Genomic DNA, 55,544 nt, shown 5'->3' on the forward strand with positions numbered 1-55,544 from the left:
GAGCCACGAGGTTCTGATCACGCTGGAGGAGGGCTCGCGCGGCGGCTTCGGGGCGCAGGTGCTGCACCTGCTGACCGAGCGCGGCGTGCTCGACGCGATGCGGCTGCGGGTGCGCACGATGACCCTGCCCGACAGCTATCAAGACCACGACAGCCCGGACAAGATGTACGCCGAGGCCGGCCTCGACGCCGCCAGCATCGTCCGGAAGGTCGAGGACATCCTCCCCGAGCGGAAGGCCCGCCCGAGCAACGTCGTCAGCGTCGGGCGCCGCCCGCGCTGAGCGCCGGTCGGCCGTCGATCAGTCCGTCTCGCCCTGCATCGCGCGGCGCTGGCGGTCGAGCTCGTCGCTGTAGCGCTTCAAGGTGTGGCTCTCCGTGAGCATGCCGATGACCTGCCGGTCGCGGATCGAGTCGACCACGGCGAGCGCCTCGCTCTCGGTGCGGTCGAAGGCCGCCGAGGCTTCCTTGGCGTTCAGCTCGGGCGTCAGGATGTCGTCGGGGTGGCGCAGCACGTCGGCGAGCGTCGCCGGCGTCTCGCTCGCGTCGCGCGCGGCGGCATGGGCCTCGGGCACCAGGACGATGCCGGCGTAGCGGCCTGCCTCGTCCACCACGATCACCCGCGAGGGCGATCCGAGCGGGTGCGCCCGCAGGAAGGTCGCCATCGGCGTATCGAGGGGGATGGTGCGCACGTCCTTGCGCATCAGCCGACCGACCGTCAGGCTGCGGATCCAGCCGACGTCGTGGGCGCTGCGGATGCTCTCGCCGCGCAGGTGGAAGCGCCAGGTGGCGAAGGAATAGCCGAAGGTCTTCCGCACGGTGAGCGACGAGGCGATCACCGCGACGAGGACGAGGCCGGTGATCGGCAGGCTGCCGGTCACTTCCAGCGCCAGGAACGTCATGGTGAGCGGGCCGCCGATGACGGCGACCGCGAGCGCGCTCATGCCGATCACCGCATAGGCGAGCGGCGTCAGCCCGAAGGCGGCGAGCCCCGGGATCACCGCCGGCGCGACCATCGCGAACAGCTTGCCGGCGAGCGCACCGAGGAACAGCGAGGCGAAGAACAGGCCTCCGCGGAACCCCGACCCGATCGAGATCGCCGAGGCCGTCGCCTTGCCGACGAACAGCAGAACGAGCGCCGCCGTGCCGTAGCCCTCGGCCCCGTCCGCGAAGTGGACGTGGAGAGCGCCGTGCCCGCCGGACAGCACCTGCGGGCCGATCGCGAGCGCCAGCGCGCCGACGCAGAGGCCCCCGAGCGCGGGTCCGGCCACCCGCGGGATCCGCGTCGCCGCCACGCCCTGCTCGACCAGCGTGACGCCGCGCATGATCAGGATGCCGAGGCCGGCGCAGAACAGGCCGAGGACGAGGCTCGGCAGGGTGTCGGCGCCGGTCACCGCGGCCGTCGTCACCGCCTGGACGTTGTCGAGGGCGACCAGAGGCTGGGCCGCGACCAGGCTCCGCGAGACCAGGCTGCCGCACAAGGCGGCCACCACCACCGGCGTCAGCGTCGCGATCGAGTAGGTGCCGATGATCAGCTCGAAGGCGTAGAACGCGCCGGTCAGCGGCGCCCCGAAGGCGGCGGCGATCGCCGCGGCCGATCCGCAGCCGACCAGCGTGCGCAGGTCGTTGCGCCGCATCTCGAAGGCGATGCCGAGGCGCGAGGCGAGGCCGCCGCAGATCTGCGTATAGCCCGCCTCGAGCCCGACCGAGGCGCCGCTTCCGTTCGAGATGACGTTCTGCATGGCCACGTAGACGCTGTCGCGCAGCGACATCCGGCCGCCATGGAGCGCGTTGGCCTCGATCGGATCGATCACCGGCCGCCTCCGCCGCCCGCGGATCGCGTTGGCTGCGAGGATCACGAGGCCGAGCAGGATGCCGCCGAGGCAGGGGCCGACGAGAAGGGCGAGCGGCGTCACGGCGTCGGCCGCGCTGAGGCGGGTCCCGTGCGGCAGGCGGTACAGCGCCTCGCGAAGGCACTGCGTCGCGACGTTCATCCCCGCCACCGCCGCGCCGGCGACGCATCCGGTCAGGCCGGAGAGCACCACGAGCCCGACCTCGCTGCGGCGGACGAGGACGCGGAGCCGGCCGGGCGCCTGGACCAGGGTCGCGCGGTCCCAGCAGCGGCGCGGGGTCTCGGCGGTCTGGCTCATCGCGGCGCGGGCATGGGACGACAGGTCACGCCCGATCCTTACGGGTTCGCGCACGCCTCCGTCCACAGGCGCAGGCGTGGTGTCGAACCCGCTTGAAATGCCGCCGCCGCCACGATACACCCCGCCGCAGTGCCGCCGTAGCTCAGTTGGTTAGAGCGCTTGATTGTGGATCAAGAGGTCCCCCGTTCGAGCCGGGGCGGTGGTACCATCGATTTCGACGGGCGATGCGAGGGGTTGGCGAAGCGCCGGCCCCTTTTTCGTTTGTGGAGGATCGGGTCCGCACTCCCCCCGCCCCTTGCTCAAGCCCGACTGCGCTTTCGCAGACGAAGCTTCGAGCCGCATCCGCGAGGGTGCGGCCGCGGGGGTCACACCACGCCGGCGCGGAGCAGGTCGTGGATGTGCAGGATGCCGGCGGGGCGGCCGGCTTCGACCACGAAGATCGCCGTGATGCGCTTGCGGTTCATCACCTCCAGGGCGGCGCTCGCCAGGAGGTCGGCCTCGACCACCACCGGGGCGGCCGTCATCACCTGCTGAACGGTGGTGTCGAGGATCGCCGGGCCCATGTGGCGGCGCAGGTCGCCGTCGGTGACGATGCCGATCAGGTGCCCGTCCGCGTCGACGACGCCGACGCAACCGTAGCGGCGCCGGGTGATCTCGATCAGGACGTCGGACATCACCATCGCGTCGGGCACGAGCGGCACCTCGTCGCCGGTGTGCATGAGCTGGCGCACGGTCTTCAGGCGTGCGGCGAGGGTCCCGCCGGGATGGAGCGTCTTGAAGCGCGCCGAGGTGAAGCCGCGCTGCTCGACGAGCGCCACCGCGATGGCGTCGCCGAGCGCCAGCTGGATCAGGCTCGAGGTGGTGGGCGCGAGGTCGTGGGGGCAGGATTCGCGCACCTTCGGCAGGGCGAGCAGCACGTCCGCCGCGCGGCCGAGCGTGCTGTCGGCGTTGCAGGTGATCGCGATCAAGGGGATCGAGAAGCGGCGCGAGAAGCTGACGAGGTCGCCGAGCTCCACCGTCTCGCCCGACCACGATAGTGCGACGATCACGTCGTCGGCGGCGATCATGCCGAGGTCGCCGTGGCTCGCCTCGGTGGGGTGGACGAAGAAGGCGTGCGTGCCGGTGGAGGCCAGCGTCGCGGCGAGCTTGCGCCCGACATGGCCGCTCTTGCCGATGCCGCAGACGATGACGCGGCCCTTCACCGACAGGATGGTCTCGACCGCCCGCTCGAACGCGACGCCGAGGTCGTCGTCCAGAAGCGCGATGACCTCATCGAGCGCCGACATGCCGAGGCGGAGGCTGCGCACCGCGATGGCGCGCGGATCGCCCTCGCCTGCGGCGACCGCATGAAGGCGCGGCGACGCCGCTTTGGGGGGGTTCTGCGCGATCGGGAACGCGGTGACGTGCGACATGGGGCATCCACATAGGATCCCGGCATCGAGAACGCGCACCGGGCAGGCTGGAACGGCATCGTGCCCGGTCGTCGGGCGACGCTACGCCTAGGTTCGGGCCGTGGTTTAAATGTGACGGCGCGATGTCGCAGCGGGCCGGCACGGGGGGCCGTCAGCGCGGCACCAGGTGGAAGTCCGGTGCGTGCTCGGGCTGGGTCGTCACGACGGCCGCCGGCAGCACCGGGCGGCCATCGGCGAGCGAGATCCTGAACCGGCCGACGATGCGGGCGAGCGCCAGCACCGCCTCGGTCAGGGCGAAATGCGCGCCGATGCAGACCCGCGGGCCGACGCCGAAGGGGAGATAGGCGTAGCGCGGGATCGCCGGGGCGCCGGGCAGGAAGCGGCCCGGATCGAAGGCGTGCGGGTCGTCCCATACGCGGCGGTGCCGGTGCAGCACCCAGGGCGAGATCATCACGATGTCGCCGGCCGCGATCTCCACGCCGGCGACGCGGTCGGCTTCGAGCGCGCGTCGCACGATGACGAAGGCCGGTGGATAGAGCCGCATCGTCTCGTCGATCACCGCGCGGGTCAGCGGCAGGCGCCCGTCCTGGGCGCAGCCGGCCGGGGCGGCGAGGTCCGCGCCCTGCACCTCGCGCGCCACCTGCTCCTGCAGCTCGGGCGCCAGCGCCAGCATGTAGGCGGCCCAGAACAGCAGCACCGCGGTGGTCTCGTGCCCGGCCAGGATCATGGTCGCGACCTGGTCGCGGACCTCGGCGTAGCTGAAGGCCGCCCCGGTCTCGGGATTGCGGGCGGCCATCAGCAGGTCGAGCAGGTCGCGATGGGTGCGCGGGGTCCCGTCGGCGGCCCGCGCTTCGATGATCTGGCCGAGGAAGGGCGTCCAGCGCTTCCGGAACCGGGCGCGCGGAAAGTCGAGGGGCGCCCGCCAGGTCGGCGGCATCAGGATGTCGAGGAGGTGGGGCCGGCCGAGGCGCTCGGAATACTCGGCGATGAAGCCGCGCAGCGCGTCCCCATGCCGATCCATCGCCACCGAGAACATGCTGCGCCCGGCGATCTCCAGGGCCAGCCGGTGAAGGGCAGCGAACAGGGCGACGGGGCCGCGCGCGGCGGCGACGTCGAACTCGCCGAGCGCGTCGCCGATCGCGCGGTCGATCAGCGGGACGAGGCCGTCGATCGCCTTCGGGGTGAAGGCCGGTGCCAGCGAGCGTCGCTGGTGGCGCCAGGATGCGCCTTCGCTGATCAGGACGCCGTCGCCGAGGATCGGGCGCAGGATCCGCACGGAACCGGCGGTGCGGGCATAGTTCGCCTGGTTGTCGACGAGCACCCGGCGGATCGCATCCGGATCGCTCAGGGTGAAGCTCGACCGCCCGAGCAGGCTGCGGCGGGTGATCAGATCGTCGTAGGTTCGGCGCGGCCAGCCGACGAGGGCGTTGGTGCGCAACGCGCCGAGATAGGAGAGGATCGGCGGCTCGCGCTCCGGCGGAACCCGGAACGGCGGCACGATCCGCGACGTCGCGGCGCGCGCGCCATCGGAGGCCTGCGCCGCCGTAGGGTCGAGAACCGTCGTCATGTCCGTCCTCCGCCGATGGCGACGCGCCCCGGTCCACCGTCCGCGACCCGTTCGCCGGGGCCGATCCCTCGCGAGGGATCTGTCGCCGACATCGGGTCTTCGGGCGCCGTTCTACACGTTCGCAGCCGCCGGCGTGAGGCCGGCAAACCGCCTCACGCGGCGATGAACAGGCCGGCGATGGCCGCGCTCGTCAGGTTCGACAGGGTGCCCGCGAGGATGGCGCGCAGGCCGTAGCGGGCGATCTCGGACCGGCGCTCGGGCACGAGGCTGGAGAAGCTCGCGAGCTGGATCGCGATCGACGACAGGTTGGCGAAGCCGCAGAGCGCGAAGCAGACGATCGCCTGGCTGCGTGGATCGAGGGTGCCGCCCTTCAGCACCGGCGAGAGGTTGGCGTAGGCGAAGAACTCGTTGAAGGCGAGCTTCTGCCCGATCGCGCCGCCGACCAGCGTCGCGTGCTCCCACGGCACGCCGAGGAGCCAGGCGAGCGGTGCGAGCGCGAACCCGAGGATGCCCTGAATCGAGGCCGCCGGATATCCGGCGAGGCCGCCCAGGTAGCCGACGATGCCGTCGGCGAGCGCGATCAGGCCGACGAAGGCGATCAGCATCGCGCCGACCGCGACGGCGACGGCGAGCCCCTTCTGCGTGCCGTCGGCCGCGGCCTCGATCAGGTTGGCCGCGCGCGTCTCGACGAACTCGACCCGGGTGGTGGCGATCCGCGTCGGTTCGGTCGAGGGCACCAGCAGCTTGGCGAAGAGCAGCCCGCCGGGGATCCCCATCAGCGAGGCGGCGAGCAGGTAGGTCATCGGCACGCCGAGCGCCGCGTAGCCGGCCAGGATCGAGCCCGCGGTGGAGGCGGCGCCGCTCGTCATCACCGCGAACAGCTCGGCCCCGGTCAGCAGCGCGAGGAACGGGCGCAGCGCCACCGCGATCTCGCTCTGCCCGATGGCGATGGTGATCACCGCCGAGAACGACTCGATCGGGCTGGTACCGACCAGCCTGCGCAGGCCGGCGCCGACGATGCGGGCGGCGGCCTGCATGATCCCGAGGTGATACAGCACGCCGATCAGCGCCGAGACGTAGAGGATCTGCGGCAGCACTCGAAGCGCCAGGATGAAGCCGCTGCCGCCGAACAGCTCGAACATCCGCGGCTCGACGAGGCCGCCGAACAGGAATGCGGTGCCGCGGTCGCCGTAACCGAGCACGGTCTGGACGAAGCCGGCCGCGGCAGAGAGGCCGGACTGGCCGGACGGGACGAACAGGATCAGCGCGCCGAGGCCGACCTGTAGACCGAGCGCGGCGAGCACCACGCGGGGCCGGATCGCACGCCGGTTCGTCGAGAGCAGGACGGCGACGGCGAGCAGCAGAAGGATGCTGAGGCCGGCATGCAGGAGGCGGTCGAACATCGGATCTCGGAACTCGGCTGGCTGATCGGGACGGCTATGGAAGCTTCGGGCCAAGCTTTTCCCGGCGCGATCGACACGCGGTCGTTTCCCCGCGGGTGCTGGATCGATCCCGGATCGGAACGTGACCCCGGCTGTTCATCGCCGGGGCCCGGACCATATCGTGCCGGGCGCCGTCCCGTGGCCCAATCGAAGATCCGGAGCAGACGACATCATGGCGAGCCTGCGTGCGCATCTCGCGTCCTACATGGTCAGGCGCAACGTCCGGAACCGCCTCGGCGCGATGGACGACGTGGGCAAGATCCGGGCGGTCTTCGGCGGCCGGACGTTCCCGGATCCGTCCGGCGCGACCTACGAGGCCGGCGCCGTCGGCGGGATACCCGGCGAATGGGTCAGGCCGGTCCGCCCCGAGGGACCGGAGCGGCGGCTGCTCTACCTGCACGGCGGCGGCTTCGTCGCCTGCTCGCCGAAATCGCATCGCCCGGTGACGGGCGCGCTGGCCGAGCGCGGCTTCACGATCTTCGCCGCCGATTACCGGCTCGCACCGGAGCACCCGTTTCCGGCCGGCGTCGAGGATGCGTGCGCGGCCTGGAACGCCCTCGCCGCGCTCGGCCCGGCGGCGATCGCCGGCGATTCCGCCGGCGGCAACCTGGCGCTCGTCGCGATGCTGGCGGCCCGCGACCGCGGGCTGCCTCTTCCGACGGCCGCCGCCCTGTTCTCGCCGGTCACCGACTTCCTCGCCGAGGACGGCTCGCGCGTCAGCAATGCCCGGCGCGACGCGATGTTCGACCCGCGGGCGCTGATCAACCTCGGGCCGATGTATCTCGGCGGGGCCGATCCCGCCGACCCGCGGATCTCGCCGCTCTTCGCGGATCTCGCCGGCCTGCCGCCGCTGCTGTTCCACGTCGGCGAGCGGGAGGTGCTGCGCGACGATTCGGTGCGGATGGCCGAGAAGGCGCGGGCGGCCGGCGTCACCGTGTCCCTGACGGTGTTCCCGGTGGTCGCCCATGTCTGGCAGTTCGCGCACATCATGTTGCCGGAGGCGCGCCGCTCCCTCGATGCGGCGGCGGAGTTCCTGCGGAGCCACCAGTAGCTCCAGCAAGACGCCGGCCCGCGCCGCGACCGCCTCCGTTGCGACGGAACGGGCTGCGGCGATCGGCCGTTGAGAGGTCAAGCTGCGCCGCCCGGCGGCGCCCATCGCGCGGAGAGAACCATGAGCTTGATCGGACGCATCGTCACGAAGCTTCTCGGGAACGAGGATCGCCAGGTCGTTCGCGACGACCGCAACGCGAGCTCCGCCTCGCCGATCGGGCGCCTCGTGACCAAGATCCTCGGCAAGTAGCCGGCACCCCGCTCGGGCGGGCACGGATCGACGGGCGGCGTGGGTCACGCCGCCATCAAACGCGCAGAACTGACGGGTAGGAGATGACCATGGTCGATACGGATCGCATCGTCGGCGGTGCCAAGGAGCTTGGCGGGAAGATGCAGGGTGCGGCTGGCGACTTCGTCGGGTCCAACCGCGACTCGGCGGAAGGCCGCCTTCGCGAGGCCGGCGGCAAGACGCAGGAGGCCTACGGTCAGGCCAAGGACACCGTGCGCAACGTCGCCGACGAGGCCGGCGACCGCGCCCAGGAGGCCTATGGGCAGGCCAAGGACGCCTACGGGCAGGCACGCAGCAAGCTGCGCGACGTCGCCGACAACGTCACGGACTACGCCTCGGACGCCTACGACCGCCGCGGCGACTACCTGCGCGACGGCCGCCAGGCGGTCAGCTCGCGGGTCGAGGAGAATCCGCTGATCGCGCTGGTGCTCGCCGGCGCCGTCGGTTACGGCCTCGCCCTGCTGCTGCACGGGCGCCGCTAAACGCAGCCCGCGTTTTAAAATCCTGCGCCATCGAAGCACCCCGCCGGTTGACCGGCGGGGTGCTTTCGCCTGCGGGCTACTGCGCCGTCCAGCCGCCATCCATGGCGATGTTGGTGCCGGTGATCTGGCTGGCAGCGTCCGAGCACAGGAACAGGGCGAGCGCGGCGACCTGGTCGACGGTGACGAACTCCTTCGTCGGTTGCGCCTTCAGCAGCACCTCGTCGATCACCTGCTCCTTGGTCAGCCCACGCGCCTTCATCGTATCGGGGATCTGCGCCTCGACGAGCGGCGTCCAGACGTAGCCGGGCGAGATGCAGTTCACCGTGATCTTGTGCGTGGCAAGCTCCAGCCCCGCGGTCTTGGTCAGGCCGGCGATGCCGTGCTTGGCCGCGACGTAGGCCGACTTGTACGGCGAGGCGACCAGCGAGTGGGCCGAGGCGGTGTTGATGATCCGCCCCCAGCCGCGCGCCTTCATCCCCGGGATCGCCGCCTGCATCGCGTAGAAGGCCGAGGACAGGTTGATCGCGATGATCTGCTCCCACTTCGCGCCCGGGAACTCCTCGATCGCCGACACGAACTGGATGCCGGCGTTGTTGACGAGCACGTCGACGGAGCCGAAGCGAGCTTCCGCCTCGCGCACCATCTCGCCAATCTCGGTCGGCTTCGTCATGTCGGCGGCCGAATGATGCGCCCGCACGCCGAACTCGGATTCGATCCCGGCGCGCGCCGTCTCGATCGCGTCGGCCTCCCCGAAGCCGTTCAGCACCACGTTCGCCCCGTCCCGCGCCAGGGCTCGTGCGATGCACAGCCCGATCCCGCTGGTCGAGCCGGTGACGATCGCGGTCTTGGATTTCAGGGTCATGCGGAACTCCGGGATGGCGACGAAACGGCTAAGAAAGCCTGCCCGATGCACCGCCGGTTGTCGACGCATCCGGGTCACGGACGGATCAGGGCGTCACCTCGGCGACGCCGGTCTCGGCCTCGAAGGCGCTGGCGAGGTAGGCGCGCACGAAGCCGGGCATCGCCGCCTCGATGTCGGCGGCCTCGCGCACCGCCACGATCCCGGCGAGCTCGGGCTCGTCCTCGCCCAGCGCGTGGATCTCCATGCGTTCGATCAGGGCGGCGGCGTCCTCGGCGAAGCGGACGGGCCGCAGGAAGGCGAGCTGGCCCTCGCCGCGCAGGCAGACCCAGTCCTCGGTCGCCCCGTCGGGCACCCGGAGGCCGGTCTCCTCCAGAAGCTCGCGCGCGGCGCTCCCCGAGAAGTCGACCGCCTCGCCGCGCACGTCGTCGAGGTCCGGCGTGCCGCAGGGAAAGTAGATCTGCCCGGCATTGGCCGTATGCACGCCCATCCGCCCGAGCAGGACCGCGCAGTCGGCGCTCCACGGCACGATCGCCGCGAAGGCGTTGGCGACGTGCCCGTCCGGCGATCCGCCGTCGCGATAGGCCAGGAAGCGGGAATACGGCGTCTCGAACAGGTCCAGGCGACAGCTGTCGCCGTCGATCGCGCAGCCGCAGGCCACCAGCACCGGCCCGTCGAACAGAGCGGGCTGCGCCGCCCGCCGCCGCATCCAGTTCTGCTCGATGCGCTCGGCGTTGTCGCGCGCCCAGGCCCAATCGTAGGTCACCAGCCGGGCTTCGAGGCGCGCGAGGCGGACGACCTCGAAACCGTACGGCCGTGAGTCCGGCGTCGCCGCATCAGACATGGAGCACGCCTTCCGACACGATCACCGCCGCCCCGCCGATCTCGACCGAGCGCAGGCCGCCGGCCTGGACCACGACCTGCAGCGCGATCGCGCTCGGGCGGCCCATCGCGACGCCTTGCGTGATCGCGACGTCGTGCGTGCCGTCGCCGAGCGGCTCGAACTGCATCAGCACGCCGGCGAAGGCGGCGGCCGCGGAGCCCGTCGCCGGGTCCTCGGCCACGCCGAGGGCGGGGGCGAACATCCGGGCCTGGAAGGCGAGACCGATCTCCGCCGTGTCCGGCGCGTAGAGCAGGAAGCCGTCCGAGGTGTCGGCCAGCGTGCCCGGTCGCGCCGCGTCGAGACGGTCCGGCGAGGCGACCGGAACGAAGGTGAAGCTCGGGCCGACGCCGTGCCGGCTCGGCCGGTGCCGCCCGAAGCCGATATCATCGGGCGCCAGCCCGAACGCGGCCGCGAGAGCGGCGGCGTCGGCAGCCTCGCCGAGGTAGTCCGGCAGGATCGGGAGCCTGAAGCGGGCCCGGCCCCCTCCGTCGCCTGTTTCGACCACGCAGGGGATCGTGCCGACCGCCTCCTCGAGGCCGAACGCGACGGCGTCGGCCCACTCGGGCCGCGCCTCGCGCAGTACCAGCAGGATTGCGGTGCCGATGGTCGGATGCCCGGCGAAGGGCAGCTCGCGGGTCGGCGTGAAGATGCGGAGCCTCGCCCGGTGCCGTGGCTCGTCCGGCGGCATCACGAACACCGTCTCCGACAGGTTGAACTCCCGGGCGATCGCTTGCATCGCCCCGTCGTCGAGCCCGTCGGCCTCGAGCACCACGGCGAGCGGGTTGCCGGAAAGGGCCTGCGTCGTGAACACGTCCAGGGTGACGAAGCGGCGCGGCATCCAGAGGTTCCTTCTCTCGCTCTCAGACCGTCTCCACCGGAAACGTCTCGGTCGGCGCCACGAACTCGTCCTGCGCCGCCACGGTGAGGATCTCGCGCGAGCCCTCCGCCAGCGTGCGCCGCAGGACGCCGTAGACCGAGGCCGCCGCCATGCCGAGCGCCAGCGCCGCCGAGCCGGTGCGGGCGTAGTGGACGAGGAACAGCGCGGCGATGCAATCGCCTGCTCCGTTCACCGACAGGTCGAGGCGGGGCGTGCGCACCCGCCAGAACGTGCCGCCCTCCCCGGCCAGCAGGTCGATGGCGTCGGGCGGGGTCGCGTCGGTGACGAGCGAGGTGACGAGCACCACCCGCGGTCCGCGTTCCTGCAGGGCGGCGACCGCGCGCTTGGCCTGCGCCAACGTGCCGGTCGGCAGGCCGGTGAGCAGGTCGAGCTCGAACTGGTTCGGCGTCACGATGTCGGCGGCGGGCACCGCGCGCTCAGCCATGAACTCGGCGATGCCGGGGCGGACGTAGACGCCGCGGCCGGTGTCGCCGATCACCGGGTCGCAGGCGTAGAGCGCCCGGGCGTTCTCGGTCCGCACCGCATCGACCGCGCCGAGGATCGCGGTGCCGATGTCGGCCGAGCCCATGTACCCGGACAGGACGCCGTCGCAGGTGCCGAGCACCCCGCGCTCGCGGATGCCGGCCACCAGATCCTCGACCGCCGGCCCGTCGAAGACGCGTCCGCGCCAGGCCCCGTAGCCGGTGTGGTTGGAGAACTGCACCGTGTGGATCGGCCAGACCTCGACCCCGAGCCGCTGCATCGGAAACACCGCGGAGGCGTTGCCGACATGGCCGTAGGCGACGTGGGACTGGATCGACAGGATGTTCATCGCGATCTCCCCGGCACGCGTGGCCTCCGCGGCGTGTTACCGGCTTTCGGCATCCCGCGCACCCGGCACCCCCCATCCTCGACAAGGCGGACCATGGATTTCGAATCGCTGCGCGTCTCCGCCCTCGCCTTCGTCGAGGCGCACCGAGCGTGGACGCCGCTGATCGTCGGCGCGTTGGCCTTCTGCGAATCCATCGCCTTCCTGTCGCTGCTGGTGCCGGCCATCGTGATCCTGATCGGCATCGGCGCGATGATCGGGGCGACCGACATCGCGTTCTGGCCGGTGGTGACCGCGGCGGCCGTCGGCGCGGCCCTCGGCGATTGGCTCTCCTACGAGTTCGGCCGGTCCTACGGCGAGGGCGCCAAGCGCCTGTGGCCGATGCGGCGCTACCCCGAGATGGTCGCCAAGGGCGAGGTCTTCCTGAAGCGCTGGGGCGCGGCGGCGGTGGCGCTCGGGCGGTTCTTCGGGCCCGCCCGCGCGGTGGTGCCGCTGATCGCCGGCATGTTCGGGGTCGCCCGGCTGCCGTTCCAGGTGGCCAACGTCCTCTCGGCCCTCGTCTGGGCCTTCGTGCTTCTGGCACCGGGTGCCGGGCTGCTGGCGTGGTTCCAGGGCTGATGCGACGGTTTCCGCCCGAGCGCATCGTCTGCCTCACCGAGGAGACCGTCGAGACGCTGTACCTGCTCGGCCAGGAGCGCCGCATCGTCGGGGTGTCGGGCTATGCCGTGCGTCCGCCGCGGGTCCGGCGCGAGAAGCCGCGCGTGTCGGCCTTCACCAGCGCGGACCTGCCGAAGATCCTCGCGCTCGAGCCGGATCTCGTCCTCGCCTTCTCCGATCTCCAGGCGAACATCGCTGCCGACCTCGCCCGGGCCGGGATCGCCGTGCACCTGTTCAACCAGCGCGACGTCGCCGGCTGCCTCGCGATGATCCGCACGCTCGGCGCCCTCGTCGGCGTGCCGGACCGGGCCGACGCCCTGGCGCAGGGTTATGCCGACGCGTTGGCACGGGCGGCCGCCGAGGTCGCGGGCCGTCGGCGGCCCCGCGTCTATTTCGAGGAATGGGACGAGCCGATGATCTCCGGCATCGGCTGGGTCTCGGAGCTGATCGGCCACGCCGGCGGCGACGACGTGTTTCCCGACCGCGCCCGGATGGCCGCCGCCGTCGACCGGATCGTCGCGCCCGCGGCCGTGATCGCGGCGGCGCCCGACGTCATCCTGGCCTCGTGGTGCGGGAAGAAGGTCAACGTCGCGCGCATCGCATCCCGCTCGGGATGGGCGGCGATCCCGGCGGTGCGGGACGGCCGCATCCACGAGATCAAGTCGCCGTTGATCCTGCAGCCCGGCCCGGCCGCGCTCACGGACGGGTTCGCCGCGATCCGCGCGGCGCTGGCAGGATCGCTCGCGTGATCTCCGGCCGCAGGTGACAAGCGCTGTCCGGGCTTGGCAAGATGCGCCGTCCCGATTCGGCACAGGCCGCCACACGAGAGACGATGTCGTCAGCCCTCGCCCATGCTCTTCCGGCCGAAGCCCGCACGGTCGACGCCGCGCCGGACCTGATCCTGCCGCCCGACCGGCGCCAGTCGCCGACGGCGCTGAGGATCCAGCGCGGGGTGCGCCGCCTGTTCTCCGAGATGGGCTGCGCCACCCTGCCCGAGTTCTCGCTGGTCAACGGGCGGCGCGCCGACGTGATCGCCCTGTGCGGCGCCGGGCGCCTGACCATCGTGGAGATCAAGTCGAGCGTGGCGGACTTCCGCGCCGACCGGAAATGGCCCGACTACCGCGACTTCTGCGACCGCTTCTTCTTCGCGATCCCGGACACGGTGCCGGAATCGCTGATCCCGGACGAATGCGGCCTGATCGTCGCCGACGCCTTCGGCGGGCTGGTGATCCGCGAGGCGCCCGAGCACCCGCTCTCCGGCCCGCGCCGCAAGGCCGTGACGCTGCGCTTCGCCCACAGCGCCGCGCGGGTCTTGCACAGCCTCGCCGATCCGGGCGCGATCCGCGACGGCGCGCTCTGAAAGCCTGGTCGTCATGCCCGGAAACACGGCGTGCTGATCGACCGTCGGACCGGCGCCGCTTCGCTTTCGCCGGCGCGGCGCGGCGGCTAAGCTGTCCCGAGGTCATCGCGGCCGCCGCTCCGGCCGCTGCGGTATGGGTTTCGATGCGCGCACTGATCGGGATCGTCACGGCACTTCTGCTCGCTGCGCCGGCCGCGGCTCAGACGGTCACCAAGATCGGGCTGTCAGCGCCGCTCACCGGGCCGGACGCCGCCTTCGGCCAGGGCATGCGGCTCGGCGCCGAGCAGGCCGTCGCCGACCTCAACCGCGCGGCCGGCGCGTCCGGCCGCAAGCTCGCGCTGGTGGTCGCGGACGATGCCGGCGACGCGAAGCAGGGCGTCGCGGTCGCCAGGCGCTTCGCCGCGGACGGCATCCGCCTCGTGGTCGGGCCGCTTGAATCCTCGGTCGCGGCCGCCACCGCCGCGATCTACGACGATGCCGGCATCGTCGTGGTCACGCCGGGGGCGTCCTGGGCCGCGCTGACGCGCCGGGGCCACGCGACCCTGTTCCGCATCGTCGCCGGCGACGCGCAGCAGGGCGAGGCCGCCGGCCGCTACCTGCTCGCGCACGAAGCGGGGCGCCGCGTCGCCATCGTCCACGACCGAACCACCTTCGGCCGCGGCCTTGCGGACGCGGTCTCCGCGACGCTCAAGGCCGCCGGCAGGCCCGAGGTCGCGTTCGAGAGCCTGCCGCGCGGCAGCCGGGACGCTGCGGACCTCGCCGCGACGCTGAAGGCCGCCCGCGTCGATGCGGTCTACTTCGGCGGGCTGGCGCCGGAGGCGTCGACGCTCGCGCACGCGATGCGCGACGCCGGATCGACCGCCCGGCTGGTGGCGAGCGACGGCATCCTCGACCGGGACTTCGCGACGCTCGCGTCGTCCGCCGGCGAGGGGACGGTGATGACCGTCCCGGCCGAGCCGGCGCGGCTTCCCGAGGTCAAGGGCCGCCCGCCCCGCACCGCGGAAGCCGATGCGCTCGCCGGGCTGACCTATGCGGCGGTCGAGGTGCTGGCGCAGGCGGTCGACCGGGCGAAGTCTCGGGACGGGCGCACGGTCGCCGCAGCACTCCGGGGGGCGCCCTTCCGCACGATCCAGGGCGAAATCGCCTTCGATGCGCAGGGCGACCCCAGCTCGGGTGCCGTAGCCCTCAAGGTCTGGAAGCGTGCGCCGGACGGCCGGCTCGATTACGCGGGCAACGAGACGGCGCCGTAGGATCAACCGTTTCGCACAGGAATCGTCCGGGAACGGCGCTTTTTGTGTCGACGCCGCCGTGGTCGCGAGGCGGCGAAGCTTGCTTGCGTGGCAGGAGGCCCCTACATCGTGCCCGACGCTCGATGGCTTGGCGCCTCCGGATACGGACCCGCCGCCGCCGCGTTCATCGAATTGCCGTGACGAAAGATCGTGCGCCGGAACGCCTGCTTCCAGACGGTCCGACTGGAGAGGGTGAATGGCGAAAGAAGAATTGATGCAGTTCGACGGTCTCGTTCTCGAGATCCTGCCGGATGCGCGCTACCGGGTGCAGCTCGACCAGGGCCACGAGATCGTCGCCTACACCGCCGGCAAGATGAAGAAGAACCGCATCAAGACGCTGGCCGGCGACCGCGTCACCGTCGAGATGTCGCCCTACGACCTCGAGAAGGGCCGCCTCGTGTTCCGTCACAAGGACGAGCGCTCGGCCGGCCCGCGTCCGCCGGTGCGCGGCGGCCAGTTCCGCCGCCGCTGAGCGGCCGGCGATTCCCACGCCTCCCCGGACCGTCGCGGCCTATCCCCTCCTGACGTTGACCGCCCTGCTCTGGGCGGGCAACGCGGTGGCGGGGAAGTGGGCGCCGGGCCACGTCTCGCCGCAAGCGATCACGTCGCTGCGCTGGGCCGTGGTCTGCGTTGTGCTGTGGCTGTTCGCCCGGCGCCGCATCGCGGCCGATTGGCCGGGCATGCGTGGCCATTGGCGGCTCGTCCTGCTGATGGGCGGCCTTGGCTACACGGCGTTCAACAGCCTGTTCTACGCCGCCGGGGCCTACACCAGCGCGATCAACCTCGCCCTGTTCCAGGGCTCGATCCCCGTTCTGGTGATTCTGATGAACTACGGTCTCTATCGGACCCGGGTCACGTCCGGCCAAGCGATCGGCGTGCTCGTGACCCTCCTCGGCGCGGCGGTGGCCGCGACGCACGGCGACTGGCACGTGCTCGCCACCCTCGGCTTCAATCGCGGCGACGTGCTGATCTTCATCGCCTGCCTGTTCTATGCCGGCTACACCATCGCCCTGCCGCACCGCCCGGCCATTTCCGGGCTGAGCTTCTTCGCGGCGATGGCGCTGATGGCCTTCGTCACCTCCCTGCCGCTTCTGGCGATCGAGGCGGCGTCCGGCCGGGTGATCTGGCCGGGGATCGAGGGCTGGGCGATCGTGGTGTTCGTCGCGCTCGGGCCGTCGCTGGCCGCGCAGCTGTTCTTCATGCGCGGTGTCGAGCTGATCGGGCCGAACCGGGCCGGCCTGTTCGTCAATCTCGTGCCGATCTTCGGCGCCGGGCTCGCCGTGCTCGTGGTCGGCGAGCCCTTCGGCACCAATGAGGCCGTCGCGCTGGCCCTGGTGCTCGGCGGAATCTTCTGCGCGGAACGGCTCGGGCGCGGCCCAGGCCCGGCCATCGTCGAGCCCGCCGCGCCGCGGGACCGGCCGAGACCTTGAGCGCGGCCGGTGCTGCCACCGGCCGCGGATCGATCGCTTATTCGCAGACGCGGACGCGGCGGATGAACACGTCGCCGTAGGCGTCGATCGTCCGGCGGCGCTCGAAGTGGCAGACCGGGCCGTAATCTTCCTCGACGTAGACCGGGCGCGGGGCGCGGTAGACCGGCTGGCCAGGATAGTAGCCGTTCTGCGAGGAGGCGATCGCGCCGCCGACGGCGAGGCCGCCGAGCACGCCGAGCGCGGCTGCGCCGCCGGCGCCGATGCCGTCACGGGCTTCAGCCGCGGGTGCTGCGGCGACGAGGCTCCCGGCGAGGAGAGCAACGGAAAGAATTCGGATCATGGTTCGTCCCCTCGGGATCTGTCGTGGTCGCAATGTCCGGCCAGTTCGTAAACGAAATGCGAACGCCGAAGGCTTCGAAGCCCATCGCACGATCACGTTCGTGTTGGGCCGCGGATCGCAACACAGATCAGCGTGCTTTGAGGCAAATCTTCGACGTCCGATCGACGCTGTCGCTCACAGCCGCGCGAGACGCAACGCCAGCGGCCAGCGTACGGTGCGCCGGTGCTCGGCCGGCCCCCACGACGCGGCGAGCGCATCCTGGAACGCGTCGACCGGCGCCCGGCCGACCGCCGTCTCGAGCCCCCGCAGCGCCGACCATGTCTCGACGTAGCCCACAAGGTCGGGGAGACGCCACGCGACGGTGATCGCGAGGTCCGGCGCGACGAACTCCGCGAAGGGGAACGGCAGCGAGCGGTATCCCTCTTCGACGTGCCTGCGCTCCGGCGGCCAGTACGGTCCGGCGACGTTGCGGTAGAAATTCTGCACCACCGCGTCGGGTGCGCCCTCGACGTGGAGGATGCCGTAGCTGACGAGCGCCAGCACGGCGCCCGGGCGGGCGACGCGGCGGACCTCCGCGTAGAAGGCGTCGAGGTCGAGCCAATGGGCGGCCTGCGCCACGGTGATCAGATCGACGCTCGCCGACGGCAGGCCGCTCCGCTCGGCCGCCCCGATCCGGTACGCGACGCGGGGATGCGGCGTCGCGTTCGCAATCTGCGCGGCGCTGGCATCGGTGGCGACGACGGCCTCGAAATGCTCAGCGAGCCGCGTCGAGAGCTGGCCGGTGCCGCAGGCGCAATCGAGCGCGCGGTCTCGACCGGGCGCGCATTCGGCGAGGAACGCGGCGAGCGCCGGCGGATAGGTCGGCCTGTGCGCGGCGTAGCCGGCCGCATGGGACGAGAAATGATCCTTGAAGGCCGGGTCCATCGTCGTCGCCCTGTCGATTGCGTGCCGCGGGGCGAGCGTAGCGCCGCCGTCGCGTTCGCTGAAGCCGGTGCTTGACGGCGCCGGCCATTCCGGCTGCAACCGGCGCAAGCAGCATCGGAGCGAAACGAATGGCGACACGAGGCTTCGTCGGCCGGCGCAGTCCGGAAGAGACGCAGAAGCGGCTGCCTCCCGGGCAGCATCGCGTCGAGGATTTCCCGATCCTCCAGATCGGGCCGAACCCGGTGATCGATCTCGCCACCTGGCGCTTCACGCTGCGGGACGGCGCAAAGCCGTTGAAATCCTGGGACTGGGACGCGTTCCAGGCGTTGCCCCGCACCACGTGGCAGGGCGACATCCACTGCGTTACCAAGTGGTCGAAGTTCGACACCGGCTGGGAGGGCGTGAGCTTCGACGACCTCCTCGCCGATGCCGGGATCGCGGCCCCGACCGATTTCCTGCTCGCCGAGGGCTACGACGACTATTCGACCAACGTCCCCGTCGCCGACCTCGTCGGCGGGCGCGCGATGATCGCGACGCATTACGACGGGGCGCCGATCGAGCCGGACCATGGCGGCCCGGCCCGCCTGCTCGTGCCGCACCTCTACCTGTGGAAGAGCGCGAAGTGGGTGAAGGGCCTGCGCTTCACCAAGAAGGACGAGGCCGGTTTCTGGGAGATGCGCGGCTACCACATGTACGGCGACCCGTGGCGCGAGCAGCGCTACACCGGTGACTGAGGCCCCCGATCTCCGCTGGCGCGAGGGCGTGATCACGGCGATCGCGCCGGTCACCGCGCGGGTGAAGAGCTTTCGCCTGCGCACCAAGATCGCCGACGCCTACCGGCCGGGCCAGCACGTCGACGTGCGCCTCACCGCCGAGGATGGCTACCGGGCGCAGCGCAGCTACTCGATCGCCTCGGCGCCGGACGGCTCGGGGACGATCGAGCTGATGATCGAGGGGCTGGAGGGCGGCGAGGTCTCGAGCTTCTTCCACGAGATCGCCGAGGTCGGCGACGCAATCGAGCTGCGCGGGCCGATCGGCGGCTCGTTTTCCTGGGGGCCGGCCGATGGCGGGCCGCTGCTGCTCGTCGGCGGCGGCTCCGGCGTGGTGCCGCTGCTCGCCATGCTGCGCCACCGCGCGGTCGCCGCGCCCGAGATCCCGGCGCTGCTGCTCTATTCGGCCCGGACGCGGAGCGACGCCGTCGCGCTCGCCGAGATCGAGGCGCGTGCCGGCGCCGAGCCGGGCCTGTCGCTGACATTCACCGCGACGCGTGAAGGCGGACGCCGGATCGACGCGGCGATGGTCGCCGAAGCCCTCGACAGGCTTGGCCAGCCGGCCCGGGTCTTCGTCTGCGGCGCCACGCCGTTCGTCCGCACGGCCGCGACGCTGCTTGTCGAGGCGGGCGTTGCGCCGGGCCTGATCCGCACGGAGCGGTTCGGCGGCTAGGGTCTTTTGCGCAGTGGCGGCCGGTGCGCGCGAGACGGATGCGACCTCGCGATGCTCCGGGATTCAGGAGCGGACGATCTGGCTGCGCCGTTTGATGTCGGGGCTCAATGCGCCGCAGGTCGGCAGGCTTTCCACCGGGCCGTGCACCGCCGAGGTCGTCGCCGAGAGGTCGTGGTAGCACACGCAGCCCTCGGCGAAGTAGTGGTGCACCAGCGCCTTGCGCGACCGGCTCACGTCGTTGCGCGGCGAGCCGCCGTGCAGGAGGTTGGCGTGCCAGAACAGCACGTCGCCCTTCTTCGCGAGGAAGCGCTGCGGCGCGATGCCGTGCTCGGCGATCGTGTGCTTGATCGCCGGCTCGTAGCGCTCGGCGTAGGCCGCGTAGCCCTTCTCGCGGAAATCCTCCGTCGAGATGCCGACATCGTGGCTGAACACGTAAGGCAGCCGGTGGCTGCCGGGATAATAGACCAGCGGACCCGAATCCGCGTGGATGTCCTCCATCGCGACCCAGCAGGCGGCGAGGTAGCCGAGCGGGTAGGTCGTCATGTGGATCGAATCCGAGTGCTCGGATTGCTGGCTGCCCTTGTGCGAGGCGATGGTCTGGAACGGGATCGCCCGCCGTCCGAGCACCATGCTGCTGAAGTTGAACAGCACCGGATGCTCGAGCAGGTGATCGAGTTCCTCGACCTTCAGGTGCGGGTTGAGGTAGCGGCCGGGATGGGGGTCGTCGTCGGTCGCCTTCTCCGGCGCGAGCGTGATGTCGCCTCGCGCGATCGCGGCCTCGTAGGCGGCCCAGGCCGCGTCGATCGTGTCGGGATCGACCGCGCCGCGGGCGACGTAATACCCGTTCTCGACCCAGAAGCGGCACATCTCGGCCTGCTTCGGGGTCAGCTCCCCGCGCGCCAGCCGCCGCTCGATCGTCTCGGCGGCATCGGGCTGGTCGAGCCACGGGGTCGGCCCGGATTCGGGAAAATTCTCCGAACGGAACACCTTGATGCAGCCGATGTCGACCGGGATGTCGGCATCGACGACGTTGGGCGCTCCCGGCCGCGAGACGGGAAGGATCGCGGGTTTCTCGTTCCGTCCGAGCGCGAGGCCTCGGGCCGCGTTCGCCCAGGTCTTCACCGTGTCCGCTACGCCCGCACGCGCCATCACTCCGCTCCGCCGTTGAAAACCACTCGCCCCGACGTGCAATCCGACATCCGATTCGGGTCATACTGAGGCCGTCGGCCGACGGATATCGTCCGTTGCCGCCCCGGGAAAGCGGCTTGGAGGAACGGCAATCCTGCCTTCATCGGTCGATCGACGAAGCCGGGACGCCGGACGCCCCGGCTGCGATCCGTCGGCACGATCCCATCGCCCCGCGCGACGACATGGTCGGGGCGGGAGGTTCAGGGACTGAAGATCAGGACCAGATAAACGAAGAACACGATCAGGTGCACCGCGCCCTCGAGCACCGTGGTGCGCAAGCCAGAGAAGGTCAGCGTGCTCAGGATCAGGGTCACGGCGAGCAGGGTCATCTCGGTCGGCTTGAGCCCGAGGACCACGGTCTGCCCGGTGATCAGGCCGACCGCGAGCACGGCCGGCACGGTCAGGCCGATGGTCGAGGTCGCGGCGCCGAGGCAGAGATTGATCGCGCGCTGCAACTCGTTGCGGGCGATCGCCTTCAATGCCGAGATCGCCTCGGGCGTGAACACGATCGCCGCGATCAGCACGCCCGATAGGGCGGACGGGGCGCCGAGGGCGGCGATGCCGTGGTCGAGGATGGTCGCGAGGCTCTTCGACAGGAGCACGATTGGCAGGATGTTGGCGATCAGCAGGATCGTGTGCCGGACGATGCTCCCGGCGGATGCCGTTTCGCCCTCGGGCCCCTCGCGTTCCGCTCCGGCGGCTCGGCCCCGCGCCGCGTGGCCCTCCTCCTGGAAGAAATCGCTGTGCCGCCCGGTCTGGATCAGCAGGAACACCGCGTAGAGCGCGAGGGTGAAACCCGAGAAGGTCACCGCCTGGAGCGTGGTCAGGGTCCCATCGCGCGTGGAGGTGGTGAAGTTCGGGATGATCAGCGCGAGGGTCGAGAGCGGGATGATCACCGACAGGAAGGCCGACGCCCCTTGCAGGTTGTAGCTTTGCTGGTGATGCCTGAGCCCGCCGACCAGCAGGCCGAGCCCGACGACGCCGTTCAGCACGATCATCAGCACCGCGAACATCGTGTCGCGCCCGAGCGTCGGCGCATCCTTGGCACCGAGCATCACCGCGGAGACCAGGGCCACCTCGATCACGACGATGGAGAGCGTGAGCACCAGAGTGCCGAGCGGCTCGCCGAGCAGGTCGGCGAGCTCTTCCGCCTCGTGCACCACGCCGAAGGCGCACCAGAAGATCGCGACGAGCAGCCAGGCGAACAGGGCCAGGGCCCAGAGCGGGCGGTCGAGGTCGCCGAGCCAGTCCTTGCCGAACCATGCGAAGGCGCCGACCGTCGCCCACGCCACCGCCAACCGCGCCATGCCCATCTACCGTCCGATCCGCCCGGATGCCCCACGCACCCGAAAGACCTTTAGGCGATCGGGAAGGCTTGCGCACACGCAACCGCCCCATGCGGGCCGGGACGTGGCGGAACCGCCGCGAAGGCGCTAGAGGATAGGGCTTCGCAACCCGAGTCGAGACCGGTGAGCCTGACAGAGAACTGCGCCCTGCGCCGGTTCCGACGGGACGGACGGTCGTGAAAGCCCCGCACCGTGCCGTTTCCGACCCTTCCCGCCCCGTTCGCGCGGGCGCTCGCCGACCATGACTACGCCGAACCCACACCGGTGCAGAGCGCCGTCCTCGAAGCGGCCGCCGACGGCAGAGACCTTTTGGTCTCGGCGCAGACCGGTTCTGGCAAGACCGTGGCCTACGGCCTCGCCATGGCCGGCCTGCTGCTCGACGGTGCCGAGATGCTGGCGCCGGCCGGTGCCCCGCTGGCGCTGGTCATCGCGCCGACGCGCGAGCTGGCGCTGCAGGTTCAGCGCGAGCTGATGTGGCTCTACGGCCCGGCCGGCGGCCGCGTCACGGCCTGCGTCGGCGGCATGGACCCGCGCCGCGAGGCGCGCGCGCTCAACGAGGGCACGCACATCGTCGTCGGCACGCCTGGGCGCCTGCGCGACCACCTCGAGCGCCGCACCCTCGTTACCGACCAGATGAGGGCCGTCGTGCTCGACGAGGCCGACGAGATGCTCGACCTCGGCTTCCGCGAGGACATCGAGTTCATCCTCTCGGCGACGCCGAACGAGCGCAGCACCTTCCTGTTCTCGGCGACGCTGCCGAAGGCGATCGACAGCCTCGCCGCCCGCTACCAGCGCGACGCGCTGCGCCTCGCGGTGAAGAGCGAGACCCGCGGTCACGCCGACATCGCCTACCGGGCGATTCGCGTGGTGCCGCGCGAGATCGAGCACGTCGTGCTCAACCTGCTGCGCGCCGCCGACGCGCCGACGGCGATCGTGTTCTGCAACACCCGCAACGCGGTGCGTCACCTCCAGGCGAGCCTGACCGAGCGCGGCTTCTCCACCGTGGCCCTGTCGGGGGAACTCGGCCAGGGCGAGCGCAACGCCGCGCTCCAGGCGCTGCGCGACGGCCGCGCGAAGGTCTGCGTCGCGACCGACGTCGCCGCCCGCGGCATCGACCTGCCGGGTCTGTCGCTCGTCATCCACGCCGACCTGCCGCACGACGCCGAGGTGCTGCAGCACCGCAGCGGCCGCACGGGACGCGCCGGCAAGAAGGGCACCAGCATCCTGCTGGTGCCGAACGCCCGCCGTCGCCGGGCCGAGCAGATGTTCCAGCTCGCCAAGATCAGCCCCGAATGGGGCGGTCCCCCGTCGGCCGACGAGATCCGGCGCCTCGACGGCGAGCGCATGCTGGAAGACCCGCTGTTCACCGAGGCGCCCGGCGAGGAGGATCTCGCCCTCGCCGAGACGCTGATCACCGGCCGCACCCCGCTCGAGCTCGCCGCCGCCCTCGCCCGCGTCTACCGCACCCGCTTGCCGGCGCCGGAGGAGGTCACCGATCCGGGCGACCAGTCCGGCCGCGGCTCCGCGAGCCGGCCGCCCTACGATCCGATGGACCCCGAGCGCATCGCGGCGATGGGCCCGGCGGTGTGGTTCCGGCTCAACCTCGGCCGGCGCGACAACGCCGACCCGCGCCGCCTGCTGCCGATGCTGACCCGCCGCGGCGGGATCGACCGCCAGGAGATCGGCGCGATCCGCATCTTCGACCGCGAGACCAAGTTCGAGGTGCGCGGCAACGCCGCCTCGCGCTTCGCGCAGGCCTTCGCCCGCAACGGCTCGCCGGAGATCCAGGTCGAGGCCCTGGTCGGCGATGCCCCGGTCGCCGAGCGCAAGGGGCCGGCCGGCTTCAAGAGCCCGCGCGCGGCCAAGCACGAGCGCCACATCGGCAAGCCAGAGGCGGCGAAGCCTTACGCCCGCAAGCCGCGCGCCTGAGCGCGGCGTCGGCGCGCGGCCGACGTTGCCTCGCAGCGACCCGACCGGTCAGAACCGGTCGGGAATGCCCTTCACCGCATCGCCGAGCGCCTCGACGCTCTCGCGCAGCTTGCGCCCGGCCGGCGCCAGGGACGGCACCTTGATGCCGAACACCTCGGTGTCCTCGTCCCGCGCTTCCGCGGGCACTGCCTTGGCTTCGACCGCCGCGGGCTTGCGGGCGGCCGGCTTTTCCGCGACCGCCTTGCTCGCCGCTGGTGCCGCCGTGGCGGCGGGAGGCTTCGCGTGCGCCTCGATCCGCGGCTTCGCCTTCGAAGGCTCGGGCTTCGCGGCCTCGCGCTTCGCCAGCTCAGGTTTGGCCGCTTCGATCTTGGCCGCTTCGATCTTGGCCGTTTCGTCGACCGAAGATGCCGGACGGGTCGCGACCGCCTTCGGGGGCTCCGGCGGCAGGGCCGCGTAGGTCGCGGTCTCGGTCTTGGCGCGCACGGTCTCGGCCGCCAGCGGCGCGATGCCGGGCACGGTGCGGGCCGGCGCGACCAGGGTCGCCTGACGGGCCGGGCCGATCACCGGCACCTCGACAAGCGCCGGGACCGGTTTCGGCGCGGGTGCCGGCGTCGCGAGCTTGCTCGCGGCGACGGGCGGGTTCGGGGTGATGGCGGGCGTCGCAGATGTCGGTACGGCGTCGGTGGCGACGGAGCCCGCGCGCAGCATCGGATCGATCCGCGCTTCGACGACCGGGGGCTCAGCCGGCTCGGGCGGCAGGATCTCGCGGATCTTCGGGATCGACGAGGGGCTGCCCGTCGCCAGCGCCGGCAGCCCGTCCTTCAGGTCGGGCCAGTCGGCGGCCTGCCGGCTCGTCACGATCGGCTTGGCGCGCTGCGGTCCGGCGAGGCCTGAGAGGTAGGTGCTGGCCGCGGCGGCGAAGGCCCCGGTCCCGGCCACCCCGATCACGCCGAACAGCGCGATGCGGGCCCAGGGGCGTCGTGCGGCCGGACGCGGCACCGTCTTCTGCGATTGCCGGGTCTCGGACGGGTCGAGGGCGAGATCATTCATCGGGGGGCGATCATGGCAGGAGGTTGCATCGGGCACGCGAGGCGGATGCGACCGATCTCCCCATCACGGCCGCATCGCCTCCGAAGATGTTCCGCACGCGGAACTCGAGTGTGGATCAAGAACCGGCAATACGGCGCAACGATGTCGCCCCGCTTCGCGGCGCCGAGCCCCGGGCTTCGACCTGTCGCATCTTCTGTGGAGAAGTCGTCGTCGCGCCGAGGTCTTGCGTAGACGGTGTGTGCTTAAGAACTCGTATCGGCGGGCGTCCTGCCCCGGTCGAGCCTCAGGGCCAACCTGCGAGGTGCACGGCCTGCGCCCGTGCCACGCGCTCGACCGCGCGGGTCCATCGGCTCGCCGGCCGAACGGGCGACGATGCGCCGGCCGCGACGGCCGCCTTCAGCGTCAAGCCGTCCCGATCGCCCCAGCGCGCGAGCAGAACCTGGAACGCGTCGTGCCGCGCACGCTCGAAGGGGATCGGCCGCAAAGCGGAATCGCGACAGGGATGGGGCGGGTAGAGATGGGCCACCGGCACCAGGCCGGCCGGGATCGGCGCCGTGGCCACGTGGGTGCGGCGGCGGCGCAGGATCTTCGGCACGACGTAGGCCCGCGGCCCGAACGGATCGCCGGCGCCGGACGACACCTCGATCCGCCCGAGCGGTCCCACGACGACCAAGTCTGCCTCGCCGCCCAACGCCTCCGGCCGGATCGCGCCATCGAAATCCGGCGGTGCGGCGCCGAGATGCGCGCGGAGCCGCGCGAGCGGTCCCGGCCGATCGGTCCTGACCCGGACGGAGACCTGCGCCGAGCCGAGACCGAGATCGAAGCTCACGGCCGCCCGCCGAGCCGGATCGAGCGCTTCGCGATCGGGGCCGAGCTCGGTGAACCGCGAGCAGGCGACGGCGCCGAAATCCGCAGCCGGCAGGCACAGCGCGACCGCGTGGCTCCATCCGTCGCCCACCGGCATTTCGTAGGCGATCGGTCGCACCGCATCCGTCAGCGTCAGCGCGATGCCGCCCGTGGCGGTCCGCAGGCCAATCCGGCCCTCCCCAAGGATCCGGAACGGTTCGTCCGGCCGCCGGCGGAACTCGGCGGCCGCCCCGAACGCGCCGAGGTTCCACGCGCTCGCGGGATCGGCGAGCGCGGCGCAGAGGATGTCGCGATCGGTCGCGTCGAGGGCCATGGTGGGCACGGCTACGCCGGTCGTCGCGGAGGCTCAAGCGCCGTCTGCAACCGAAGGCTGCGATGTGGACCGCATGCCGAACGCGCCTGCGCGGCATGGACTTCGCCGCGCGACGCCGCCACCCTGCGCGGCGTGAGCGCCAGACCGATCTCCCTCTCGACACCGCCGGACGACGCGCCCGGCACCGCCTCCCCTGTTCCACCGCAGGCGATCCCGGCGGCCGGGTTCTGGAGCGGCTGGTCGACCCGCGCGCGGCTGATCGCCGTCGTCCTCGCCATCGATGTCGTCGCGGCCCTGGTCTCCTGCGGCGTCATTGTGATCAACGCGCGCACGGCGGTGAAGGTCGAGACGCGGGCATCGCTCTCCACCGTGGAATCGCTCGTCGCCGACACGATCCGCCTCCTCGACGCGGCTCCGCCCGAACGCCTGCTCCAGACCCTCGACCTGCGCTTCCAGATCCTGCGCCACGTCCGCGTCACGGTGCGCGACGCCGCCGGCGCGACGGTGGGCGCGCCGATCGGCCAGCCGCGTCAGGAGAAGACGGCGCCGGCTTGGTTCGCAGACCTGATCATGCCGAAGATCGAGCAGCATGAGCTGCCGATCGTCACCGCCGGCCGCACGATCGGCACCGCGCGGATCACCACGCAGCCGATGGACGAGATCGACGAGATCTGGGTCTATGCGCGCGCCCTGTCGCTGACGACGTTCTGCATCAACGCGGCGATGCTGGCAGCCCTCTACCTTGCGCTCGGGCGCGTGCTGGCGCCGCTGGGCCGCCTCGCCGACGGCCTGACCCAGCTCGAGCGACACGATTACACCGCGCGGCTCGAGAACCCGGCGACCCACGAGTTCGCGGTGATCGCCATTCGCTTCAACCAGGTCGCGGAAGCGCTGAGTGCCGTCCGAGCCGCCAACGGCCGCCTGAAGCGGCAACTGCTGACCGCGCAGGACGACGAGCGCCGCAGCACGGCACTGGAACTGCACGACGAGTTCGGCCCCTGCCTGTTCGCCCTGGAAGCCAACGCGGCTTCCGTGAAGCGGCTCGCGACCGGCACGGCCGAGCCCGACCGGGACAAGCTCCTGGCGCGCGCCTCCGAGATCGCGGCGATCGTCGGTCAGGTGCAGAGCCGCAACCGCGACCTGCTCAACCGTCTGCGTCCGCACGCGCTCGGCCAGGTTCCGCTCGCCGACTGCCTCGGCCTGCTGTTGCGCGACTTTGCCCGCCGACACCCCGAGACCCGATTCACCGGGCGGTTCCAAGGGCTCGCCCGCGGCTACGGCGATCTCGCCGACCTCACCGTGTTCCGTTGCATCCAGGAGAGCATGACCAACGCCGTGCGTCACGGCCACGCCGCGACGGTCACCGCCGAGGCGCGCGAGGGGAGCGGCTCGCTGGTCGTGTCGATCGCCGACGACGGCACCGGGTTCGCGCCCGATCACGGCACCGGCCTCGGGCTCTCGGGCATGCGCGAGCGCGTCGAAGCGCTGGACGGAACGTTTGTTCTTGACAAGCACCCCCCGGGCGCCGTTGTCCGCATTATCATTCCCGTGGATGCGCAAAGGGACGACGATGCCGACCCGGTGCGATCCGCCTGAGCGGCCTCGCCATCCCGAGCGATCCCCCGATGAAGTTCCCGGCTCGATGAACGCCTTTGCCATGAAGCCCGTCGCCGTCGAGACCCGGATGCCGGTCCTCGTGATCGACGATCATCCGATCGTGCTCCAGGGCTGCCGCCGGGTGCTGGAGGATGCCGGCATCGAGACGGTGGCCGAGGCGACCACCGTGGTCGACGGCTACCGGGCGTTCCACCGCCTGCGCCCGCCGATCGTGATCTGCGACCTGACGTTCCAGGGCAGCGGCCTGGCCGGCCTCGGCCTGATCCGCCGCATGTGCGCGGTCGAGCCCAAGACCCGCATCCTCGTGTTCAGCATGCACAACGATCCGGTGATCGTGGCACGCGCGCTCGAGGCCGGCGCGCTCGGCTACGTGCTCAAGGACCACGCCTCGGCCGAGCTGTTCGAGGCCTTCGAGAAGGTCCGGGCGGGGCAGGTCTACCTCGACCGGCGCCTCGCCACCGAGGTCGCGATGCTGCGCACCGACGCCCGCCGCACCCCCGAATCCCAGCTGACGCCGCGCGAGCAGCAGATCCTCGCGCGCCTCGCGCAGGGCAAATCCTACGGCGCGATCGCGACCGACCTGTCGGTGAGCTACAAGACCGTGACCAACGCCTGCTCGCAGATGCGGCAGAAGCTCGGCGTGCGGACGCTGGCCGAGCTGATCCACGTCGCCGTCACCGAAGCCCAGCGTCAGGGCTGACCGATCCGGCGGCGGCCGCGCCGCGCGACACGACGAGAGGCCGAACCATGGGCGATGCGGAAACCGGCACGTTCTCGCAAGCCGCGTGGGCGCGCAACGCCGCGCTCAACGAGACCATCCGTACGATGCCGTTCAACGCCGAGCTTGCGGCCGGCACGCTCGGCCGGTCGCGCTTCACGCATTACATCGTCCAGGACGCTCATTACCTCATCGGCTTCGGCCGCGCCCTGAGTCTCGCCGCCGCCAAGGCGCCGGAGCCCGACGGCATCGTCCTGTTCGCCAAGGCGGCGGAAGAGGCGATCGTCGTCGAGCGCGCGCTCCACGGCGGCTTCTTCCGCGACTACGGCATCAGCACGGAGGCCTTCGCGGCGACGCCGCTGACGCCGGCCTGCGATCACTACGTCGCGTATCTCATGGCGACGGCCTACGCCGAGCCGTTCGAGGTGCTGCTCGGGGCGCTGCTGCCGTGCTTCTGGATCTACGCCGAGGTCGGGCGGGACATCCTGGCGCGCGAGAGCGCCGGCAATCCCTATCGCGCCTGGATCGACACCTATTCCGGAACGGACTTCCAGGACGCCGTCGCCCGGATGATCGCGGCGACGGACGAAGCCGCCCGCGGGGCATCGTCCACCGTTCGCGAGCGCATGCACAAGGCCTTCACCCACGCGACTAGGCTCGAATGGATGTTCTGGGACAGCGCCTACCGCGAAGCCGCCTGGCCGGTGTGACGGCAGGTCTCGTGCGGCCGATCCAGCGCTCTAAGCACCGGCATCGGTAAGGACCGTTTCGACCCGACCTGCGTGCGTCGCGCCTCCTCGAAGGGAGAGGGGGACACACCACCGATTCGAAAGGGGCAGAACGATCGGATTGGAGCGGGCGACGGGAATCGAACCCGTATATTCAGCTTGGGAAGCTGACGTTCTACCACTGAACTACGCCCGCGCCGGGCCGCGTTTCGGCAGCGCGGCTGGACCATAGCAGAGCCGCCGACGTTGTCCACGGGGTCGATGGTCCTGCGGTCATGGACGGGCACCGCGAAACATCTTCTTCGGGCGGCAGCCCGGCACGCGATGCTCCGGCAGCGGCCACACGATCGCCGCGCGCAGGCCATCGCCGCCGTATCCGTTCCCATGGCGACGCCGTTCCACTATCACCCGTCGGACCTGCACCCACGATGCGTGCGGCGTCCGCCTCCGGTGGGCGGCGCCGGCCGAGGACCGATCCGAGATCCATGGACGCCCCTTCCCCCCTGGCCGCGCCCGCGGACAATCCCGCGCGGCTGATCCTCGCTTCGGCCTCGCCGCGCCGGCTCGCGCTCCTGCAGCAGATCGGCATCGAGCCGGACGCCCTGCTTCCCGCCGACGTCGACGAGACGCCGCTGAAGTCCGAATCGCCACGCGAGCTCGCCCGGCGGCTCGCGCGGCTGAAGCTCTCCGCGGCGCAAGGGGCGCTCCACCTCCACGAGCACGGCGGGAAGAGCTGGGTGCTGGCGGCCGACACCGTGGTCGCGGTCGGCCGCCGCGTGCTGCCCAAGGCCGAGGTGCCCGACGAGGCCGCCGACTGCCTGCGCCTGCTTTCCGGGCGGCAGCACCGCGTGTTCACGGCGATCTGCCTGCTCTCGCCGAAGGGCGCGCGGCGCGAGCGCATCGTCGAGAGCCGGGTGCGGTTCAAGCGCCTGTCCCAGCGCGAGATGAGCAGCTACCTCGCCTCGGGCGAATGGCGCGGCAAGGCCGGCGGCTACGCGATCCAGGGGCTGGCCGGCGCCTTCGTCGTCAAGCTCGTCGGCTCGCACTCGGCCGTCGTCGGCCTGCCGCTCTACGAGACGATGGCGCTCCTCGACGGCGAGGGGTTCCCGGTGCGGGCCGGCTGGGGCGCGATGGCATGACGACGGTCGCGAAGCTGCCCCCCTGCCCGATCTGCGGCAAGCCGGCCGATCCGAAGCTGAAGCCGTTCTGCTCGGAGCGCTGCTCGGACATCGACCTCGGCCGCTGGCTCAGCGACCGCTACGTGATCCCGGCCGCCGATGACGAGGACGAGGACGCGTTGCCGGCCGCCCGGAAACCCGAGCACGAATAGCGGGAAAATCATCCAGCCGATGCGCCCGATCAGGCTGGACAGGCCCGGAGGCACTGACTATACCCCCGCCCTGTCGAGCCGCCACGCGGATCGGCGAAGGCCCAGGTAGCTCAGTTGGTAGAGCATGCGACTGAAAATCGCAGTGTCGGCGGTTCGACTCCGTCCCTGGGCACCATCCCTCCCCAGCGTCTGAACTAGATTCGCAGCCGCGGCTGCTGAACGCGTTCGTGCCTGCGCGGACGCCCTCTCAGGTGGTGCCCGATCCCTCGACGATCGCGGCCAGCCTCTCCGCCGTTTCAAGATCCTCCGGCGTGTTGACGTTGAGGAACAGGTCGATCGGCTCGATCGGCCAGCGCACCACCGCGGCGCCGTGACGGCCGATGAAGCCGCCGACGCGGCGCTCGTTGCGCTCGACGAGCGCGGCACGCAACTCTGCCCGCAGATGGATCGGCCAGAGCGCCACGGTGTAGTGCTCGCGATCGCCCGAGGCGGCGACCGGGATCGCAGCCGCCTCCCGGGCTGCGGCGAGGCGGGCGACGAGGTCGAGCGGCAGGAACGGCGCGTCGCAGGAGACGCTGACGACGGCGTCCACGTCGGCGTGGAACGCGGCCGCATGGTCCAGCCCGGCCAGGATGCCGGCGAGCGGGCCGGGATGGCCGGCGACGCCGTCGGGCAGGACCGGCCCCGGAAAGCCGGAGAACCGCGTCGGGTCGCCGTTGGCGCTGAGCATCAGCCCAGCCGGGCATTGCGGCGCCAGGCGCCCGGTCACCCGCTCCAGCAGCGTCCGGCCGCCGAGGGTGCGCAGCACCTTGTCGCCGCCGCCCATGCGGCGGGCGAGACCGCCGGCCAGGATCAGGCCCAGGACCGGCGGCATCGTCGCGCCTATTCGAAGACGATCTTGGGCGCCGCCCGGCCGGCCGGTGCCGCGGTCAGGTTGTCCCAGAGCTTGCGCGCGATCTCGCGGTAGACCTGGGCCTGCGGTCCGTCGGGGGCGACGGCGACGACCGGCTGGCCGGCATCGGACGATTCCCGGATCGTCATGTTCAGCGGCACCTCGCCGAGGAACGGCACGCCGAGGCGCTGCGCCTCGATCCGCGCGCCGCCATGGCCGAAGATGTGCGATTCGTGGTTGCAGTTCGGGCAGATGAAGGTCGCCATGTTCTCGATCACGCCGAGGATCGGCACCGCGACCTTCTTGAACATCGTCACGCCGCGCCGCGCGTCGATCAGCGCGAGGTCCTGCGGGGTCGAGACGATCACGGCGCCCGAGAGCGGCGTCGCCTGGGCCATGGTGAGCTGCGCGTCGCCGGTGCCCGGCGGCATGTCGACGATCAGCACGTCGAGCTCGCCCCAGAGCACGTCGCGCAGCATCTGCGTCAGCGCCGACTGCACCATCGGGCCGCGCCAGATCATCGCCGTCTCGGGCTCGATCAGGAAGCCGATCGACATCACCTTGAGGCCGTAGCCTTCCATCGGCTCCATGCTGCGGTTGTCGACCACCTTCGGCTTGCCGGAGAGGCCGAACAGCTTCGGCACCGAGGGACCGTAGATGTCGGCATCGAGCAGGCCGACCTTCAGGCCCTGCGCCTTCAGGGCGAGGGCGAGGTTGCAGGCGGTGGTCGACTTGCCGACGCCGCCCTTGCCCGAGGCCACCGCCACGATGTGGCGGACTCCCGGCAGGGCCGGCCCCTGGCCGGGAGGCGCGCCGGGACGCGGCGGCGCGGCATTCACCGGAACCGGGGCGGCCTTGCTCTGCTCCGGCATGCCGGGGCCGCGCTCGGAGGTGAGGCTCGCGAACACGCCCGAGACGCCGGGCATCGACAGCACCTTGCCCTCTGCCGACCGGCGGATCGGCTCGAAGCGCGCCGCCTCGCTGGCGTCGATCAGGATCGAGAACATCACGCGGTTGGTCGGGTCGACGACCACCTGCGACAGGCGGCCGGACGCCGGCAGGGTGGTGCCGGCGGTATCGATGGTCACGCTTTGCAGCGCGCGCAGCACGTCGTCTCGGGTGATCGCCACGGTCGGCCTCCTTCGCCGCGTCCGGCGTCTCTGGATCTCGAAAGGGATGGTTCCGGCCCATGTAAACAGCCGTGCCGGAAACGCCAGCCGAAGCGGGCCTACCACCATGCGGCGCCTGTGCGCAGGCGATCGAACCAACCGATGCGTCATCCGTTGTGAAACGACCGCCGGCGCGGGCGGCAGGGAGAGCCGGTGCGCCGTCAACATCTGGAGAGACCTACGCGATGCATCAGGGCAATCACCGCGACCACGAGGGCGCGAAGAAGCTGTTCGAGCTGGTCAAGGACGTCAAAGTGGCGATGATGACCACCGCCGACGCCGACGGCACGCTCAACAGCCGTCCGATGTGGAACAACGACATCGACGAGAACGGCGACCTGTGGTTCTTCACCAAGCTGCACTCGCCCAAGACCGCCGAGATCGGCCGGGACAACCAGATCAACCTGTCGTACTCCGACCCGTCGAGCCAGACCTACGTCTCCATCGCCGGCAAGGCGGAGATTGTCAGCGACCAGGCGATCATCGACGCCAAGTGGACCGAGAGCCTGAAGACCTGGTTCCCGAACGGCAAGGACGACCCCGAGGTGGCGCTGCTCCGCATCCACCCCGAGCAGGGCGAGTACTGGGACAGCCCGAACAGCAAGATGCTGCACCTGTTCGGCTACGTGAAGGCCTCGCTCACCGGCGAGAGCCCGAAGACGGAGACCAAGAAGGTCGACCTCGCCTGATCGCGGCGGCCTGAGCCGCCTTCGCGACGACAGGCGGCGTGCCCGGTGCGGCGCGCCGCCTTTTTCGTGCCCGCGCCGCCGCCTCCGTTGACACAGGGCTGCCGGTCATGCGCCCTCGGGGCTCCGTGACGCCCGCCCCGAGGTTCCAAAGACATGCTCGATCTCGCGCGGCGGGTGCACGACCACAGTTTCGGCATCGACCCGATCGTGCGGTCGCTGCTCGACACCGACTTCTACAAGCTGCTGATGGCGCAGACGATCCTGCGCCGACACCGCGACGTGGCGGTGACCTTCGGCATCAACAACCGCACGACCCGCATCCGCATCGCCGACGAGGTCGACGCCGGCGCGCTGCGCGAGCAGCTCGATCACGCCCGCTCCCTGCGCCTGTCGCGTGGCGAGGCGACCTGGCTGCGCGGCAACGCCTTCTACGGGCGCCGCCGCATCCTGTCGGCCGACTTCATCGCCTGGTTCGAGGGGTTTCGGCTGCCCGAATACCAGCTCGAGGCGCGGGACGGGCAGTACGAGCTCACCTTCCACGGACCGTGGGTCGAGACCACGATGTGGGAGGTGCCAGCGCTTGCCATACTGAACGAGCTGCGCTCGCGCGCCGTCCTGCGCGACCTCGGCAAGCTCGACCTGCAGGTGCTGTACGCGCGGGCGATGACGCGGGTCTGGGAGAAGATCGAGCGCCTGCGCAAGCTGCCCGACCTGTCGATCGCCGATTTCGGCACCCGTCGCCGGCACGGCTTCCTGTGGCAGGACTGGTGCGTGCAGGCGATGGACGAGGGCTTGGGCTCCAAGCGCTTCCTCGGGACCTCGAACTGCCTGATCGCGCTCCGCCGCGAGGTCGAGGCGGTCGGCACCAACGCGCACGAGCTGCCGATGGTCTACGCGGCCCTGGCGGAGGACGATGCGGCGCTCGCCCGCGCGCCCTACGACGTGCTGCGCGACTGGCAGGAGGATTACGAGGGCAACCTTCTCGTCGTGCTGCCCGACACCTACGGCACCACCGGATTCCTCGCCGGCGCGCCCGACTGGCTCGGCGACTGGACCGGCATCCGCATCGATTCGAAGGACCCGATCGAGGGCGGCGAGGAGGCGATCGCGTTCTGGCGCTCCCGCGGCGCCGACCCGCGCGAAAAGCTCGCGATCTTCTCCGACGGGCTCGACATCGACACGATCGAGCGGATCCACGCGCATTTCTACGGGCGCCTGCGGATCGGTTACGGCTGGGGCACCCTGCTTACCAACGATTTTCGCGGGCTGGTGCCGGAGGGCCGGCTCGATCCGATCTCGATCGTCTGCAAGGTGACCCATGCCAACGGGCGCCCGACGGTGAAGATCTCCGACAACCCGACCAAGGCGCAGGGGCCGGCGGACGCCGTTGCGCGCTACAAGCGGGTGTTCGGCGTCGGCGCGCAGGATGCGATGGCGGTGGTGGTCTGAGCCGGCCGATCGCGCCGGCCCCCGGCGCAGCTTCCATTGAAGTCGTGTCACAGACTGAAGATTGAAATTACGCGGTCTCCGTTCGTGGTGGGCGTGCGCTATGTCCCGCCCCGATACCGGCGCGTCGCCTTCCGAGGAGGCGCGCGAACCAAGCCGGAACAGCAGGGACGCGGATGCCATGTCACGGATCGATCGACGCGCGCTGATCGGAGCAGCGGGTCTGGCGCTCGCAGGCCCCACCCTCGGGGGTTCGGCACATGCCGCGGATGCTCCTGCACCGAAGCCAGCCGAGGCGAAGGACGTCACCCGCACGCTGGCGCGCTGGGTCGTGAACGCCCGGTTCGAGGATCTGCCCGAGGCGGTGCGCCGAGAGGCGACGCGAACCTTCCTGAACTGGGTCGGCGTCGCCATCGGCGGCTCGCATCACGAGACGCTGGACGTGGCGGTCTCCGCGCTCGCGCCGTTCTCGGGGCCGCCCCAGGCCGGCCTGTTCGGCCGCTCCGAGCGCTTCGACATCATGAACGCGGCGTTCCTCAACGGCGTGTCGAGCCACATCTTCGACTACGACGACACTCACCTGAAGACCGTCATCCACCCGGCCGGCCCGGTCGCCTCGGCGATCCTCGCCTATGCCGAGATGCACCCGGTCTCGGGGCGCGACTTCCTCGACGCGCTGGTGCTCGGAATCGAGACCGAGTGCCGGATCGGCAACGCGGTCTATCCCAACCACTACGACGTCGGCTGGCACATCACCGGCACCGCCGGCGTGTTCGGGGCGGCGGCCGCCGCCGGCAAGCTGATGGGCCTCACCGAGCAGCAGATGGTGTTCGCCCTGGGGCTGGCCGCCTCGCAGCCGGTGGGCTTACGCGAATCGTTCGGCTCGATGAACAAGAGCTTCAACCCCGGCCGCGCCGCGGCCAACGGCCTGTTCGCCGCGATCCTCGCGGCCAAGGGCTTCACCTCGTCGGACGGCATGATCGAGGCCAAGCGTGGCTGGGCCAACACCGTCTCGACCAAGCGGGATTATCGCGAGATCACCGAGGGGCTCGGCACGCGGTACGAGAGCCTGCTCAACACCTACAAGCCGTTCGCCTGCGGCATCGTCATGCATCCGGCGATCGATGCCGCGATCCAGCTTCGCGACGAGGAGCACCTGAAGCCCGAGCAGATCGCGCGCGTCGACCTGAAGGTGCATCCCCTCGTGCTCGAGCTCACCGGCAAGACCGCCCCGCAGGCGGGATTGGAAGGCAAGTTCAGCATCTACCACGCGGTTGCCGTCGCGCTGGTCGAAGGCGCGGCCGGCGAGAAGCAGTTCAGCGACCGCGCCGTTCGCGATCCCGTCGTCGTCGCGTTGCGCGACAAGGTCGTGCCGGTTGTCACGCCGGGGATCGCGGCGGCACAGGTCGACATGACCGTCACGCTCGCCGACGGGCGCACGCTGCACCGCCGCATCGAGCACGCGATCGGCAGCGTCGAGCGTCCGATGAGCGACGCCGCCCTGGAGCGCAAGTTCACCGATCTCGCCGACGGCGTGCTGCCCGCGGCGCAGGCCCGCCGCGTGATGAGCCTGTGCTGGTCGCTCGATACGCTCAAGGATGTCGGCGACGTGATTCGCGCAGGGGTTGCGCAAGCCTGACGATCACGAGCCCGTGAAAACCCGCCGCAACGGGAGGGATCGTTTCGCGGCGCCGTGCCGTTCCCCGTTCGCACCGGCGAATGCACGGGCGTTGCGGGCGTGAGCGTACGGTTCGGTGGCGGCATGGCGACGAAGACAGACGACCCTCCCATCCCGGTGCCGTCTCCCACCCGGATCGCCGCCGCCGAGACCCCGAAATCGGCGCTGGTCTCACCGGTCCTCGTCAGCGCGATCATCATCGCGGCGCTCTATGTCGGGCGCGAGATCTTCATCCCGATCGTCATCGCGGTTCTGTTGTCCTTCGTGCTCGGACCGCTGGTCGCGCTCCTGCGCCGCTGGCACCTGCCCCGCGTCGTCGCGGTCGGCTCCGCGGTGGTGTTCACCCTCGGCATCGTCGCCGCCCTGGCGACGCTGATCGGCGTCCAGGTCGCCGGCCTCGTCGGCGACGCGCCGCGCTACCGCTCGACGATCGAGCGCAAGATCGAGGGCCTGCGCGACAGCCCGGTCGCGCATCTCACCGATTACGTCGCCAATATCGGCCGGGCGATCCACGATGCCGGCAACACCGAGAAGGCGCCGAAGCCCGAGGCGGAGGCGAAGCCCGGCCCCGAAACCAAGCCGGCGCGGCCGGCCTCGGAACCGGCTCCCGTCCTCGTCGAGATGCGCCAGACGCCGCCCGGCCCGCTGGAGACGGCGAGCACCCTGCTCTCCCCGGTGATGCAGCCGCTGGCCACCACCGGCATCGTCTTCGTCGTGCTGCTGTTCGTCCTGATGCAGCGCGAGGATCTGCGCGACCGGATGATCCGCCTCGCCGGATCGAGCGACCTGCACCGCACCACCGTCGCGATGGACGACGCCGCGCGGCGGCTCAGCCGCTACTTCGTGGTGCAGCTGGCGCTCAACACCGCCTTCGGGCTGGTGGTCGGCATCGGCCTCTACGTCATCGGCGTGCCCAACCCGGTGCTGTGGGGCATCGTCTCGGCGATGATGCGGTTCGTGCCGTATATCGGCGCCTTCCTCTCGGCCCTGCTGCCGCTCCTGCTGGCGGCGGCCGTCGATCCGGGCTGGGACATGGTGATCGCCACCGCGATCCTGTTCCTGGTGCTGGAGCCGCTGACGGGCCAGATCGTCGAGCCGATGCTCTACGGCCATTCCACCGGCCTCTCGCCGTTCGCGGTGCTGATCTCGGCTCTCTTCTGGACCTGGCTGTGGGGGCCCGTCGGGCTTCTGCTCTCGACGCCGCTGACGGTCTGCCTCGTCGTGCTGGGGCGGCACATCGACAAGCTCGAGTTCCTCGACGTGCTGTTCGGCAACCGCGCCGCCCTGACGCCTGTCGAGAACTTCTACCAGCGCATCCTCGCCGACGACCCGGAAGAGGCGCAGGAGCACGCCGAGCTGATCCTGCAGACCTGCTCGCTGTCGGCCTATTACGACGACGTGGTTCTGAAGGGCCTCGAGCTCGCCGCCCGCGACGCCGCCCGCGGCGTGCTGACCCTCGAGCAGAAGACCGACATCCGCGCCTCCGTCAGCGAGCTCGTCGACGCGCTCGCCGAGCGCGACGACCGGGTTCCCGTCGCGCCTGCGGCCGATGCCGACGACGGTGCCGAGGGGGATGCGAAGGCCGATCCCGAAGCGGCGCAGCCAAGCCGGGAGGAGATCCCGCCGGCGTGGTCTCGCGAGGGCGCGGTGCTGTGCGTCGCGGGGCGGGGCTTCATCGACACGCCGGCGGCCGCGATCCTCGCACAGCTCCTCGCCAAGCGCGGGCTCGGGACGCGGATCGTACCGTTCGGCGACGTGTCGCGCGCGAAGATCGCCGATTTCGACCCCGGCGAGGCGCAGATGACTTGCATCGTCTCCCTGGCGATCAGCGGAGAGCCGGGGCACCTGCGACGGCTCGTCGATCGCCTTCGGCGCCGGATGCCCGACGTCCCGATCGTCGTCGGGCTGTGGCAAGCGGACGACGATGCCGCCGGCCGCGGCAGCATCCCGGCGGCCGAGCACGTCTCGTCGCTCGCCAGCGCCGTCGACACGGTGCTGGCCCATGTGCACGCCGAGCCGGAGCCGTCCCCCATGCCGGTGGCTGCGCAGGCTTGACGGAAACGGCCGAAACCCGCCTTCCTGCCGCGATGCAGGATCGAACGGGGAAAAGCCGATGAGCGTCGTCGAACTCGGCCGGTTCATGGACGATCTCGCCGACGCGTCGGGCCAGGCGATCCTGCCGTTCTTCCGTGCCCAGTATGCGCTGACCGACAAGGCGGCGGGCACGGCCGCGTTCGATCCCGTGACCGAGGCCGACCGCGCCGCCGAGCTGGTCCTGCGCAACATGATCCGCGGTCGGTTTCCCGCCCACGGCATCCTCGGTGAGGAGTTCGGCTCGGAGCGGCTCGACGCGGAATGCGTCTGGGTGCTCGATCCGATCGACGGCACCCGCGCCTTCATCACCGGCATCCCGACCTGGGGAACCCTGATCGGCCTGACCCGGAAAGGGAGCGCCGTGCGCGGCCTGATGCACCAGCCCTATCTCGGCGAGCGCTTCACCGGCGATGGACGCACCGCACGCCTGCGAAGCTCGCGCGGCGAGCGCACGCTCCATACCCGCCGCTGCTCCGACCTGTCGGCGGCGATGCTCGCCACCACCGATCCGCGGTTGTTCACGGACGGCGCGGAAGCCGATCGGTTCCGGGCCATCGAGGGTCGCGTGCGCATGTCGCGCTACGGCACCGACTGCTACGCCTATTGCATGCTGGCTTCGGGCCAGATCGACCTCGTCGTCGAGGCCGGCTTGAAGCCCTACGACATCGTCGCGCTGATCCCGATCGTCGAGGGTGCGGGCGGCGTCATCACCGCCTGGGACGGCGGTCCCGCGACCAGCGGCGGCCGCATCGTCGCCGCCGGCGATCCGCGCATGCACGCGGCGGCGCTGGCGATTCTCAACCCGTAACCGGTCGGCGCCCGAAACCACATTGCGACCCGTCTCGACGAACTGAACCGTCCATGCGCCCCGGCCGTTCCTGGTCGTCCGCAACGCTTCCTCCCGGCTGCCCGTGCTCCTCGCCGCACTCCTTCTCCTGACGACCCTGCCGCCGCTGGCCGAAGGGTCTGTCGACGCGCTCCGGGCGCACGCGGTCGGCTTGCAAACGCCGTCGGTCGAGGCGGCACCGTATTATCAGCACGTCGCGCGGGCGGTCTCGAACTGGCGAGGCCAGGCCGGTACCGAGCTTCGGCCGGTCTCGCTCGCCCTGGTCGCGCAGGTGGCACCCACCGAGCCGGCCTACGTCGCACGCTGCGCCAAGCTCAACAATTACTGGTGCATCAAGAGCGCGCGCTGGTCGGGCGAGATCGGTGCCGACGCCGAGGGGCATACCGGCTTCGCCACCGCGGCGGACGGCGCCGACGCCGCGGCCGGGCTGCTCCGGCGATACTACCGGGATTATGGACGCCGCACGGCCCTGGCGATCGTGCGCCGCTGGGCGCCGGCCTCCTGCGGCGTCTCCACCGCTCCGCTTGCGGCCAGGGCCAAGCCGACCGCCCTCGCGCCGCGCGGGATCGGGGGCACGCTTCGGGCCCGCTTCCTGGCGCGCCACCTTCCCGGCGGCGCCCGGCGCGGCGTCTCGCGGGCGCCGCGCACCGCCCTGCGGGTGCAGCCCTGGTCGCCGCTCGCCCGGATGAGCGGCCATCCGGCCCGGCGCCCGTCGATCCAGGCCAGGGCGATGCAGAAACCCGTCGCGGATATCGCGACCGGCCTCGCCGACAGGCCGACGCCGACCGTACGGTTTCCGGCCCCGAGCGGGGCGGACGATCCCGCCGCGCTCCTCGACCGCAAGGTGCCGTCGCCGGATCGCCTCGTGGCCGATTCGACCCTGTTGCCGATGATGGTCTCCGGCTTGGCGATGGGGGATCTGCGTGCACCGGCCCCGCTCTGCGGCAACGACGAGGTCCGGATCGGCAACTACGCGGCCGCCATCGCCAGGAGCGTGGGCCTGCGCGCCACGGACGACCTCGCGCTGTTCTCGCCCGACGGCAGCCCGCTGCCGAACCTCGCCCCCGTCATGCGCGCGATGTCGGGGGTCGAGCTCGGCGCGTTGCACGCGGGTCCGCCCCTCGTGGAGGCGGCGATCGCCCGGCTCGGTCCGACCCCCGCGGCGACGGCCGATGCGGCCAAGTAGCCTTCACCGAGCCTTGTCGCGGCCCCCTCCCCGCGCCACCTGAGCGGCGACGGCCGACCGGTTGGCCCTTCGCGTTTCCCGAGCCCCCGAGCCCGCCCTTGCCCATCCAGAGTTTCGCCGCGCGTGCCGGCTCCGCGGTCAAGGCCTTCGCGGAAGCTTCGAGCGACTTCCTGATCCAGCCGACTCTGCGGCTCGGCGTCACCGGGCTCGCCCGCTCGGGCAAGACCGTGTTCACAACCGCCCTCATCCACCATCTTGTCGAGAGCCATGCGCTCCCCGCCTTCGCCCCGGCGCAGGAGGGACGCCTGCGCCGCGCCCGCCTCGTGCCGCAGCCGGACGACGACGTTCCGCGCTTTCCCTTCGAGGAGCATTTCTCGGCGCTGACGGAGTCCCGCCTCTGGCCGCGTTCCACCGATCGGATCAGCCAGTTCCGGCTCGCGATCGAGTACGAGCGCGCCGGCGGCTGGCGCTCCGGCCCGGGCACGCTGATGCTCGACGTCGTCGACTATCCCGGCGAATGGCTGCTCGATCTCGCGCTCCTGGAGCAGAGCTACACAGCGTGGTCGCGGGCGACCATCGCCGGGACCCGGCGCGCCGGCCGCGGCGGGATGGCCGCGCCGTGGCTCGCGATGCTGAGGGGGCTCGATCCGGCGGGGCCTCTAGACGAGGTGGTGGCCGAGCGGGCGAGCGCCGCCTTCACCGCCTATCTCGCGGCTCTCCGCGCCGGCCCGGAGATGGTGGCGACGACGCCGCCGGGCCGGTTCCTGATGCCGGGCGACCTCGCCGGCTCGCCGGCCCTGACCTTCGCCCCGCTCGACGAGCTGCCCGAGACGATCGCGCCGGGCACGCTCGCCGGGCTGATGGAGCGGCGCTTCGAGGCCTACAAGGCCAAGGTCGTCGTGCCGTTCTTCCGCGATCACTTCCAGCGCGTCGACCGACAGATCGTGCTGGTCGACGTGCTGGCCGCCGTCGATGCCGGGCCGGCGGCGCTGGCGGAGCTGGAGGAGGCGCTGGATTCCGTCCTGCTCAGCCTGAACATCGGCCGCAACACGCTGCTCTCGCGGCTGTTCGCACCGCGGGCCGACCGGATCATGTTCGCCGCGACGAAGGCAGACCACCTGCACCAGACCAGCCACGATCGGCTCGAAGCGCTGCTGCGCCTGCTGGTGTCGCGCGCCATGCGCCGGACGGAGGCCGCCGGCGCCCGTGTCGGCACCGTGGCCCTGGCGTCGGTCCGCGCCACCCGCGAGACCACGATCCACGACGGCGACGCCGTGCTGCGCGCCGTCGCCGGGACGCCGGAGGCCGGCGAGACGGTCGGCGACGAGGTGTTCGACGGGACGGCCGAGGCCGCGGTGTTCCCAGGCCATCTCCCCGCCCGCCCGGAGGCGGTGCTCGAAGGCGCGGTCGAGCCCGGCTCGCTGCGGTTCCCGCGATTCCGCCCGCCATCGATCAAGCCCGACGCGCTGGGGCGTCCGGGCCACCTGCCGCAGATCCGCCTCGACCGGGCCATGCAGTTTTTGATCGGCGACAGGCTGACGTGATGGCGGCTCTGACGAGAACCCCGAGGACGATGCCGTGAGCTCGACCCAGCGCCCGCGCGCCTTCCGCATCCCCAGCGCCGATGCGCCCCCGGCCGTCGAGGGAATCCCTTCGATGCCGGCCGCCCCGACCGGCGTCCGCATCGTCGAGGATCCGGTCGAGATCCTCGACGCCGCCGACGGCACGCCCGTGCCGGTGGCGAAGTCGCGCGGCGTTCCGTGGGGCGGCCTGCTGCTGTCGGCCGCGGGCGGCCTCGTCTCCCTCGGGGTCGGCTTGTCGGTCGAGCGGCTGATCGCCGATCTGTTCCAGGCGGCGCCCTGGCTCGGCGGCGTCGCGCTCGCGCTCCTGGCGCTCGCCGGCCTCGCTCTCCTGGCGATCATCGTGCGCGAGGTGCGCGGGCTGTGGCGGGAGCGCAAGATCGAGCACCTGCGCCAGGCCGCCGTCGCGGCGATCGCGACCCGCGATCACAGTGCGGCGCAGGGGGTGGTTCGGGATCTCGCCGCCTTCTATGCGGATCGAACGGCGTTGGCGGCGGGCCGGCAGCGGCTCGAGGCTTCCGCCGACGCGATCCTCGACGTCGACGATCGCATCGGCCTCGCCGAGCACGAGCTGCTGAGCCCGCTGGACCGGCAGGCGCGCAATGCCATCGCCACCGCCGCCAAGCAGGTCTCGGGCGTGACCGCGCTCAGCCCGCGGGCAATCGTGGACGTGGCGTTCGTGATCTATTCCGCCGTGCGGCTGCTGCGCCGGATCGCGGCGATCTACGGCGGACGCCCGGGCTTCCTCGGCTTCCTGCGCCTGGCCAGAGCCGCCTTCGCCCACCTGACCGTCACCGGCGGAATGGCGGTCGGCGAGAGCATGATTCAGCAGGTGCTCGGCCTCGGCATCGCGGCGCGGGTCTCGGCCAAGCTCGGCGAGGGCGTGCTCAACGGCCTGATGACCGCGCGCTTCGGCCTCGCGGCCCTCGCGGTCTGCCGCCCGCTGCCGTTCGTGCGCGAGGCTCCGCCGCGCCTGTCGGTTGTCGCCGGCGAGCTTCTCCGCCCGGCCGAGCCGGAGCCGAAGCCGTGATGCTCAGGATTGCGCGCGCTTCTGTACCGCCTCGACGTTGCGGCGGTTCGCGATGCGGGTGAACATGTTGCCGGTGTAGTCGGCGACCTTCGGCTTCTCCACGGCCACGAGCTGGGCCTCGAACGCCTCGATGCGCTTGAGCAGCGCGGCGTCGCCGAAGATCGAGCTGTTGAAGGAGGTGTGGGCGCGCTCGCCCAGCGCCGTCTGCACGGCGTCCAGTCGCACCAGAAGCTCTTTTCGCGTCACGTCGATCTCCCGCGGGCCGGATCGCCCGTGATCCGGCACCCATCAGCGCGGGCTTGGGTAAACGAGAGGTTAACCGCCGGGCGCGATCGAGCCGACGGGCTCAAAGATCCTTCATGAACCCGGCCAGCCGCATCAGCCCCTCGGGCCACGGCCCATGGCCGCTCGCGACGTTGACGTGGCCGGATTCGCCGGCGTCGACCAGGGCCGATCCCCAGGCCGCGGCGAAATCCTCCGCGCGCTCGTAGCGGCAGTACGGATCGGTTCGGCTCGCCACCAAGAGCGACGGGAACGGCAGCGGCGCGCGCGGCAGCGGCGCGAAGGCGCGCACGCTGTCGGGCAGGTTCGGCGTCTCCTCGACATCCGGCAGCGCCACGAACAGCGCCCCGACGACGCGTCCTTCGGCAAGCTTCGGCACCGCCTCGACGCAGGCGACGACGCCGAGGCTGTGGGCGATGAGGATGACGGGCCGTATCGCGGCCGCGACCGCCTCGACGACGCGGCCGCACCAGGCCTCGGGCTCGGGCGCATGCCAGGACTGCTGCTCGACCACGCGGGCGGTCGACATGCGGCCGGCCCAGCGCGCCTGCCAGTGGCCCTCTTCCGAGCCGCCCAGGCCCGGAACGATCAGGATGTCGCAATCGGCGGTCTTCATGGTCGCGTGCCTACCGTCTCTCGGCGCGAGGGTCGAGAACGAAGAAAGGCGGCACCTCGCGGTGCCGCCTCTCGGATCGGGTCGATCGCGCCGGCTCAGAGCCGGTGCGCGGTACGGTCTTCGCCCTCATACGTGGGCTCGGTCTTGAGGCCGGCCTTCTGCGCCGCGGTCTGGATGTTGTCCGGGTCAAGGGCGGTCTCGACGAACTCGCGGCCACGGCTGGTGAACTCGCGGGCGTAGCGCAGGCCCTGGTCGCGGACCTCGTCGGCATAGGGACCGATGTTGCGGTCCTCCTGGCGCGTACGCGGGAGCAACGCGCCGAGAAGCAGGCCCGCGGCGACGCCGACGACGCCGACCAGCAGCGGGTTCTCGGTCACAAACTGCTCGACGGCGGTGCGACCGCGATCGAGCCGGTCGCTGCCGCGCACCACCGCGTCGTCGATCCGGCGCATGTGGTCGCGATGGACGCCGGAGACCCAGTTGCGGGCCTCGTCGGCCGCACCGCCGAGGCGATCGCGGACGTCGTCGGCCAAGTCGGCAGCACGATCGCGCGTGCGATCGGCGAAGTCCGCGGCCCGATCCGCCGCATCGCCCGCCGCCGCGCGAGCCTGACCGGCGACGCTGCCGACATCGGGTCCGGGACCGGCCTGATGATCGTGCGGCGACGCGTCGGGCCGTCCGATCGGATCGCGGAGGCCCGTGGGATCCGCCCGCAGGGTGTGGTCGGCCGCCTTCGTATGCGGGTCGAGGTGGACCGGGTCCAGGCCGGCGGCGTGCAGGCCCTGGTCGACCTTCGCGCCGGCGGCCCGGGCGAGGTCGTCCGGTAGGTGGTTGTCGGTCGTGGCCGACTTGCTCGTATCGCTCATGGCGTGATCCTTCAGAACTCGTACGCGGCTGGCAATGTCCGCAGGTGGCGGCCCGTCAGGCGCGGGTTTCGTCCATCAGCGAGGGTTTCGGCTGGCGGGTGGGCAGATCCGGATCGTAGACCCGGGCCGCCCCGTCGTTGAGCACCGGGACGCGCTCGGCCGAAGCCTGCGTCCGGCGACGCGTCGCGTCCTGGGACATCCGATGCAGCAGCCAGCCGACGCCGGCGGCGATCAGCAGGACGGGAACCGGATTGCGGCGGACCGCTTCGAGCGCTCCGTCGTAGGCACCGCTGACGGCGGGTGCGCGGCGGGCGTTGCCGAGCATCTCGTCGACGAGGCTGGACACCGAGAGGCGGCCCTGGATGCGGTCGATGGTCTCGTCGAGGCGCGCGCGGCTCTCCTCGATGTCCCGCTCCATCTCGTTCATCGAACTCATCCGGACACTCTCTCGGAAAGGGCGCGGGCGTCCTGGCGGACCTGCCGGCCGGTACGGGTGGGCGTGAGCGTCGAGAACGACAGGGCGCTGCGTCCCCACAGCGCCATCCCGATCGCGACGACCAGGAGGACGCCGCCGACGATGAGGGCCGAGAGCCATTCCGAGCCGACGATCGTCGCCAGCCACTTCACGAAGGCGCCGATCAGCACGAGCAGGGCGACGACGGAGAAGACCGCCGAAGCCATGAGGCAGACGATGCCGATGATCAGCGAGCGGACGTTCCGCGCCATCTCGGCGCGGAACAGGGCGATCTCCTTGCGGGCGAGGTCGTTGGTCTCGCGCAGCGCGTCGCCGATGAGGCTCTGGATGCTGCCGGCGGGCGACGCACCGGAGGAGCCGGGGGGTGGGGTCTGCGATCCGGTCGACATGGCCGGGCCGCTCACGCGCGGAAGCTGTCGCGGGCGTCGCCTTCCGGCGGCAGGCTCGACGACTTGATGAAGCGCGCGGCGATGAAGCCGGCGACGAACGTTCCTACCGCGACCGCGACCGGTGCACGGCGGGCGAAGGCCTCGGCATCGCCGTAGAAGTCGGCGAAGCTGCGCGACTCGATCGAGCCGCCGAGTTGGCTCAGGCCGTCGGCAGCGCTGTCGAAGAACGCCTTGATGTTCGGGCGATCCTCGAAGTCCTTGCTCGAATCGCGCAGGGTCTTGGCGAGATCGTGGACGGACTGCGCCGCGTCGTTCTTGCGGCCCTCGACGAAGGTCTGCGCCTGAACCCGAGCTGCATCCATCAGGCCGCGCCCGCGCTCGGCCGCGACGTCGGCCAACCCCTCGACGTCGCCCTTCAGGCCGCGCCACTCGGCCTGCTCGCTGGCTGCGGCCTTGGCCGGATCGGGGTGGGGGATCTCGGACGCGGCCATGAGGGGACTCCTTCGAACACGGGGTCTTAGCGGGGCGAAGTTCGCCTGAGTAACATCGTCCACGTCCGGGGGTTCCGGGGACGACGGCACATCCGCGGCTCAGCCTCCGTTCAGGGGCGATCGGCCAAGGTTCGTTCCTGCCTCCGCCGCCCCGCGCGGCGGGGACGGATGCGGGGACAGGCCCCGGATTTCGTCGTGACGGCCGCAAACGATCGCTTGACCCGCGGCAGTCATTCGCGCTTGGCTAACCCTACGGATCGCGCCGACCTCTCGCGCGTTCACGATGGCAAGAAACGTTGACGTTGCGCGTTCCACGCCGGCGCGCTTGAGGATCCGGAGCCCACCTGAGTGGCACGCCTTGTGATCGTATCGAACCGCGTTGCGGTTCCGGAAGAAGGCGGCAAGGCGGTCGCCGCCGGCGGCCTCGCCGTCGCCGTGAAGGAGGCCTTCACCGCCTACGAAGGTCTCTGGTTCGGGTGGAGCGGCAACATCAGCGAGGAGCCCTCAGAGGAACCGACGCTGATCGATCGGGACCGCGTCCAATACGCGGTGGTCGACCTCTCGCCGCAGGATCACAAGGAATACTACGCCGGCTTCGCCAACCGGGCGCTGTGGCCGATCATGCATTACCGGCTCGGTCTCGGGGCGTTCTCGCGCTCGGACTACGCCGGCTATTGCCGCGTCAACCGCATCTTTGCGCGGGCGCTCGCCAAGCTCGTCGAGCCCGACGACATCATCTGGGTCCACGACTACCACCTGCTGCCGATGGCCGCCGAGCTTCGCGGCCTCGGCCTCGCCAACCCGATCGGCTACTTCCACCACATCCCGTGGCCGGCCGCCGACGTGTTCAACACGCTGCCGGCGAGCAACGACCTGCTCCGCGCCATCGCCGACTACGACCTGATCGGCCTGCAGACCGACCCGGACGTGCAGAACCTGTCCCGCAACCTGATCGACACCCTGCGGGCGATCCCGCTCGGCGGCGGCTCGCTGATGGTCGACGGGCGCCGGACCCGGATCCGCAGCTTCCCGATCGGCATCGACGTCGCCGGCTTCAAGGACGCGGCGGAGAAGGCGGGCTCGAACAAGGTGGTGCGCGAGACGATGGCTGGCCTGCGCACCCGCAAGCTGCTGATCGGCGTCGACCGGCTCGACTATTCCAAGGGCGTGCCCGAGCGGATGGAGGCGGTGGAGCGCTTCTTCGCCTCGAACCCCGACCAGCGCGGCAACGTCACCTACATCCAGATCACGCCGAAGTCCCGCAGCGAGGTGCCGGAATACGAGCAGCTCTCGCGCACCGTCAACGAGACGGTCGGCGAGATCAACGGCGCGCTCGGCGACCCGGCGTGGACGCCGATCCAGTACGTCACCAAGGCCTATCCGCGCCCGGTTCTGGCCGGGCTGTATCGCGCCGCCCGCGTCGGCCTCGTGACGCCGATGCGCGACGGCATGAATCTCGTGGCGAAGGAATACGTCGTCGCCCAGAGCGAGGACGATCCCGGCGTGCTCGTGCTCTCAAAATTCGCCGGTGCGGCACGGCAGTTGCCCGAAGCGCTGATGGTGAACCCCTACGACCGCTTCGAGGTCGCGGAGGCGATCCGGACGGCCCTGTACATGCCGCGCAGCGAGCGCCTGGAGCGCTGGAAGCCGATGGTCGAGCGCATGACCCGCGAGGATGTCGATTGGTGGGCGCGCAATTTCCTCTCCGAGCTCGAGAACTTCCGCACCGTCGAGCGCGAGCCGCCGACGACGGCCGCCGCGGCGGAGTGATCTCGGGGCGGACGTCGTCGTTCTCCACGGCCCATGCGGCCCGGCGGCTTGATCCGGGATCGCGGATGCGTCCACACCGGCTCCGGGCCGGGGGGACCATTCCGTGTCGCAGTCACGCATGATCGCCGTCGACGACGGCGTGCCGGCGCCTCTGGGCGCCCATTTCGACGGGCGCGGCGTCAACTTCGCGCTCTTCTCCGAGCACGCGACGGCGGTCGACCTTTGCCTGTTCGAGCCGGGCGAGCGCCGCACGATCCGCCTGCCCTGCCGCAGCGACGACATCTGGCACGGCTACCTCCGCGGCGTCCTGCCGGGCCAGCTCTACGGCTACCGGGTGCACGGGCCGTGGGAGCCGGCGCGCGGCCACCGCTTCAATCCGTCGAAGCTCGTCCTCGACCCTTATGCCCGCGAGATCCGCGGACGGATCCGCTGGCACGACGCCCTGTACGGCCACCGCCGCGGGCTGCAGCGCGAGGATCAGATCGACCGGCGCGACAGCGCGGTCTACATGCCGAAATCGGTCGTCACCGCGCCGGAGGTTCCGAACCTCGCGCTGCAGCCGATCCGCCGCCCGCTCTCCGAGACGGTGATCTACGAGGCGCACGTCAAGGCGCTGACGATGACCCATCCGGCCGTGCCGGAAGCCGAGCGCGGCACCTATGCGGCGCTGGCCCATCCGGCGATCGTCGAGCACCTGTGGAAGCTCGGCGTCACCGCGCTCGAGCTGCTGCCGATCCAAGCCTTCGCCGACGACCGCTTCCTGGTCGACAAGGGGCTGGTGAACTTCTGGGGCTACTCGCCGCTCGGCTACTTCGCGCCCGATCCGCGCTATCTCGGCGACGGCGGCCTCGGCGGCCTGAAGGCGGCGATCCACGAGCTGAACGCCGCCGGCATCGAGACGATCCTCGACGTGGTCTACAACCACACCGCCGAAGCCGGCCATGCCGGGCCGACCTTGTCGTTCCGTGGCATCGACAACGCCAGCTACTACAAGCTCGACCCCGACAATCCCCGCCGCGACGTCGATTGCACCGGCTGCGGCAACACCCTGGACGTCGCTCACCCGCGGGTGATGCAGATGGTGCTGGATTCGTTGCGCCACTGGGCGACCGCCTACGGCATCGCCGGCTTCCGCTTCGACCTCGCCACCAGCCTCGGCCGGGCGCCCTCCGCATTCTCGGCCGAGGCCGCATTCTTCCAGGCGGTGGCGCAGGATCCGGTGCTGGCGCGGGTGAAGATGATCGCCGAACCCTGGGACCTCGGCGAGAACGGCTATCGCCTCGGCGGCTATCCGCGCGGCTGGAGCGAGTGGAACGATCAGTTCCGCGACGCCGCCCGTGGCTTCTGGCGCGGCGATGCCGGCCAGCTGGCCAAGCTGACCCAGGGGCTGACCGGCTCGCGCGAGGTGTTCGCGCCGTCGGGCCGCTCGCCGCTCGCCAGCATCAACTTCGCTGCGACCCATGACGGCTACACGCTCGCCGACGTGGTCGCCTACGAGGAGAAGCACAACGCCGAGAACGGCGAGGACAACCGCGACGGCCACGGCCACAACGTCTCGCGCAACTACGGCGTCGAGGGGCCGACCGACGACCCGGCGATCCTCGCCATTCGCGCCCGCCAGAAGCGCAACCTGCTCGCCACCGTGATGCTGGCGCAGGGCGTGCCGATGCTGCTGATGGGCGATGAGCGCTCGCGCACGCAGCGCGGCAACAACAACGCCTATTGCCAGGACAACCCGACGAGCTGGATGGACTGGTCGACCGATCCCGACCCGGATCTCGGCGCCTTCGTCTCGAACCTCACGCGCCTGCGTCGGGAGAGGCCGGCCCTTCGCCGTCGGCAGTTCTTCGACGGCACGCCGATCGCCCCCGGGAGCACCCTGCGCGACGTGCATTGGCTCTCGCCCTGCGGCGCGGAGATGAATTCCGACGCCTGGGCCGACGAGAGCCGTCGCGCCTTCGGGATGCAGATCGGCAACGACCTCGATCACGGCCGCATCCTGATTTTGATCAATGCCGATCCCCAGCCCTGCGACTTCCGCCTCGCCGCGGTGATCGGCGGGCCGTGGCAGACGGTCCTCGACACCACCGCCGCGACCGGCGCGGTCGCACCGGACGCCGCCGCGCACGCGGCGGAGGCGATCGTGCCGCTGCCCGGCCGCGCGATCCTGGTGCTGGCCGAGGCCGATGCCCGACCCGCGCGAGCGTCGGGCCGCTTCGTCAGCGCCTGAGCGGCCGCCGAAACCGAATCGCAACGCTTTGCAAACCATCCTGCCGCCCGGGCGAGACGCGGGTGGAAGCGGCATGGGCGGGCAGGACCGGGGCGGGCAGAACCGGGAGATCGCCGCCGACGCGGCGGCGGCCACGATCGACGTCTCGATCGTGATGCCGTGCCTCGACGAGGTGCGTGCCCTGCCGACCGCGATCGCCAGCGCGCGCGCCGCCCTCGAGACCCTCGCCGCCAAAGGCTTGGCCGGGGAGATCGTCATCGCCGACAACGGCAGCACAGACGGCAGCCAAGCTTTGGCCGAAAGCCTCGGCGCGCGGGTGGTGCCGGTCGCGGAGCGCGGCTACGGCGCGGCCCTCGCCGGCGGCTTCCAGGCGGCGCGCGGGCGCTACCTGGTGATGGGCGACGCCGACGGCTCCTACGAATTCCGCGACTCCGTCGCGATGGTCGAGGCTCTGCAGGGAGGCGCCGACCTGTGCATGGGCTCGCGCTTCCGCGGCGGGATCGCGCCCGGCGCGATGCCGTGGAAGAACCGCTACATCGGCAACCCGGTGCTCACCAGCATCCTTAACCTGCTGTTCCGCACCGGCGTCGACGACGCGCATTGCGGCCTGCGGGCGCTGACCAAGGGCTGCGTCAAGCGTTTGGCGCTGCGCGGCAGCGGCATGGAGTTCGCCAGCGAGATGGTGATCAAAGCGGCGCTGAAGGGCGAGCGCATCGCCGAGGTGCCGGCCACGCTCTCGCGCGACGTGCGCGGCCGCCCGCCGCACCTGCGCCCCTGGCGCGACGGCTGGCGCCACCTGCGCTACCTGCTGATGCTGAGCCCGACCTGGGCGTTCGCGGTCCCGGCAGGCGTGATGGGCGGTGCGGGCCTGCTCATCCTGCTGGCCGCTGGGATCAGCCTGTTCGTCGCGGAGCCGACCCAGATCCTGTTCGGCAACTATTGGGTCATCCTCGCCGGCGCCCTCGTCGGCCTCGGCCATAGCACGGCGCTGCTGGCCGCGGCGACGCACTTGTACGGGGTTCGCGCCGGGTATCGCCGGCCAGCAGCTTCGCTCGTTCGGTGGTCGCGCTGGGTGTCCCTCGAGACGATGCTCGCCGGGGGCACCGCCTGCTTCGCTGCGGGGCTGGCAGTCCTTCTCGGCGTCGTCGGCTATTGGTCACACAACGGCTACGGCCCAATCGGAACGATGCTGCCCGCCGTTGTCGGCACCTCGCTGCTGGTCGTCGGAACGCAGACCGGGCTCGGTGGCTTCCTCCTCGCCGTCATCGGTGGCAACGAGGCGGCGTTTCTCGCTCGTGACAAGTCTTCCAACTTGATCGAAGGCGCCTCGAACGAGGTTGATCCCGATCGGATCGGCAAGCGTAGCTTGCGCCGTGCGGCTTAGGCGCGTGGCGACCGCTCAGACAAAGCGGCACGTGTGCCTCGTCTACGATTGCCTCTACCCGCACACGATCGGCGGCGCCGAGCGCTGGTACCGCAATCTCGGCGACGCTCTGGCGGCGGCGGGGCACCGCGTCACCTATCTCACGCTGCGTCAATGGCCCGAGGGGGAGACTGCGCAGGTCCCGAACGTGGACATCGTTGCGGTCGGCCCGCGGATGGCCCTCTACGGGGCCGGAGGCAACCGCAGGGTATTGCCGCCCATCGTCTTCGGCCTCGGCGTTTTATGGCATCTGCTCCGCCACGGGCGACGCTACGACGCGATCCATACCGCGTCTTTCCCGTATTTCTCCTTACTCGCCATCGGCCTCCTGCAGCCGATCCATCATTATCGCGTATCGGTGGATTGGTTCGAATTCTGGTCGTTCTCCTATTGGACGCGCTACCTCGGCCGGCTGGGCGGTCGCATCGGGTGGCTCGTTCAGGGACTCTGCCTGCGCTTGCCCCAGAATGCCTTCTGCTTCTCCATCCTCGTCGCGCGACGCCTGACGGCGCAGGGGCTGCGGGCTCGGCCGGAGATCCTTCGTGGGCTCTGCGCGCAGTTGCCGACGTCTCGGGAGCCGTCACGCGCGGATCCCGTCGTCCTGTTCGCTGGCCGCCATATTCCTGAGAAGCAGGCTGCCGCGATCGTCCCGGCGCTCGCCCTGGCCGTCGCGGAGCGGCCGGACCTGCGTGCCCTCATCCTCGGCGACGGACCGGCACGGGGCGAGGTGCTCGACGCTGTCGATCGGGAGGGTCTCGGGGATCGCATCGACGTGCCGGGCTTCGTGTCCGCCGAGACAATGACCGAACATCTCGCGCGCGCGCTCTGCCTCATTCATCCGTCCGAGCGGGAGGGATACGGCCTCGTAGTGGTCGAGGCAGCCGCCCTCGGCACGCCGAGCATCCTCGTCCGGGGAGCGGACAACGCTGCGACGGAACTGGTGGAGGATGGCGTCAACGGGTTCGTCGCCGATAGCGCATCGCCCGAAGCCTTGGCCGAGGCGATCCTGCGCGTCGCGGCGGCCGGTCATACGCTTCGCTTGTCAACGGCCGCCTGGTTCGGGTGCCACGCGTCCAGCCTGTCGCTGGCATCGTCCCTCGATCGGGTGGTCGCTTCCTACCGTGCGGACCCGGCCGGGTAGATCCGACCCCTCATGCCCGCGTTCCGAAGACGAGAAGGCATGCCGCTGCATCGGGAGCGAGCGGCTGGTCACGCGGCGGCGCGAGATCGATGCCGAAGGCGGCAATATTGCCGAGGAGGCTCGCGATCGGGGCCGGCCACTGGCAGGGTCGTGTCGGGTCACGCAGTCCAAGGTCGCGCTGGATCTCGATCGGCCGGCTACGTTCGCCCAGAATCGTATAGAGCAGGCCACCGGTCATCCGCGACAGGTTCTCCCAGCGTCGGACCTGCCGGCCCTCGAGATACGTCTCGCAAGCTTCCACATCGAGGCCGTGGGCCGAGCACGTTTTCGTCCAAGCCGGCCCATCGAGATAATTTCGGTGCGCGATCCGCCGGTCGAGGGTCGCCAGATAGGTTTCGCGATCCGCACCGGGAAGCACGCTCCCGGCGAGAAGGTCGCGAAAGGCCGGAGCCGGCACCGTGAACAAGAAGCGTCCCTTGGGTTTCAGGACACGCGCGATCTCGGCCAAGGCTGCATCGAGGTCGTCGACGTGTTCCAGCACCGAGTTCGAGAGGGCGAAGTCAAGGCTGCCGTCCGGCTCCGGAACCGATCCGTCAGGGCTGTGGTGCAGTCGTTCGTAGAACGGGAATCGCCGTGCGGCGGCGATCTCCAGCGGATCGATATCGATGCCGATCAGGGGCCGCGAGCCGGCATGTCGAAGCAAGATGTCCGTCAGAATGCCGTCGCCGCATCCGAAGTCCAGGCCTGTCCCCTCGGGCAGGCCGTGCCGAACAAGGGCGCCGATCTCGATCGCACGCCAGAACGCGGTCGCCGGCTGTGCGGGGTAGGCCGCCATGAAGTCGCGAAGGAGCGTGCGTTCGATCACGGGATGGGCAACTCCGAAGGGAACCGGAAATTAGGTCGCCTTGGTTAACGATCCCGCCCGAAACGGCGTAAGGGGCTTTCCCGGGGGGCCGTCGCCTTGACGACCGGCGGCATTCGGAACGCGAGCCGGCGCCTGCCTCGCGCCTTTAGGGGACGGGCACGGCAGCCACCGAGCAGGGTATGGCCGGGACCGCGGGCGCCGTAAGTTCCTGCGCGAGGGCGATGCCGAACCGAGCGCCTTCGGTCTGTCCGAACAGCGCGATCGTCCGAGTGGCGCAGAGTTCGGCGAGCTTCTCCGTCGACAGCCGGCGCAGGAGAAGCACGGTCGGGCGTTCACGCAGGTACGGGTCGTTGCGGACGAGATCCATGCCGTAGACGAGGTTCGCATCGTCGACGAGGACGATGTCGGCCGGCGACCGGGCGATGGCCTCGACGGCTTTTGCATAGGGTGCGGCGAAGCGGTTCGCTTCGAGGGCGCGGCCGGGCACCAGGATCAGCACGGCAGCGATCCAGCCGAGGCCGAGGATGGCGGCGGCCACGCTTCGCCGGTGCGGGGCCGGTGTCCCGGTGATGCGGATCCACCCGTGGGCCGCGAGCAGGCTCGCATTGCCGATCAGCCCGTGGAGGTAGCGGTAGCCCCATCCGTGCCCCTGGTAGGGAAGCAGGACGAACATCGCTCCGACCGTGATGAAGAGGCCCGCCGCGAGCGGGCGGGCGAGACCTTCGCCGCGACGGATCGCCGGCCAGGCCAAAGCGGTTAGCGGCAGGAGGAGCGGGCTCTGCCATGCGGCGAAGCGGACGACGTTCATCGCCATGGTCTCCAGGCCGCGCCACTCGAAATCCCGCAGCAGCATGGCGACGCGCTCGACCATGAAGCCGCAACCGACCGCCTCGCCCTGCCCGGCGTAGCCCGTCGCGACCAGGAGGCCGTGCCAGTACAGCGTCCAGAAGGCCCCGATGGCGGCATAGGCGGCGAGATAGAGGGCGGCGAGGCGCCAGCGCCGGCCGGTGATGAGCCCGACCAGGAACGGCAGCGCGAAGAGCGGATGGAAGATCACCTGATGCAGGCCGCAGGCGAGGAATCCGGTCGCGATCGCGCCGCCATGCCCGAGGCGTCCGCCGCGCAGGAAGAGCTGCAGCCAGACGAAATTGAGCGCCAGATGCGCGGTCATCGCGTAGGGCGTCATTGCCGCTACGAGCACCTGCGGGCTCGTGGCCAGCATCAAGACCGCGACGAGGGCGGCGTCCGGCCGATCGGGCCACAGGCGGCGTGCGATCCCGGCGAGCGCGAGAACGGCGACCGCGAGGAGAACCGGGCCGGTGAGCGTCGGCGATGCGAACAGGGCGAAGGACGCGCGGAAAACCGCGTTGACCGGCAGGTAGGCGGAGACCCAGGCCGCATCGTTCGGCACCGGCAGCACGAAGCTCGTCGCCAGCGCCGGCACGCTGTGCCGCCATTCCGGCGCGATCGGCGCGATCGGGTGCCCGCCGAGGAACACCTTCGCATCGAAGTCGGCCATCACCTCGTCGTAGGACAACGGAACGCCGTGGAACACGACGAACGTTCCGATTAGCGTAACGAGCACGACGAGGAACCCGACGATCCCGATGCTGCGTGCCGGCGCCTGCGCGAGGCGCACCCAGCGCCCGAGGCCTTCCGGGATCGTGACGGTCGCCCCCAGCGCGAGGATGAAGGCGATGCCGGTGAGCCACAACGCGTCGGTGACGAAAAAGTAGTTGGTGATCGTCGGCGGGAGCGCGAGAACCTGCGGCAGGCCGAGCGCGGCCGCCAGCATCACGGCCGTACAAGCGAGGAGGGCGCGCCGAAGCGGGTCCGATCCCGCGATCCGGTCGCGCAGCGACGTCGACGGCGCTTGCGCTGGTTTCACGTCCCGACCTCGATCCCTCGTCGCCGTATCAGGATCGCAGGCGAGGCTTGCGATCCCGTGAAGCGTCGTCGGCCGGCGCGGTCGGCGGCGGGGCGTGTCAGTGATCGTGGCTGCAGCCGGGGCCATGCACGT

55 protein-coding genes and 3 tRNA genes (1 of these 58 running past the window's edge) are annotated in these 55,544 nt (G+C 71.0%); 32 read left to right on the plus strand and 26 right to left on the minus strand.

What is annotated here, in order from left to right; genetic code table 11:
* Positions 1-280, plus strand: a 280-nt coding sequence (locus MKK68_RS27465; RefSeq protein ID WP_279605537.1) for a transketolase C-terminal domain-containing protein, incomplete at its 5' end; no start/stop codon positions are given.
* 18 nt (positions 281-298) lie between these two features.
* On the opposite strand, the gene MKK68_RS27470 is transcribed toward MKK68_RS27465, so the two are convergent.
* On the minus strand, positions 299-2,146 hold the full coding sequence (locus MKK68_RS27470; RefSeq protein WP_244033587.1) for a chloride channel protein: 1,848 nt from the start codon (positions 2,144-2,146) through the stop codon (positions 299-301).
* Between the two features lie 131 nt (positions 2,147-2,277).
* On the opposite strand from MKK68_RS27470, the gene MKK68_RS27475 reads away from it, so the two are divergent.
* Positions 2,278-2,354: transfer RNA gene (locus MKK68_RS27475), tRNA-His, on the plus strand.
* 157 nt (positions 2,355-2,511) lie between these two features.
* Here the strand turns inward: MKK68_RS27475 and MKK68_RS27480 are convergent.
* From MKK68_RS27480 to MKK68_RS27490, 3 genes are all read right to left on the minus strand, one after another.
* Positions 2,512-3,558, minus strand: coding sequence for an SIS domain-containing protein (locus tag MKK68_RS27480; protein ID WP_244033544.1), 1,047 nt, complete (start codon positions 3,556-3,558; stop codon positions 2,512-2,514).
* Positions 3,559-3,709: 151 nt separating this feature from the next.
* Positions 3,710-5,125, minus strand: coding sequence for a cytochrome P450 (locus MKK68_RS27485; RefSeq protein ID WP_244033545.1), 1,416 nt, complete (start codon positions 5,123-5,125; stop codon positions 3,710-3,712).
* A gap of 152 nt (positions 5,126-5,277) precedes the next feature.
* Positions 5,278-6,528: a NupC/NupG family nucleoside CNT transporter gene (locus tag MKK68_RS27490; RefSeq protein ID WP_244033546.1), complete on the minus strand. Its 1,251-nt coding sequence runs from the start codon at positions 6,526-6,528 to the stop codon at positions 5,278-5,280.
* Between the two features lie 211 nt (positions 6,529-6,739).
* On the opposite strand from MKK68_RS27490, the gene MKK68_RS27495 reads away from it, so the two are divergent.
* From MKK68_RS27495 to MKK68_RS27505, 3 genes are all read left to right on the plus strand, one after another.
* A complete protein-coding gene (locus MKK68_RS27495) occupies positions 6,740-7,618 on the plus strand; it encodes an alpha/beta hydrolase (protein ID WP_244033547.1) in 879 nt (292 codons plus the stop codon).
* Between the two features lie 120 nt (positions 7,619-7,738).
* Positions 7,739-7,867 (plus strand): TFIIS helical bundle-like domain containing protein, encoded by a 129-nt coding sequence (locus MKK68_RS27500; protein WP_147726177.1) that lies wholly within the window; start codon positions 7,739-7,741, stop codon positions 7,865-7,867.
* Positions 7,868-7,956: 89 nt separating this feature from the next.
* The gene (locus MKK68_RS27505) at positions 7,957-8,388 is read left to right on the plus strand and encodes a CsbD family protein (protein ID WP_147858824.1); all 432 of its coding nucleotides are present in this window, start codon (positions 7,957-7,959) and stop codon (positions 8,386-8,388) included.
* 76 nt (positions 8,389-8,464) lie between these two features.
* Here MKK68_RS27505 and MKK68_RS27510 read toward each other — a convergent pair whose 3' ends face one another.
* The 4 genes from MKK68_RS27510 to pdxY all read right to left on the minus strand — a co-directional run bounded on the left by MKK68_RS27510 (position 8,465) and on the right by pdxY (position 11,839).
* Positions 8,465-9,250, minus strand: coding sequence for a 3-hydroxybutyrate dehydrogenase (locus tag MKK68_RS27510; RefSeq protein WP_147726179.1), 786 nt, complete (start codon positions 9,248-9,250; stop codon positions 8,465-8,467).
* An 85-nt stretch (positions 9,251-9,335) separates the two neighbouring features.
* Positions 9,336-10,091 carry an NUDIX hydrolase gene (locus MKK68_RS27515; RefSeq protein ID WP_244033548.1) on the minus strand — a complete coding sequence of 252 codons (756 nt, stop codon included), beginning with the start codon at positions 10,089-10,091 and terminating at the stop codon, positions 9,336-9,338.
* On the minus strand, positions 10,084-10,968 hold the full coding sequence (locus MKK68_RS27520) for a PhzF family phenazine biosynthesis protein (RefSeq protein WP_244033549.1): 885 nt from the start codon (positions 10,966-10,968) through the stop codon (positions 10,084-10,086). The genes MKK68_RS27515 and MKK68_RS27520 overlap by 8 nt, the downstream gene beginning before the upstream one ends.
* A gap of 22 nt (positions 10,969-10,990) precedes the next feature.
* Positions 10,991-11,839: a pyridoxal kinase PdxY gene (gene pdxY / locus MKK68_RS27525; RefSeq protein WP_147841039.1), complete on the minus strand. Its 849-nt coding sequence runs from the start codon at positions 11,837-11,839 to the stop codon at positions 10,991-10,993.
* Between the two features lie 93 nt (positions 11,840-11,932).
* Between pdxY and MKK68_RS27530 the strand changes: the two genes are divergently transcribed.
* The 6 genes from MKK68_RS27530 to MKK68_RS27555 all read left to right on the plus strand — a co-directional run bounded on the left by MKK68_RS27530 (position 11,933) and on the right by MKK68_RS27555 (position 16,572).
* Positions 11,933-12,454, plus strand: a complete 522-nt coding sequence (locus MKK68_RS27530) for a DedA family protein (protein ID WP_244033550.1) — start codon at positions 11,933-11,935, stop codon at positions 12,452-12,454.
* Positions 12,454-13,242 carry an ABC transporter substrate-binding protein gene (locus MKK68_RS27535; RefSeq protein ID WP_244033551.1) on the plus strand — a complete coding sequence of 263 codons (789 nt, stop codon included), beginning with the start codon at positions 12,454-12,456 and terminating at the stop codon, positions 13,240-13,242. The genes MKK68_RS27530 and MKK68_RS27535 overlap by 1 nt, the downstream gene beginning before the upstream one ends.
* A gap of 83 nt (positions 13,243-13,325) precedes the next feature.
* Positions 13,326-13,853: an MmcB family DNA repair protein gene (locus tag MKK68_RS27540; protein ID WP_147858828.1), complete on the plus strand. Its 528-nt coding sequence runs from the start codon at positions 13,326-13,328 to the stop codon at positions 13,851-13,853.
* Positions 13,854-13,996: 143 nt separating this feature from the next.
* A complete protein-coding gene (locus tag MKK68_RS27545) occupies positions 13,997-15,103 on the plus strand; it encodes a branched-chain amino acid ABC transporter substrate-binding protein (protein WP_244033552.1) in 1,107 nt (368 codons plus the stop codon).
* Positions 15,104-15,338: 235 nt separating this feature from the next.
* Positions 15,339-15,614, plus strand: a complete 276-nt coding sequence (infA, locus tag MKK68_RS27550; protein ID WP_147025743.1) for a translation initiation factor IF-1 — start codon at positions 15,339-15,341, stop codon at positions 15,612-15,614.
* A gap of 55 nt (positions 15,615-15,669) precedes the next feature.
* Positions 15,670-16,572, plus strand: coding sequence for a DMT family transporter (locus MKK68_RS27555; protein WP_244033553.1), 903 nt, complete (start codon positions 15,670-15,672; stop codon positions 16,570-16,572).
* Positions 16,573-16,609: 37 nt separating this feature from the next.
* On the opposite strand, the gene MKK68_RS27560 is transcribed toward MKK68_RS27555, so the two are convergent.
* On the minus strand, positions 16,610-16,912 hold the full coding sequence (locus tag MKK68_RS27560) for a hypothetical protein (protein WP_147726188.1): 303 nt from the start codon (positions 16,910-16,912) through the stop codon (positions 16,610-16,612).
* 174 nt (positions 16,913-17,086) lie between these two features.
* Complete coding sequence (locus tag MKK68_RS27565; protein ID WP_147726189.1) at positions 17,087-17,836, minus strand: class I SAM-dependent methyltransferase; 750 nt, start codon at positions 17,834-17,836, stop codon at positions 17,087-17,089.
* A 128-nt stretch (positions 17,837-17,964) separates the two neighbouring features.
* Between MKK68_RS27565 and MKK68_RS27570 the strand changes: the two genes are divergently transcribed.
* Entirely contained in the window at positions 17,965-18,570 is a 606-nt protein-coding gene (locus MKK68_RS27570; RefSeq protein ID WP_147726190.1) for a sulfite oxidase-like oxidoreductase, read from the plus strand.
* Positions 18,563-19,279 carry an FAD-binding oxidoreductase gene (locus tag MKK68_RS27575; protein ID WP_147726191.1) on the plus strand — a complete coding sequence of 239 codons (717 nt, stop codon included), beginning with the start codon at positions 18,563-18,565 and terminating at the stop codon, positions 19,277-19,279. Before MKK68_RS27570 ends, MKK68_RS27575 begins: the two co-directional genes overlap by 8 nt.
* A 63-nt stretch (positions 19,280-19,342) precedes the next feature.
* Here the strand turns inward: MKK68_RS27575 and MKK68_RS27580 are convergent, their stop codons facing one another.
* Positions 19,343-20,428: a phytanoyl-CoA dioxygenase family protein gene (locus MKK68_RS27580; protein ID WP_147726192.1), complete on the minus strand. Its 1,086-nt coding sequence runs from the start codon at positions 20,426-20,428 to the stop codon at positions 19,343-19,345.
* A gap of 239 nt (positions 20,429-20,667) precedes the next feature.
* A complete protein-coding gene (locus tag MKK68_RS27585) occupies positions 20,668-21,780 on the minus strand; it encodes a calcium:proton antiporter (RefSeq protein WP_147726193.1) in 1,113 nt (370 codons plus the stop codon).
* A gap of 225 nt (positions 21,781-22,005) precedes the next feature.
* Between MKK68_RS27585 and MKK68_RS27590 the strand changes: the two genes are divergently transcribed.
* A complete protein-coding gene (locus MKK68_RS27590; RefSeq protein ID WP_244033555.1) occupies positions 22,006-23,742 on the plus strand; it encodes a DEAD/DEAH box helicase in 1,737 nt (578 codons plus the stop codon).
* Between the two features lie 48 nt (positions 23,743-23,790).
* Here the strand turns inward: MKK68_RS27590 and MKK68_RS29625 are convergent, their stop codons facing one another.
* Together MKK68_RS29625 and MKK68_RS27600 are read right to left on the minus strand one after the other, a co-directional pair.
* Positions 23,791-24,792, minus strand: a complete 1,002-nt coding sequence (locus tag MKK68_RS29625) for a hypothetical protein (RefSeq protein ID WP_279605539.1) — start codon at positions 24,790-24,792, stop codon at positions 23,791-23,793.
* Between the two features lie 283 nt (positions 24,793-25,075).
* Entirely contained in the window at positions 25,076-25,972 is an 897-nt protein-coding gene (locus MKK68_RS27600) for a DUF6925 family protein (protein ID WP_147858846.1), read from the minus strand.
* Positions 25,973-26,104: 132 nt separating this feature from the next.
* Between MKK68_RS27600 and MKK68_RS27605 the strand changes: the two genes are divergently transcribed.
* The 3 genes from MKK68_RS27605 to MKK68_RS27615 are packed head-to-tail and all read left to right on the plus strand — an operon-like array spanning position 26,105 to position 29,017.
* Positions 26,105-27,568, plus strand: a complete 1,464-nt coding sequence (locus tag MKK68_RS27605; RefSeq protein ID WP_409567335.1) for an ATP-binding protein — start codon at positions 26,105-26,107, stop codon at positions 27,566-27,568.
* A 46-nt stretch (positions 27,569-27,614) separates the two neighbouring features.
* On the plus strand, positions 27,615-28,289 hold the full coding sequence (locus MKK68_RS27610; RefSeq protein WP_147726003.1) for a response regulator: 675 nt from the start codon (positions 27,615-27,617) through the stop codon (positions 28,287-28,289).
* Between the two features lie 47 nt (positions 28,290-28,336).
* On the plus strand, positions 28,337-29,017 hold the full coding sequence (locus MKK68_RS27615) for a TenA family protein (RefSeq protein WP_244033556.1): 681 nt from the start codon (positions 28,337-28,339) through the stop codon (positions 29,015-29,017).
* Positions 29,018-29,157: 140 nt separating this feature from the next.
* On the opposite strand, the gene MKK68_RS27620 is transcribed toward MKK68_RS27615, so the two are convergent.
* Positions 29,158-29,231 (minus strand) — tRNA-Gly (locus MKK68_RS27620).
* A gap of 289 nt (positions 29,232-29,520) precedes the next feature.
* Between MKK68_RS27620 and MKK68_RS27625 the strand changes: the two genes are divergently transcribed.
* The 3 genes from MKK68_RS27625 to MKK68_RS27635 all read left to right on the plus strand — a co-directional run bounded on the left by MKK68_RS27625 (position 29,521) and on the right by MKK68_RS27635 (position 30,540).
* On the plus strand, positions 29,521-30,174 hold the full coding sequence (locus MKK68_RS27625) for a Maf-like protein (RefSeq protein ID WP_147726001.1): 654 nt from the start codon (positions 29,521-29,523) through the stop codon (positions 30,172-30,174).
* Positions 30,171-30,365, plus strand: coding sequence for a DNA gyrase inhibitor YacG (gene yacG / locus MKK68_RS27630; RefSeq protein ID WP_147726000.1), 195 nt, complete (start codon positions 30,171-30,173; stop codon positions 30,363-30,365). The genes MKK68_RS27625 and yacG overlap by 4 nt, the downstream gene beginning before the upstream one ends.
* A 99-nt stretch (positions 30,366-30,464) precedes the next feature.
* A tRNA-Phe gene (locus MKK68_RS27635) sits at positions 30,465-30,540 on the plus strand.
* A 72-nt stretch (positions 30,541-30,612) separates the two neighbouring features.
* On the opposite strand, the gene mobA is transcribed toward MKK68_RS27635, so the two are convergent.
* Positions 30,613-31,239: a molybdenum cofactor guanylyltransferase MobA gene (gene mobA / locus MKK68_RS27640; protein WP_147725999.1), complete on the minus strand. Its 627-nt coding sequence runs from the start codon at positions 31,237-31,239 to the stop codon at positions 30,613-30,615.
* Between the two features lie 8 nt (positions 31,240-31,247).
* Entirely contained in the window at positions 31,248-32,387 is a 1,140-nt protein-coding gene (locus MKK68_RS27645; protein ID WP_147725998.1) for an Mrp/NBP35 family ATP-binding protein, read from the minus strand.
* 224 nt (positions 32,388-32,611) lie between these two features.
* Between MKK68_RS27645 and MKK68_RS27650 the strand changes: the two genes are divergently transcribed.
* The 8 genes from MKK68_RS27650 to MKK68_RS27685 all read left to right on the plus strand — a co-directional run bounded on the left by MKK68_RS27650 (position 32,612) and on the right by MKK68_RS27685 (position 42,976).
* A complete protein-coding gene (locus tag MKK68_RS27650; protein WP_147841060.1) occupies positions 32,612-33,115 on the plus strand; it encodes a pyridoxamine 5'-phosphate oxidase family protein in 504 nt (167 codons plus the stop codon).
* 153 nt (positions 33,116-33,268) lie between these two features.
* Positions 33,269-34,564: a nicotinate phosphoribosyltransferase gene (locus MKK68_RS27655; RefSeq protein ID WP_244033557.1), complete on the plus strand. Its 1,296-nt coding sequence runs from the start codon at positions 33,269-33,271 to the stop codon at positions 34,562-34,564.
* Between the two features lie 178 nt (positions 34,565-34,742).
* Positions 34,743-36,200, plus strand: coding sequence for an MmgE/PrpD family protein (locus MKK68_RS27660; RefSeq protein ID WP_147725995.1), 1,458 nt, complete (start codon positions 34,743-34,745; stop codon positions 36,198-36,200).
* A gap of 123 nt (positions 36,201-36,323) precedes the next feature.
* Positions 36,324-38,294: an AI-2E family transporter gene (locus tag MKK68_RS27665; RefSeq protein WP_147858806.1), complete on the plus strand. Its 1,971-nt coding sequence runs from the start codon at positions 36,324-36,326 to the stop codon at positions 38,292-38,294.
* A gap of 58 nt (positions 38,295-38,352) precedes the next feature.
* Positions 38,353-39,141, plus strand: coding sequence for a histidinol-phosphatase (gene hisN / locus MKK68_RS27670; protein WP_147725993.1), 789 nt, complete (start codon positions 38,353-38,355; stop codon positions 39,139-39,141).
* A 103-nt stretch (positions 39,142-39,244) separates the two neighbouring features.
* Complete coding sequence (locus tag MKK68_RS27675) at positions 39,245-40,366, plus strand: hypothetical protein (protein ID WP_244033558.1); 1,122 nt, start codon at positions 39,245-39,247, stop codon at positions 40,364-40,366.
* 104 nt (positions 40,367-40,470) lie between these two features.
* Positions 40,471-41,910, plus strand: coding sequence for a YcjX family protein (locus tag MKK68_RS27680; protein ID WP_405044417.1), 1,440 nt, complete (start codon positions 40,471-40,473; stop codon positions 41,908-41,910).
* Between the two features lie 34 nt (positions 41,911-41,944).
* Positions 41,945-42,976, plus strand: coding sequence for a YcjF family protein (locus MKK68_RS27685; protein ID WP_147727460.1), 1,032 nt, complete (start codon positions 41,945-41,947; stop codon positions 42,974-42,976).
* Between the two features lie 3 nt (positions 42,977-42,979).
* Here the strand turns inward: MKK68_RS27685 and MKK68_RS27690 are convergent, their stop codons facing one another.
* From MKK68_RS27690 to MKK68_RS27715, 6 genes are all read right to left on the minus strand, one after another.
* A complete protein-coding gene (locus MKK68_RS27690; protein WP_244033559.1) occupies positions 42,980-43,201 on the minus strand; it encodes a hypothetical protein in 222 nt (73 codons plus the stop codon).
* Positions 43,202-43,322: 121 nt separating this feature from the next.
* Complete coding sequence (locus tag MKK68_RS27695) at positions 43,323-43,874, minus strand: RBBP9/YdeN family alpha/beta hydrolase (protein ID WP_147727462.1); 552 nt, start codon at positions 43,872-43,874, stop codon at positions 43,323-43,325.
* A gap of 95 nt (positions 43,875-43,969) precedes the next feature.
* A complete protein-coding gene (locus MKK68_RS27700; protein ID WP_244033560.1) occupies positions 43,970-44,740 on the minus strand; it encodes a hypothetical protein in 771 nt (256 codons plus the stop codon).
* A 55-nt stretch (positions 44,741-44,795) separates the two neighbouring features.
* A complete protein-coding gene (locus tag MKK68_RS27705; RefSeq protein ID WP_405043539.1) occupies positions 44,796-45,176 on the minus strand; it encodes a DUF3618 domain-containing protein in 381 nt (126 codons plus the stop codon).
* Positions 45,173-45,604: a phage holin family protein gene (locus tag MKK68_RS27710; RefSeq protein ID WP_147727465.1), complete on the minus strand. Its 432-nt coding sequence runs from the start codon at positions 45,602-45,604 to the stop codon at positions 45,173-45,175. The genes MKK68_RS27705 and MKK68_RS27710 overlap by 4 nt, the downstream gene beginning before the upstream one ends.
* 11 nt (positions 45,605-45,615) lie before the next feature.
* Positions 45,616-46,095 (minus strand): hypothetical protein, encoded by a 480-nt coding sequence (locus tag MKK68_RS27715; RefSeq protein WP_147858802.1) that lies wholly within the window; start codon positions 46,093-46,095, stop codon positions 45,616-45,618.
* A 348-nt stretch (positions 46,096-46,443) separates the two neighbouring features.
* On the opposite strand from MKK68_RS27715, the gene MKK68_RS27720 reads away from it, so the two are divergent.
* From MKK68_RS27720 to MKK68_RS27735, 4 genes are all read left to right on the plus strand, one after another.
* Positions 46,444-47,865 (plus strand): trehalose-6-phosphate synthase, encoded by a 1,422-nt coding sequence (locus MKK68_RS27720; RefSeq protein WP_147858801.1) that lies wholly within the window; start codon positions 46,444-46,446, stop codon positions 47,863-47,865.
* Between the two features lie 118 nt (positions 47,866-47,983).
* Positions 47,984-50,095 carry a glycogen debranching protein GlgX gene (glgX, locus tag MKK68_RS27725; RefSeq protein WP_244033589.1) on the plus strand — a complete coding sequence of 704 codons (2,112 nt, stop codon included), beginning with the start codon at positions 47,984-47,986 and terminating at the stop codon, positions 50,093-50,095.
* A gap of 73 nt (positions 50,096-50,168) precedes the next feature.
* A complete protein-coding gene (locus MKK68_RS27730; RefSeq protein WP_187274737.1) occupies positions 50,169-51,479 on the plus strand; it encodes a glycosyltransferase family 2 protein in 1,311 nt (436 codons plus the stop codon).
* A 31-nt stretch (positions 51,480-51,510) separates the two neighbouring features.
* On the plus strand, positions 51,511-52,659 hold the full coding sequence (locus MKK68_RS27735) for a glycosyltransferase family 4 protein (RefSeq protein ID WP_244033561.1): 1,149 nt from the start codon (positions 51,511-51,513) through the stop codon (positions 52,657-52,659).
* 10 nt (positions 52,660-52,669) lie between these two features.
* Here the strand turns inward: MKK68_RS27735 and MKK68_RS27740 are convergent, their stop codons facing one another.
* From MKK68_RS27740 to MKK68_RS27750, 3 genes are all read right to left on the minus strand, one after another.
* Positions 52,670-53,524: a class I SAM-dependent methyltransferase gene (locus MKK68_RS27740; RefSeq protein ID WP_244033562.1), complete on the minus strand. Its 855-nt coding sequence runs from the start codon at positions 53,522-53,524 to the stop codon at positions 52,670-52,672.
* Between the two features lie 145 nt (positions 53,525-53,669).
* Positions 53,670-55,412: a hypothetical protein gene (locus MKK68_RS27745; RefSeq protein ID WP_244033563.1), complete on the minus strand. Its 1,743-nt coding sequence runs from the start codon at positions 55,410-55,412 to the stop codon at positions 53,670-53,672.
* A 97-nt stretch (positions 55,413-55,509) separates the two neighbouring features.
* Positions 55,510-55,544, minus strand: the 3' end of a protein-coding gene (locus MKK68_RS27750) for an urease accessory protein UreE (protein ID WP_147728379.1). 577 nt of this gene lie beyond the right edge of the window; 35 of the gene's 612 nt are visible here — the last part of the coding sequence; its start codon lies beyond the right edge, outside the window; the stop codon is at positions 55,510-55,512.

Origin of the sequence: Methylobacterium sp. E-016, assembly GCF_022829745.1 — a bacterium.
Taxonomy (GTDB): domain Bacteria; phylum Pseudomonadota; class Alphaproteobacteria; order Rhizobiales; family Beijerinckiaceae; genus Methylobacterium.

Coding starts and splice junctions, on each gene's coding strand:
- MKK68_RS27470 (WP_244033587.1), bottom strand. CDS start 2,146: ATGAGCCAGACCGCCGAGACCCCGCGCCGCTGCTGGGACCGCGCGACC.
- MKK68_RS27480 (WP_244033544.1), bottom strand. CDS start 3,558: ATGTCGCACGTCACCGCGTTCCCGATCGCGCAGAACCCCCCCAAAGCG.
- MKK68_RS27485 (WP_244033545.1), bottom strand. CDS start 5,125: ATGACGACGGTTCTCGACCCTACGGCGGCGCAGGCCTCCGATGGCGCG.
- MKK68_RS27490 (WP_244033546.1), bottom strand. CDS start 6,528: ATGTTCGACCGCCTCCTGCATGCCGGCCTCAGCATCCTTCTGCTGCTC.
- MKK68_RS27495 (WP_244033547.1), top strand. CDS start 6,740: ATGGCGAGCCTGCGTGCGCATCTCGCGTCCTACATGGTCAGGCGCAAC.
- MKK68_RS27500 (WP_147726177.1), top strand. CDS start 7,739: ATGAGCTTGATCGGACGCATCGTCACGAAGCTTCTCGGGAACGAGGAT.
- MKK68_RS27505 (WP_147858824.1), top strand. CDS start 7,957: ATGGTCGATACGGATCGCATCGTCGGCGGTGCCAAGGAGCTTGGCGGG.
- MKK68_RS27510 (WP_147726179.1), bottom strand. CDS start 9,250: ATGACCCTGAAATCCAAGACCGCGATCGTCACCGGCTCGACCAGCGGG.
- MKK68_RS27515 (WP_244033548.1), bottom strand. CDS start 10,091: ATGTCTGATGCGGCGACGCCGGACTCACGGCCGTACGGTTTCGAGGTC.
- MKK68_RS27520 (WP_244033549.1), bottom strand. CDS start 10,968: ATGCCGCGCCGCTTCGTCACCCTGGACGTGTTCACGACGCAGGCCCTT.
- pdxY (WP_147841039.1), bottom strand. CDS start 11,839: ATGAACATCCTGTCGATCCAGTCCCACGTCGCCTACGGCCATGTCGGC.
- MKK68_RS27530 (WP_244033550.1), top strand. CDS start 11,933: ATGGATTTCGAATCGCTGCGCGTCTCCGCCCTCGCCTTCGTCGAGGCG.
- MKK68_RS27535 (WP_244033551.1), top strand. CDS start 12,454: ATGCGACGGTTTCCGCCCGAGCGCATCGTCTGCCTCACCGAGGAGACC.
- MKK68_RS27540 (WP_147858828.1), top strand. CDS start 13,326: ATGTCGTCAGCCCTCGCCCATGCTCTTCCGGCCGAAGCCCGCACGGTC.
- MKK68_RS27545 (WP_244033552.1), top strand. CDS start 13,997: ATGCGCGCACTGATCGGGATCGTCACGGCACTTCTGCTCGCTGCGCCG.
- infA (WP_147025743.1), top strand. CDS start 15,339: ATGGCGAAAGAAGAATTGATGCAGTTCGACGGTCTCGTTCTCGAGATC.
- MKK68_RS27560 (WP_147726188.1), bottom strand. CDS start 16,912: ATGATCCGAATTCTTTCCGTTGCTCTCCTCGCCGGGAGCCTCGTCGCC.
- MKK68_RS27565 (WP_147726189.1), bottom strand. CDS start 17,836: ATGGACCCGGCCTTCAAGGATCATTTCTCGTCCCATGCGGCCGGCTAC.
- MKK68_RS27570 (WP_147726190.1), top strand. CDS start 17,965: ATGGCGACACGAGGCTTCGTCGGCCGGCGCAGTCCGGAAGAGACGCAG.
- MKK68_RS27580 (WP_147726192.1), bottom strand. CDS start 20,428: ATGGCGCGTGCGGGCGTAGCGGACACGGTGAAGACCTGGGCGAACGCG.
- MKK68_RS27585 (WP_147726193.1), bottom strand. CDS start 21,780: ATGGGCATGGCGCGGTTGGCGGTGGCGTGGGCGACGGTCGGCGCCTTC.
- MKK68_RS29625 (WP_279605539.1), bottom strand. CDS start 24,792: ATGAATGATCTCGCCCTCGACCCGTCCGAGACCCGGCAATCGCAGAAG.
- MKK68_RS27600 (WP_147858846.1), bottom strand. CDS start 25,972: ATGGCCCTCGACGCGACCGATCGCGACATCCTCTGCGCCGCGCTCGCC.
- MKK68_RS27610 (WP_147726003.1), top strand. CDS start 27,615: ATGAACGCCTTTGCCATGAAGCCCGTCGCCGTCGAGACCCGGATGCCG.
- MKK68_RS27615 (WP_244033556.1), top strand. CDS start 28,337: ATGGGCGATGCGGAAACCGGCACGTTCTCGCAAGCCGCGTGGGCGCGC.
- MKK68_RS27625 (WP_147726001.1), top strand. CDS start 29,521: ATGGACGCCCCTTCCCCCCTGGCCGCGCCCGCGGACAATCCCGCGCGG.
- yacG (WP_147726000.1), top strand. CDS start 30,171: ATGACGACGGTCGCGAAGCTGCCCCCCTGCCCGATCTGCGGCAAGCCG.
- mobA (WP_147725999.1), bottom strand. CDS start 31,239: ATGCCGCCGGTCCTGGGCCTGATCCTGGCCGGCGGTCTCGCCCGCCGC.
- MKK68_RS27650 (WP_147841060.1), top strand. CDS start 32,612: ATGCATCAGGGCAATCACCGCGACCACGAGGGCGCGAAGAAGCTGTTC.
- MKK68_RS27655 (WP_244033557.1), top strand. CDS start 33,269: ATGCTCGATCTCGCGCGGCGGGTGCACGACCACAGTTTCGGCATCGAC.
- MKK68_RS27660 (WP_147725995.1), top strand. CDS start 34,743: ATGTCACGGATCGATCGACGCGCGCTGATCGGAGCAGCGGGTCTGGCG.
- MKK68_RS27665 (WP_147858806.1), top strand. CDS start 36,324: ATGGCGACGAAGACAGACGACCCTCCCATCCCGGTGCCGTCTCCCACC.
- hisN (WP_147725993.1), top strand. CDS start 38,353: ATGAGCGTCGTCGAACTCGGCCGGTTCATGGACGATCTCGCCGACGCG.
- MKK68_RS27695 (WP_147727462.1), bottom strand. CDS start 43,874: ATGAAGACCGCCGATTGCGACATCCTGATCGTTCCGGGCCTGGGCGGC.
- MKK68_RS27700 (WP_244033560.1), bottom strand. CDS start 44,740: ATGAGCGATACGAGCAAGTCGGCCACGACCGACAACCACCTACCGGAC.
- MKK68_RS27705 (WP_405043539.1), bottom strand. CDS start 45,176: ATGAGTTCGATGAACGAGATGGAGCGGGACATCGAGGAGAGCCGCGCG.
- MKK68_RS27710 (WP_147727465.1), bottom strand. CDS start 45,604: ATGTCGACCGGATCGCAGACCCCACCCCCCGGCTCCTCCGGTGCGTCG.
- MKK68_RS27715 (WP_147858802.1), bottom strand. CDS start 46,095: ATGGCCGCGTCCGAGATCCCCCACCCCGATCCGGCCAAGGCCGCAGCC.
- glgX (WP_244033589.1), top strand. CDS start 47,984: ATGATCGCCGTCGACGACGGCGTGCCGGCGCCTCTGGGCGCCCATTTC.
- MKK68_RS27730 (WP_187274737.1), top strand. CDS start 50,169: ATGGGCGGGCAGGACCGGGGCGGGCAGAACCGGGAGATCGCCGCCGAC.